Source organism: Streptomyces sp. DH37 (assembly GCF_029813835.1).
GTDB lineage: Bacteria > Actinomycetota > Actinomycetes > Streptomycetales > Streptomycetaceae > Streptomyces.
This window is the reverse complement of the sequence record NZ_JARVKV010000048.1, coordinates 1-52,511: the sequence shown is the minus strand read 5'-3', so window position 1 is coordinate 52,511 and position 52,511 is coordinate 1. Positions and strand designations below refer to the sequence as shown.

The window sequence follows — 52,511 nt, the reverse complement described above, 5'->3', positions numbered from 1 at the left end:
CCTCTCCGCCCGCACGGGCGGGAGGCGGGCGGCGGGGCTTTCGCGGCGCCTGTTACAACCGGGGGGTGGATCTGTTCACCCCCTCCGTCCAGCACTGGCTCGACCTGGCCGGGATCTTCGTCTTCGCCGTCTCCGGCGCGCTGCTCGCCGTCCGCAAGAACTTCGACGTCGTCGGCATGGCGCTGCTCGCCGAGGTCACCGGGCTGGGCGGCGGGCTCTTCCGGGACCTGGTGATCGGGGCGGTGCCCCCGGCCGCCTTCACCGACCTCGGCTATCTGCTGACCCCGCTGGCCGCCACGGCGCTGGTCTTCTTCCTCCACCCGCAGGTGGAGCGGATCAACCGGGCGGTGATGGTCTTCGACGCGGCGGGGCTGGGCCTGTTCTGCGTCACCGGCACGGTCAAGGCGCACGCGTACGGGCTGGGCCTGACCGCCTCGGTCGTCATGGGGCTGGCCACGGCGGCGGGCGGCGGCGTGCTGCGCGACGTCCTGGCCAACGAGGTGCCCTCGCTGCTGCGCTGGGACCGCGAGGTCTACGCCGTGCCGGCCGTGGTCGGGGCGACGGCGGTGGCCCTGCTGATCAAGGCCGGCGAGCTGAACGGGGTGACCAGCGGCGCGGCGGCGGCCCTGGCCTTCGTCCTGCGGCTGCTGGCCCTGCGCTACAACTGGCGCGCGCCGAGGGCCTGGCACCGCCGCAGCCAGCGGGCCCAGGAGAGCGGCGAGGAGGCGTGAGGGGGTCCGCCGCCACCTGGCTACTAGCCGGTAATAAAAACCTGTACCGTGTATTGCCATGACCGAGGCAACCACCGGTACCAGCGCGTTCGATCGCGACACGGCCGTCACCGCACAGGGGGAGGGCGTCTACGGCGCCGACCTCTCCGCCCAGTGGACCATCGGGCACGCCGTCAACGGCGGCTACCTCCTCGCCCTGCTCGGCCGCGCCCTCGGCGACGCACTGCCGCACCCCGACCCCTTCACCATCACCGCGCACTACCTCACCGCCTCCCGGCCCGGCCCGGCGACCGTACGCACCACCGTCGTGCGCACCGGCCGCACCCTGTCCACCGGGGCCGCCTCGCTCGTCCAGACGGACGAGGAAGGGCGCGAGGTCGAGCGCATCCGCGTGCTGGCGTGCTACGGGGACCTGGACGCGCTCTCCGACGACGTCCGCACCAGTGCCAAGCCGCCGCAGCTCCCGCCGTACGAGCACTGCCTCGGAGCGAAGGACGGCATGGACCCGGCCGCCGTCCCGCCCATCACCCACCAGCTCGACCTGCGCCTGGACCCGGCCACCGTCGGCTGGGCCGTCGGCGCGCCCAGCGGGCGCGGTGAGATGCGCGGCTGGTTCGGCCTCGCCGACGGCCGCGATCCCGACCCGCTCTCCCTGCTGCTGGCGGTGGACGCCCTGCCGCCCACCGCCTTCGAGCTGGGTCTGTCGGGCTGGGTGCCGACCGTGGAACTCACCGCCCACATCCGCCGGCGCCCGGCCCCGGGCCCGGTGCGGGTGGCGGTCGGCACCCGCAACCTGGCCGGCGGCTTCCTGGAGGAGGACGCGGAGGTCTGGGACAGCCAGGACCGCCTGGTCGCCCAGTCCCGCCAGCTCGCCCGCGCCCCGCTGGACTGAGACCCCCGTCGGGCGCCCGTCGCGCACCCGTCACGCGCTCGCGGCGCACCCCGCGGCCCCGGACCGTCCGGTCCGGGGCCGCGTCCGCATGCGCCGGGCGCGGGCGGGAACGCGTACACCGTCGCCGACGCGCCGCGGCACCCGCCGTGACCGGCGCAAACGCGCCGTGACGCGGGCCGGGCGGTCCGGGCGGCGCATGAGTGGCGAAGCCCTGCGCGGGTAGCCTGGAAAGGGATAAATCCAGTAAATCAACTCAGATGTGAAGAACCCGGCAAGAGAAGCGAAGGTGGTCAACGGATGTACGCCGTGAAGAGCACACTGCCCGACCAGGACCTCAAGGTCGTCGGCGAGGCGCTGCAGGGCGCGCTGGTCGACCTGGTGGACCTGTCGCTGGTCGCCAAGCAGATCCACTGGACCGTGATCGGGCCGCGTTTCCGCTCCATCCACCTCCAGCTCGACGAGGTCGTGGAGACCGCGCGCACCTACTCCGACACCGTCGCCGAGCGCGCCGCGGCCCTGGGGCTGGCCCCCGACGGCCGCGCCTCCTCCGTCGCCTCCGGCACCGGCATCTCCGGTGTGGACAGCGGCTGGCACAAGGACGACAAGGCCGTCCAGGTCATGGTCGGCGCCCTGGGCGCCGTGGTGAACCGGATGCGCGAGCGCATGGCGGCCACCGAGGAGCCGGACCCGGTGACCCAGGACATCTTCATCGACATCATCGCCGAGCTGGAGAAGCACCACTGGATGTTCCAGGCCGAGCACAAGGTCGACTGAGGCCGGCGGAGCGCCCGGCCCGCGCCCCGCGGCTCCGTTCCGGTTCCGCGGGCGGCGCCCCTCCGTGAGGACCGGCCGGCTGGCCGGTCCTCGCTCCCGTTCCGGTACGGGCGGCTCGTAGAATCGGGGAACCATGGCCTACCTCGACCACGCCGCCACCACCCCCATGCTCCCGGAGGCGGTGCAGGCGATGACCGCCCAGCTCGGCCTCGCCGGCAACGCCTCCTCGCTCCACGCGGCCGGACGGCGGGCCCGGCGCACCGTGGAGGAGGGGCGCGAGGCCCTCGCGGCCGCCCTGGGCGCCCGGCCGAGCGAGGTGGTCCTCACCTCCGGCGGCACCGAGGCGGACAACCTCGCCGTCAAGGGCCTGTACTGGGCGAGGCGCGCGGCCGACCCCGCCCGCACCCGCGTACTGGCCAGCCCGGTCGAGCACCACGCCGTCCTCGACGCCGTCCACTGGCTCGCCGACCACGAGGGCGCCCGCGTCGAGTGGCTGCCGGTCGACTCCCACGGACGGGTGCACCCCGACGCGCTGCGCGAGGCGGTCGAGCGGGAGCCCGGCGACGTGGCCCTGATCACCGTGATGTGGGCCAACAACGAGATCGGCACCCTCCAGCCCACGGCCGAACTGGCCGCCGTGGCCGGTGAGTTCGGCATACCGATGCACGCGGACGCCGTCCAGGCCGTCGGCCAGGTCCCGGTGGACTTCGCCGCCTCGGGGCTGGCCGCGCTGACGGTCAGCGGCCACAAGATCGGCGGCCCCTACGGCGTCGGCGCGCTGCTGCTGGGCCGCGAGTGGGCCCCCACGCCGCTGCTGCACGGCGGCGGCCAGGAGCGCGACGTGCGCTCCGGGACCCTCGACGTGCCCGCCGTCGCCGCCTTCGCGGTCGCCGCGCGGCTGGCGGCCGAGCGGCGCGAGGAGTTCGCCCGCGAGATCGGCGCGCTGCGGGACGCACTGGTGGCGGCCGTGACCGAGGCCGTGCCGGACGCGGTCCTGGGCGGCGACCCCGACCCGGCCGGGCGGCTGCCCGCCAACGCCCACTTCTCCTTCCCCGGCTGCGAGGGCGACTCGCTGCTGCTCCTGCTGGACGCCCAGGGCATCGAGTGCTCCACCGGATCGGCCTGCACCGCCGGCGTCGCCCAGCCCAGTCACGTCCTGCTGGCCACGGGCGCCGACCCGGACCTGGCCCGGGGCACCCTGCGCTTCTCCCTCGGCCACACCTCCACCAAGGCGGACGTGGACGCGGTGGCGGCGGCCATCGGCCCGGCCGTGGAGCGGGCCCGCGGCGCCGGGCTGTCGTAGCGCCGGCCGGTACCGCCGCGGCCGGGCTCGAGTCCGGCACCAGCCCGGCTCCGGCCCCCTCTGCGAGCCTGGCCGGAATCCACCTCGCGCCGGCGACCGCACGAGTACGCTGTACGCAGTTTCCTGCCTGCCCGCTCGCAGACCGCCCGGCCGGCCGCGGGAACGACAACCGCCGCGACTCGCAGCAAGGGAAGACCGGATGCCCACCGACCACTCCAGCCCCCGACCGCCGCACGCCGCCGACAGCCATGCCGTGATCCAGGTCCGCGGGGCCAGGGAGAACAACCTCCGGAACGTCTCGCTGGACATCCCCAAGCGCCGTCTGACGGTCTTCACCGGCGTCTCCGGCTCCGGCAAGTCCTCGCTCGTCTTCGGCACCATCGCCGCGGAGTCGCAGCGCCTGATCAACGAGACGTACACCGCCTTCGTCCAGTCGTTCATGCCGAGCCTGGGCCGCCCCGACGTCGACGGACTGCACAACCTGAGCGCCGCCATCGTCGTCGACCAGGAGCGGATGGGCGCCAACTCCCGTTCCACGGTGGGCACCGCCACCGACGCCCACACCATGCTGCGGATCGTCTACAGCAGGCTCGGCACCCCGCACGTCGGGACGTCGAGCGCCTTCAGCTTCAACAGCCCCGAGGGCATGTGCCCGCAGTGCGAGGGCGTCGGCAGGGTCTCGGACATCGACGTCGACCAGGTCGTGGACCGGGAGCGCTCCCTGAACGACGGGGCGATCACCGCCCCCGGGTTCACCGTGGGCTCGTGGTTCTGGAAGGTCGTCACGGGCTCCGGCCTCTTCGACCCCGACACCCCGCTGAAGGACTTCACCCCCGCCCAGTGGGAGGACCTCCTCCACAAGCCCGCCACCAAGATCAAGACCGATGGCGGGGCGATCACCTACGAGGGCCTGGTGACCAAGATCCGGCGCACCTACCTCTCCAAGGACCGCGAGTCGATGCAGCCCCACATCCGGGCCTTCACCGACCAGGCGGTGGTCTTCACCGACTGCCGCGCCTGCGGCGGCGCGCGCCTCAACGCCGCGGCCCTCTCCTCGCGGATCGACGGCGTCAACATCGCCGAGTGCTCCGCGATGCAGATCAGCGACCTGGCCCGGTTCGTCGGGGGCATCGACGACGCGTCGGTGGCGCCCCTGCTGGCCGGCCTGCGGCAGCTGCTGGACTCGCTGGTCGAGATCGGCCTGGGGTACCTGAGCCTGGACCGCACCTCCGGCAGCCTCTCCGGCGGCGAGGCCCAGCGGGTGAAGATGGTCCGGCACCTCGGCTCCAGCCTCACCGACGTCACCTACGTCTTCGACGAGCCCACCACCGGACTCCACCCGCACGACATCCAGCGGATGAACGGCCTGCTGCTGCGCCTGCGGGACAAGGGCAACACGGTCCTGGTCGTCGAGCACAAGCCCGAGGTCATCGCCATCGCCGACCACGTCGTCGACCTGGGCCCGGGGGCCGGGTCGGCCGGCGGCGAGATCGGCTACAGCGGCGACGTGGCCGGGCTGCGCGCCTCGTCCACCCTGACCGGGCGGTACCTGGAGCACCGGGTCCGGCTGCGCGAGGACGTGCGCACTCCGACCGGGCACCTGCCCATCAGGGGCGCGCGGCAGCACAACCTCAAGGACGTGGACGTCGACATCCCGCTGGGCGTGCTGACGGTGGTCACCGGCGTCGCCGGCTCGGGCAAGAGCTCGCTGATCCACGGCGCGCTGCCCGGCCGGGAGGGCGTCGTCGTCGCCGACCAGTCGCCGATCCGCGGCTCGCGCCGCAGCAACCCGGCCACGTACACCGGCCTGCTGAACCACATCCGCACCGCCTTCGCCAAGGCCAACGGGGTCAGGGCGGCGTTGTTCAGCGCGAACTCCGAGGGAGCCTGCCCGAACTGCAACGGCATCGGCCTGGTCTACACCGACCTCGCCATGATGGCCGGGGTGGCCTCGGTCTGCGAGCAGTGCGAGGGGAAGCGCTTCACCCCCGAGGTGCTCGCCCACACGCTGCGCGGCAAGGACATCAGCGAGGTCCTGGCCATGTCGGTGGCCGAGGCCCACGCCTTCTTCCCCTCCGGCCAGGCGCACGCCGTCCTGGGCCGGCTCGTCGACGTGGGGCTGGAGTACCTGAGCCTGGGCCAGCCCCTGAGCACCCTCTCCGGAGGCGAGCGGCAGCGCCTGAAGCTGGCCATCCACATGGCGGAGAAGGGCGCGGTCTACGTGCTGGACGAGCCGACCACCGGACTCCACCTGGCGGACGTGGACCAGTTGCTGGCCCTGCTGGACCGGCTGGTGGACGAGGGCAACACCGTCATCGCCATCGAGCACCACCAGGCCGTGATGGCCCGCGCCGACTGGCTGATCGACCTCGGCCCGGGCGGCGGCCACGACGGCGGCCGGATCGTCTTCACCGGCACCCCGGCCGAGCTCGTCGCCAAGGCCGACACCCTGACCGCCCGGCACCTGCGCGAGTACGTGGGCGGCGCGTAGCCGGCCGCGCGGACGGCGGATCCGGCCGGCCCCGCCCGGGGGGACCGGCGGGATCCCCGCTCACGCCTCGCGGACCGGCACGTCCCGGACCATCCGCAGGTACCGGTCCCAGTCCCAGTGCGGCCCGGGGTCGGTGTGGTCGGCGCCGGGCACCTCGACGTGGCCGACGATGTGCTCGCGGTCCCGGGGCAGGCCGTACCGGTCGCATATCCCGGCGGTCAGCGCCGCCGACGCCCGGTAGGTGGCGTCGGTGATGGTCTCCGCGCGGTCCACGAAGCCCTCGTGCTCGATGCCGACGCTGCGCTCGTTGTACGCGCGGTTCCCCGCGTGGTACGCCACGTCCAGCTCCCGCACCATCTGCGTCACCTTCCCGTCGGAGGTGCGCACCACGTAGTGGGTCGCGGCCCGGTGGGACGGGTCCTGGAAGACCTTCAGGGCCACCGCGTAGGAGCCCTGGATGACGTGGACCACCACCCGGTCGATGGTGAAGTCGTAGGGCCGGTCGGCCCGCCGCCAGTTCGCCTCGGAGGCCGGCAGCCACTCCGCGCCCGGATGGTCCACCTCGCCCTCCGTGCGCGGCCGGTCCACGCCCGGCGTCCGCCACCACATCCGGGACAGGTCGTCGCGGGCCGCCCAGCCCAGCGCGCCCAGTCCCGCCGCCGCGCCGCCGACCAGCAGGGCGCGGCGGCCGACCGCGGGCCGGCCCGCACGGTCCGCACGGCCCGCCCGGCCCGCACGGCGGTCCTCCAGGGCATCTCTCTCGCTCACAGCCCGCACAACGCCCGGGAACACCCGTACGGTTCCGTGCGGGTTCCACGCGGGTTCCGTGCGGCCGCGCGCGGACCCGTACCCTGGGGAGCGCTATGACTGACACGACCGGTGCGCCCAGCCCCGCTCCCCGCCTCCGCGTCCTCGCCGCCATGTCCGGCGGCGTGGACTCCGCCGTCGCCGCCGCCCGCGCGGTGGAGGCCGGACACGACGTCACCGGCGTCCACCTCGCCCTCTCGGCGAACCCGCAGTCCTTCCGCACCGGCGCCCGCGGCTGCTGCACGATCGAGGACTCCCGCGACGCACGCCGCGCCGCCGACGTCATCGGCATCCCCTTCTACGTGTGGGACCTGGCCGAGCGCTTCCGCCAGGACGTGGTGGAGGACTTCATCGCCGAGTACGAGGCGGGCCGCACCCCCAACCCGTGCCTGCGCTGCAACGAGAAGATCAAGTTCGCGGCGCTGCTGGACAAGGCCCTGGCGCTGGGCTTCGACGCGGTGTGCACCGGCCACTACGCCACCGTCGTCGTCCGCGAGGACGGCGGCCGCGAGCTGCACCGCGCCGCCGACATGGCCAAGGACCAGAGCTACGTGCTCGGCGTGCTGGACGAGCGGCAGCTCGCCCACGCCATGTTCCCCCTCGGCGACACCGCCACCACCAAGGAGGAGATCCGCGCCGAGGCCGAGCGCCGGGGGCTGGCGGTGGCGAAGAAGCCCGACAGCCACGACATCTGCTTCATCGCCGACGGCGACACCCAGGGCTTCCTCGCCCGGCACCTGGGCACCGCCGAGGGCGACATCGTCGACGAGGACGGCAGGAAGCTCGGCACCCACTCCGGCGCGTACGGCTTCACCGTCGGCCAGCGCAAGGGCCTGCGCATCGGCCACCCGGCCCCCGACGGCAAGCCGCGCTACGTCCTGGACATCTCCCCGGTGGACAACACCGTCACCGTCGGCCCGGCCGCCGCCCTGGACGTGGTCGCCCTGACCGCCGTCCGCCCCCGCTGGTGCGGCGCCCCGCCCGCCGGGCCGGGCACGTACACCGCCCAGCTGCGCGCCCACGGCGGCGAGACGCCGGTCACCGCCGAGCCGGTGGACGGCGAGCTGCGCGTGACCTTCACCGAGCCGGTGCGCGGCGTCGCCCCGGGCCAGGCGATCGTCCTCTACGACGGCACCCGCGTGGTCGGCTCGGCCACCATCGCCGCCACCGAGCGCCGCGGGGCGGCGGCCGTCCGGGGCTGACGCGTTCCGGAGCGCGACCGCCGGCCGCGGCCGGTGCCCGTGGCGGCGGGAGGGCTTCGCCGCGCTGTTCCAGGGCGCCCGGCTCTCCCGCCGGCCGCGGGCGCCGGGCCGCCTCCTCCGGGGCCGGGGGCCGGGCCCCGTTCGGGCGGACCGGCCTCACGCACGTGCGCGACGCCGCCGAGGACGGCGGCACCACCACCCGCGTCCTGACCCGACGCCGGACGGGACGAGCGGCCCGGCCGGACGATCCGGCCGGGCGGGGGTCAGACGCGGTCCAGCGGGCGGTGCGGGCCGTCCGGCAGCTCGACCCCGACCGCGTCGCCGGGACGCACCACACCACCCGTCCTGACGACGCCCATGACCCCGGCCCTGCGCACGACGTTGCCGTCCTCGTCGCGGCCCACGACCCGCTTCAGCAGCCCCTGCCGGAAGGCGTCGATCTGGCGGCACGGGTTGCGCAGACCGGTCAGCTCCACGACCGCCTCGCCGCCGAGGCGCAGCAGCGTGCCGACGGGCAGGCCGAGCAGATCGACGCCGCGGGTGGTGATGTTCTCGCCGAGCTCGCCCGGCCCCACGTCGAAGCCCGCCTCGCCGACCTCGGCGAACAGCTCCTCGTGGATCAGGTGGACCTGGCGCAGGTTCGGCCGGGTGGGGTCCTGGGCGACGCGGGAGCGGTGCCTGACCGTCTCCCCGGCGTGCACGTCCCCCTCGACCCCGAGCCCGGCGAGCAGGGTGACGCTCTCCCGGTTCGGCTTGCTGAACGAGTACTGCCCGTTGCTGCTGACCGCGGTCACCGTTCCGCCCATCGAGCGGCCCCCTCCTCACGCGTCCCGTCCGTCCGACGACCCGCCCGACGACCCGTCCGACGAACCGCCCGACGAAGAGGTCCCCGCCGGGAGCCTACTCCGGTCCACCGGCGGCGCGCAGGGCCCGCGCCGCCGCCTCCGCGATGCCGTCGACCGGGCGCCCGGCCACGCTGCCCGACCCCGCTGCCCGGCCACGGTGCTCAGCCACGCTGCCCGGCCCCGCCGCGACGGCGGCACCGTGCGCTCCCGCCCGGCTCACCCGGACGGATGCCCGGGCGGTATCGAAGGAGGGAATCGGCGGTCCTCCTCCCTCCGCCTCCCGCGGCGGAGGAACAGGAAGCGGAGGAGCAGGAAGGGTGTCGAGGGAGGTGGCGCATGGGCTCGGACGGGCTGCAGATCCAGGAGGCGGAAGGTTTCCAGCGCAAGGAGTGGGCGTTCGAACGGGTCGGCTGGGCGGTGATGGCCCTGATCCTCCTCGCCGCCCTGCTCGGCCTCTTCGGGGGCCTGGGGGTCTTCCGCTCGGTCAGCGCGTCGGACGCCTCGGGCGCGGTGACGGTCGACTACCCGCGCCTGACCCGCCACACCGCCCGCACCGAACTGGAGGTCGCCACCGGCGCCGCGGCCGTCCGGGAGGGGCAGGTGGTGCTGACCCTCTCCTCCGACTGGGTCGACGGAGCCGACATCGGCCGGGTGATCCCCGAGCCGGACACCTGGAGCAGCGGCCCGGACGGACTGCGGCTGACCTTCCTCGCCGACCCGGCCCCGCCGACCGTACGGATCTCCTACCGCCCCGACGCCATCGGCCCGCACCCGGGCACGGTCACCGTCGGCGACGGCGGCCCCCGCGTCGGCTTCGACCAGTTCGTCTACCCCTAGAAGGAGCCCGCCGTGGACACGGTGCTGCGCGCCCTCGTCATCTACCTGGTGCTGATGCTGCTGATGCGGGCCGCGGGGAAGCGGACCCTGGCGAACGTCACCACCTTCGACCTGGTCCTGCTGCTGGTGATCAGCGAGGCCACCCAGCAGGCGCTGCTGGGGGACGACTTCTCCCTGACCACCGCCGCCCTGGTGATCACCACCCTGATCGGCGCCGACCGGCTCGCCGACTACCTCGGCTTCCGCTTCCCCGCCTTCGACCGGATCACCGACAGCGTTCCGGTGGTCGTCCTGGAGAACGGGCGGGTGCTCCGGCACCGGACGGACCGGCTGCACATCACCGAGTCCGACATCCTCCAGGCCGCGCGGCAGAGCCAGGGACTGGAGCGCCTGGACCAGATCGCGTACGCGGTGCTGGAGAAGTCCGGCGGCATCACCGTCGTCCCCCGGCGGGGATAGCACCGCCGGGGGGACGACGGGTGAGGTCTGGAGCCGCGGCCGACGGCTTCCCGCGGTTCACGGCCGGGCTCGGCGGGCAGGACACCCACTTCCCGCACGCGCGCCCCGCCGGGCCCGGCGCCCTGCCGCTCGCGCACGGCCGGCCGAACCCCTTCGCGGAGACCGGCCGGACGCCGCCCGCACCGCGCCGGCGGGGGCGTGGCTACCAGCCGCCGTCGAGCGGCAGGACCGCGCCGTTGAGGTAGTCCGCGCCCGAGCCCGCCAGGAACGCCACCAGGTCGGCGCACTCGCGGGGGCGACCGAGCCGGCCGGTGTCGTTGGGGCCGAAGGCGGCGACGGCCTTCGGCTCGACCTCCTCCAGGGTCTCCCCCCAGCCGAACCGTCTGCCCGCGTCCAGCAGCATCTCCTCCACGGGAGGGGTGACGAAACCGCCCGCGGCGATCGCGTTCGACGTCACGCCGGTGTGCCTCAGCTCGTGCGCGAGGGACCTGGCGAGGTTGTTCCGGGCGGCGCTGGCCGCGGCGTAGTGGGGGTAGCCCGCGGGGGGCAGCGCGCCGACGACGCTGCTGATCTGGATCACCCGTCCCCAGCCGCGCTCCCGCATGCCGGGGACGAAGCGCCGGATCATGCGCACCCCGGAGAGGACGTTGGTGTTGTAGGTCTCGGCCCACACGTCGGGCGGGGTCGTGTCCCAGCCCAGCGTGACGTCGTAGACGCCGGCGTTGTTGACGAGGACGTCGACGGGGGGACCGCTCGCGGCGACCGCGGCTCCGACCGCGTCGGCGCCGGCGTCCGTACCCAGGTCGCCGATCGCGGTGACGGCGTCGCCGCCGCTGTCGCGGATGGACTCCGCCACCGCCGAGGCCCTGCCGCGGTCCCGTCCGTGGACGACGACCGAGGCCCCCTCGGCGGCCAGCACCCTGGCGATCTCCGCACCGAGTCCGCTGCTCGCACCGGTCACCAGTGCCCGTCTGCCGCTGAGCCGCAGGTCCACCTGCCCCTCCCCTCCGGGCCGGGGCCCGTGGCGGTGCCGTGCCGACCGGGGCCGGCGGGGGCCCGGGCGGGCCGCCGGATCCGATGGTGGGGGCGGCGGGGCACGGCGGCCAAGACCGGAACCGGACACGGCCGACACAGCCGGATACGGCCGAACACGGGACCGGGGCCGCACGGAGGACGCGGCGGGACGGAGGACGGGGCGGGACGGGAGCGGCCGGGGCCGCACGGGGGACGGGGGCGGGGCCGCACCGTGCGGGTCACGCCGTGCGGTCCAGCAGGAGGGCCGACAGGGCCCGCAGCTCGTCCAGCGGGCGCGGCGCCAGCGGAACCGACTCCAGGCAGGCGTGCGCCTCGGCGGCGAGACGGCGGGCCTCGGCCAGCGCGGCCGTGCGGCCGCCCGCCTCCTCGGCCAGCTCCGCCGCCCGGCGGGCGCCGCCGGGCCCCAGGGCGCCCGGGGTCTCCAGGAGACCGGCGAGACGGCGGGCGGCCGGTCCGCCCGGAGCGTCCCCGGCGGTGCTCAGGGCGGCCAGCACCGGCAGGGTCTTCTTGCGCCGCAGCAGGTCGGCGTGGACGGGCTTGCCCGTGACCAGGGGGTCGCCCCAGACGCCCAGGACGTCGTCCGTGATCTGGAAGGCGGTGCCCAGGCGCCGTCCCGCCCGGTCCAGGGCGGCCACGGTCCCCTCGGGCGCCCCGGCGAGCAGCGCCCCCAGCGCGAGGGCGGCGCCCAGCAGGGATCCCGTCTTGCGCTCGGCCATCGCCCGGTACTCGCCGGGCGGCACCGCGCCGGGGCCCCGCCACGGGCGCGACTCGAACAGCAGGTCGTCGGACTGGCCGCGCACCAGGTCGGTCAGGGCGGCGGCCAGCCGCCCGACCGCGGCCGGCCCGCGTGCGCCGGGCGCGCCCGCCAGCGTCTCCACCGCGAGGGCGAACAGCGCGTCGCCCGCCAGCACCGCGGGGCCGGTGCCGTACGCCTTCCACACCGCGGGACGGCCCCGCCGGACCGCGTCGCCGTCCATGACGTCGTCGTGCAGCAGGGAGAAGGTGTGCACCAGCTCCACCGCCACCGCGCCCGCCGAGCCCGCCTCGCCCGGCGCGCCCGCGGCCTCGGCCCCGAGCACGGCCAGCGCCGGGCGCAGCCCCTTGCCCGGGGCGCCGGCGGCGGGCGCGCCGCCCATCCCGCACCAGCCCAGGGAGTAGGCGGCCATCTCCGCGGGCCAGGGGTGCAGCCGGTCCACGGCGGCCGCCAGCGCGGGCGCGACCAGCCGCCGGCAGCGCTCCAGGACGGCCCGGGCGTCCGGGGCCGCGGGAGCCACCGGGGGGACCGCCGGGACCGCCGCCGTCACTGCCCGGCCTCCGGCGCCGCGGCCCGGGGAGCCTCGATGCCAGGGGGAGCCTCGATGCCCAGCTCCTCGTGGGCGGCCAGCACCATGCGCCGGGAGTGCCGCAGCCCGATCCGCTCCAGGTCGCGGGCGAGCCCGGCCAGGTCGGCGGCCGTCCGCGCGCGGTCGCGGCCCAGCCGGGCCAGGGACTTGACCAGTCCCAGCCGCGCGAGCGCGGTGCCGCGCGGCTCGTCCATCTCGCGGAACTCCGCCAGGGCCAGCCGGTACAGGTCGCGGGCCTCGGCGTAGCGGGCGGCGCGGTACAGGACGTTGCCGCGCATCTTGTGGTTGTAGGCCAGCGCGCCGGACAGGCTCATCTCCCGGCAGGCCGCCTCCGCCTCGTCCAGCAGCTCCAGGGCGCGGCCGGTGTCCCCGTCGCGCGCGGAGACGACGTCGGCCATGCCGCGCAGGGCCCAGGCGCGCCCCCGCCGGTCGTCGGCCCCGGAGGCTATCTCCGCCGCCTCGGCGAACATCGCGTACGCCGAGTCGTAGGAGCCGTTGTTGCGGTGCATCTGCGCGATGCCCTCCAGCGCCCACACCGTGTGCCGCGCCTCGCCCCGTCTGCGGGCCTCGGCCAGGAGCTGCTCGTGCAACGCGCCCACGGCCTCGTAGTCGCCCTGGATGCGGCCGGTCTCCGCCAGGCCCGCCAGCGAGTAGCCGCGCACCACGACGTCCCCGCTCCGCCCGCCGAGTTCGGCCGCCAGGGCGAGGAGGCGCCGGGCGAGGGCCAGGGCGCCGCGCTGCCGGGCCAGGGTGCCGCCGCTCCACAGCGCCCAGGCCATGGCGGAGGCGTCCCCGGCCCCGCGGGCGGTGCGGTAGCTCGCCTTCCAGGCGCGATCGGCCTCGGCCGTGTTGCCCAGCCTGCGGTGCGCCTCGGCGACCGCCAGTCCCGAGCGCGCCGCCTCGGCGGCCGAGCCCTCCCGCTGCGCGGCCCTCAGCCGCTCGGTGCCCGCCGCCAGCACGTCCTCCAGGGACGAGTTCACCGACAGCGCGGCCAGGGCGCCCTGGTACTCGGGGGCGAACGCCTTGCCGTACATGGTGCCTTCCCTCCCGCCGCCGGACGGGTTCGAGCGCCCTGCCCCGACGGCTGTATGCCATGTGTGTATACGCGGTGCGTATAAGTCGAGTGTATACACGGTGTGTATAGCGCGGTGGATCCGTCGCCGGAATCCCCGGCTTCGGGGACGCCGCGCAGGTCACCCCGTACGGACCGGGACGCGCACGGGGCCCGGCGGGTTGAGCGCCGGCCGCGCGCGGTGCGCGTGCGGGGCGTCCGGTGGATACTGGCGCCACCGGTTCGCCACCCGAGCGACACGGAGGTGTCCATGGGAACCACCGAGACCCCCACCGACTCCAGGCTCTCCCGGAACCGCGCGGCCCTCGCCCACAAGGTGCGCTACGCGATCGGCCACCCCGAGCGCGTACCCGCCCACCTGCGCCGGGCCGCCCGGGACGCCTGGCTGCGGGCCAGGCACCGCGACCACATCGCCTACTACCGGGCCGTGATGGCCTCCGACGCCGCGCGCAGCCCGGAGGCGGCGGTCGGCGGCAGGCCGTCCCCCGAGCGCTGGCTGGCCATCGGGCAGATGCAGTTCGACTACCTGCTCGAACACGGTCTGCGGCCGGACGACCGGATGCTGGAGATCGGCTGCGGCAACCTGCGGGCGGGCCGGCTGTTCATCGACCACCTGGAGCCGGGCCACTACTACGGCATCGACATATCGCCCGACATCCTCATCGAGGCCAAGCGGACCCTCGTGCGCTACGGACTCCAGGCCAAGCTGCCGTACCTGGCGATCGCCGACGACCTGACCTTCGACTTCCTGCCCGAGGGGCACTTCACGGTCGTCCACGCCCACAGCGTGTTCTCCCACTCGCCGCTGCACGTCATCGACCAGTGCCTGGCCAGCGTGGGGCGGATCCTCGCACCGGGCGGCTTCTTCGACTTCACCTTCGACCGCACCGAGGGCCGCGAACACCACGTGCTGCGCGAGGACTTCTACTACCGGACCGAGACGCTGACCGGCCTCGCCGCCCGGCACGGCCTCCGGGCGCGCCTCATGGACGACTGGGAGCGCCGCCCGCACGGCCAGTCCAAGATCCGCGTCACCCACCCGGCGGGGGACCGGGCGGCGGCGGACGGGAGGGCCGGCGCGCCCGCGCCGTGACGGAGCGGTGGCAGTGCCATGACGGGGCCGTGACGCATCCGTGAGGGGGGAGGCCGCGGCGGGCGCGCCGAACCGGGCCCGGGGCCGGGTTCAGGCCGGGTCCTGTTCCGGCGCCTCCGCCGCCGCGAGCGGGGACGCGGCCGGGAGCCGGCCGTCGCCGCCGTACAGGCGCAGGGCCGCTCCGTACCCGGCGCGCAGCTCCTCCACCTCGTCCGCGCCGCAGCGGTGGCCCGTCGCCTCCTCCAGGAGGCGGTCGTACCGGCCGAGGTCCTCCAGCCGGGTGCTCAGCCGGAGCGCGGCGCGCACGGGACGGCGCAGCCACCACGAACGGATCCGGTCGGCGGGGCGGGCCAGCAGGGCGTCGGCGTAGCCGCCCACGTCCAGGGGGTTGGCGGCCGCCTTGAGCACACCGGGCACGATGTCGACGAGCCGGTCGACCGAGTCCGGGGCCCCGGCCCGGTCGTCCGGCCCGATCTCGGCGCGCAGCGCCTCCAGGGCCGCGGCGAGGCGGCGGCGGGCGGCCCGGACCTCTCCCAGCGTCGAACCGGCGTCGAGGCCCTGCTGGAGCCCGGCCAGGGACCGGCGCAGTCCCCGGTACCGCCGGCGCAGGTCGTCCACGGCGGCGGCGATGTCGCCGTGCGAGCGCAGGTGGTCGAGGAAGAGGGCGAGCGCGGGCGGCAGGTACAGCGGGAGGGGTTCCTCCTCCTCGTAGACCTCCTCGACGGTCGCGCGGAAGGCGTCGGCGACGGCCTCGTAGACGCGGTCCTGGACGGTGCGGCGCACGTGCTCGGTCATGAGGTGGTAGACGGGCAGGCGGTGCAGGGAGGGCAGGAACGGCACGCGCAGACGGGCGGAGGCCCGCCAGTAGACGAAGGTGCGCAGGTGCGAGACGCCGCCGCCGATCGCGCCGCTGCTCCAGTAGCCGATGTAGCGGAGCGTCTGCGCGCCGAGCGTGCGCAGGGGGTCGGCGCGCAGTTCGGCGGCCCGCTCGCCGATCCACCAGTGGGCCATGTCGCCCTCGACGTCGCCGTGCAGGGCCTGGACCAGGTCCTCGTGCTCCCCTTCCGGGGGCCGGTGTTCCAGCAGCCGGCGAACGCCGTCGCCCACCTCCTCGGCGGACGCGTGGCGGTGGCGGCGGCCCGGGCCCGCCGGTTCCCGGGAGGCGCCGGCATCGCGCAGGAAGCCGGTGAGCTCCTGCGAGACGCCCTCCGCGAGGGGACGCGTGTCCACGTGCCGCAGGACACGGCGGTCGAGCAGCACGCGCCGCAGGGCCAGCCCCTCCGCGTCGGCCGGGAGGTGCGCGTCGAGCACGTGGATCTCGTCGTACAGCAGCAGGGCGTCGAGCAGCGTCGACAGGTGGACCAGGCGCTCGGCCGTGCCCGGCGGCCTGCCGCCGAGCCGGCCGAGGGGCGGGGGCGGGGGCAGGGGGGTGGCGGTGCCGTCGAGCAGTCTCGCCGCCTCGCACAGTGTCGTCTGGTCGATGAGCACCCGGCTGGGGTGCGGAGCCGCCATGGCCGTCTCCTCGTGTTCAGCGTGTTCCGTCCGTCCCGTGCGTTCCGTCCGTCCCGCGTGGCCGGAGCGACGGGAGCGGTGGGATGAGCGGGCCGGCGTCCCCCGGCCCGCTCATCCCACCGGTGCGCCGGCGGCCGCGTCCGCCCCGCGCGGGTCCTCCCCCGACAGCAGGGCGCCCAGGCCCTCGCGGGTGGCGGCGACCACCACGCGGTCGCCCTCCGTCATCACGTAGCCGTCGTGCAGCCGCCAGGCGAGGTCGCCGGTGAGGGTGTACGTGCGGGCGCCGGACGACAGGGAGCCCAGGTCGGCGCGGCGGAGGTCGGGCGGGGCGGTGTCCAGGGCGAGGATCCGCCAGGAGCCGGGGCGGAACGCCTCGCCGACGGTGCGGCCCTCCAGCAGCCGGTTGCCCGCCACCGACACCGCGGCGAAGACCAGCACCCGGCGGCCGACCGGTATGGCGCCCAGCACCTGGCGGCCCATCATGGCCCCGGCGAAGGCCGGGGCCGCCAGCGCGGAGACGCTGCGGCTGCGGGTCTGGGCGCCGGGGTAGGTGTCGCGCAGCGTGCGGTAGACGGTGGCGGCGAACTCGTCGTCGAACAGCCGCATCACCACCCGCAGGTCGGGGTTGACCTGGCGGGCGTAGAGCGTGGCCTCCAGATTGGTGCCGCTGTCGCTGGTGAGGGCCAGCAGGGCGCGGCTGCGCGCTATCCCCGCCTCCTCCGGCACCCCGCCCTCGGTGACGTCGGCGATCAGGGTCGGCACCCGGCGCGCACGGGCCGTGGCGATGCCGCGGGCCTCCGCGTCGCGCTCGACGCAGACCACCGGGATGCCCAGTTCCAGCAGCTGGTCCAGCACCCTGGTGCCGACCTTGCCCAGGCCGAGCAGGACGACGTGCCGGTCGATGCCGCGCGGCGGGGGCGGCAGGGTGGCCGCCCGGCGGAAGGTGCCGTAGCTCTCCAGCACGACGGCGAACATCAGCGGCAGCAGGGCGGTGCCCGCCAGCCCGCCCAGCAGTTGCAGGACCTGCTCCCCAAAGCTGCCCTCCAGCTCCGGCTCGTTGATGGACATGACGTTGAGCAGGGTGATGTACGCGGCGTGCAGCGGGGTCTCGCGGGTGACGTACCAGTTGGCGGCGGCGAGCAGCACGACCACGGCGGTGAGCCCCAGCAGGGAGGCGCGCAGCCTCCGGGAGAAGAAGGTGGCCACCGGCAGCCGCGGCACACGGGGGGCGGGGGCGGCGGCCCGGCCGGGGCGGCGGGTGATCGCCTCCAGGACGACGGTGCCGCGCTCGTCCGGCAGGCCCTCCAGCTCGCGGGGGTCGGGCAGCAGCACGGGGCCGTCGCGGTCCTCGGGGTCGGTGTAGACGTCGCCCTCGTCGGAGTCAGGGGTGTCGGGGAGCAGGGCCAGGGTGCACAGCGGGTCGCGGTGGCCGGCGGTGCCGACGGTGCGCTCCTTGGCCCGCAGCAGCAGCCCGCCGGCGTGGATGACCTTGCTGGTGCCGACCACCGCCGCCGCCACCAGGGAGGGGGCGGCGGTGTCGGCGTCGGACAGGACGGTGGTGGAGGCGTCCACGGCCGTCTGGTCCAGGCCGGGGACGCGGGCGGTGATGGTGCGGTCGAGCAGGTCCTCCAGGTACCGCCCGAGGGTGCGGTTGAACATCCGGATGACCAGGCGCAGTTCGGGGTTGATGCGGCGGGCGCGCAGCGCGGTGTGGATGTTGAGCTGGTCGTCGCCGGAGGTCAGCGCCAGCGCGGCGGCGTGCTCGATGCCCGCCTCCCGCAGCGCCGCGTCGTCGGGCACCTGCGCCTCCACCGCCCGCACCTCCAGGCGCCGGTCGCCGACCAGCGCGGCGATCTGCGGGCCCTGGTCGCCGCCGCGCAGCGAGGGCAGGACGACGGTGACCCGCTGGCCGTAGACGGAGGCGAGTTCGCGGACCAGCCGCTGGGACAGGGAGTTGTCGCCGCAGACGACCATGTGCCCGGACCGGCCGCCGGGAGCCCGCCGCCGGCCGCCCTGCGGCGGTACGGCGGGGACGGGGGTGGGGGACGCGGGCCGGTCCGGCCGGGGTTCCGGCTGAGGGGGGTGCGGGGCTGAGTCGGCCATGGACCGCATTCGATCACGGGGGCCGCGGCGGACGGCACCGTTCCCGCCACCGGGGACGGCGGATGGGACGATGGGCCCATGGGAACGCATGTGATCACCGGGGCGGGCTCCGGCATCGGGGCCGCGCTCGCCGGGCGCCTGGCCGAACGGGGCGACGAGCTGTGGCTGCTGGCGCGGAACGCGGGCCGCGCCAGGGAGCTGGCCGAGCGCTTCCCCGGAGCCCGCACCCTCGTCGGCGACCTGGCCGAACCCGAGCGGCTGTCGTGGGCGCTGTCCCACCAGCAGCTGCCGCAGCACGTGGACTCGCTGCTGCACGTCGCCGGGGTCGTGGACCTGGGCGAGGTCGGGGAGCTGACGCCGAAGGTCTGGAACGCCACCCTGGCCGTCAACCTCGTCGGCCCCGCGGAGCTGACCCGGCTGCTGCTGCCCCAGCTCCGCCTGGCGCGCGGCCACGTGGTCTTCGTCAACTCCGGGGCCGGCCTGAACGCGAACGCCAACTGGGGCGCGTACGCCGCCAGCAAGCACGGGCTGAAGGCGCTGGCCGACTCGCTGCGCGCGGAGGAGGGCGGCGGCGGGGTGCGGGTGACCTCGGTCTACCCGGGCCGCACCGCCACGCCCATGCAGGCCAAGGTGCACCGGCAGGAGGGGAAGGAGTACGACCCCGGGCGCTGGATCACCCCGGACGCGGTGGCGACCGCGGTCCTCACCGCCCTCGACCTGCCCGCGGGCTCGGAGATCACCGATCTGAGGGTGAGGCCGTCGGCGTGAGGGAGCACGTGTGGGGAACGGCCGCGGCGACCGGCGTCGGGTCGATGCCCGGCACCGACGCCCGGGAGGCGGCGAAGGCCGTCACCGGCACGTTCGAACGGTTCCCGTACCTGCCGGAGCTGCCCGCGCGCGGGCCCGGCGCGGACATGATCGGGCGGACGGCCGGGCTGCTGGTGGAGCTGTACGCGCGGCTGGAGCCCAGCGGCTGGCGGGTCGGCGACGCGCCCGGGCGCGACACCCGGCGGGCCCGTTCCTGGCTGGGGGAGGACCTCGACGCGTTGGAGGAGTTCACCCAGGGGTACTCCGGGGCGCTGAAGGTCTCCGCCGTGGGGCCGTGGACGCTGGCGGCGTCGCTGGAGCGCCGCGGGGGCGAGGCGATGCTGGGCGACGCCGGCGCCTGCCGCTACCTGGCCGGGTCCCTGGCCGAGGGGCTGCGCGCCCACCTCGCCGAGGTGCGGCGGCGGGTGCCGGGCGCGCGGGTCGTCCTCCAGCTCGACGAGCCGTCGCTGACGGCGGTGCTGCTGGGCCGGGTGCCCACCGCCAGCGGGTACCGCACCCACCCGGCCGTGGACCGCGGCGTCGTCGAGGGCGCGCTGCGGCAGGTGGTGGAGGCGGTGCGGGAACCGGCGGGGGATCCGGACGGCCGGGTTCCCGTGGTGGTGCACTCCTGCGCGCCCGGGGTGCCCTTCGCGCTGCTGCGGCGGGCGGGCGCCGCGGGGGTCTCCTTCGACTTCTCCCTGCTCACCGAGCGTGACGACGAGGCGGTCGGAGAGGCGGTGGAAGCGGGTACGGCGCTGTTCGCGGGAGTGGTGCCCGCGGTGGAGCCGGACTCGAGCGCGTTGTCAGACCCTGCCGGTAGCGTCATGGGTGTCAGGACGCTGTGGCGCAGGTTGGGGCTGTCTCCGGAGCTGCTGACGCGGTCGGTGGTCGTCACGCCCGCCTGCGGGCTGGCGGGCGCCTCGCCCGCGTACGCGCGGGCCGCGCTCGCACACTGCGTCCGGGCCGCACGCTCGCTCGCAAACGACCCTGAGTAACGGGAGGCAGTGTTCATGGAGATGGTGAGCCCGGACAGCGAGACGCGCGAGCGGCACGCGCGGCTGGCTCGGGAGGTCGACGAGCACCGCTTCCGGTACTACGTGACGACGCCGGTCATCAGCGACGCCGAGTTCGACGCCCTGATGCGCGAGCTGCAGGCGCTGGAGGCCGAGTACCCGGAGCTGGCCACGCCCGACTCGCCGACCCAGAAGGTCGCCGGCTCGTACGAGACGGAGTTCACCGCCGTACGGCACCGCGAGCGGATGCTGTCGCTGGACAACGCCTTCGACGACGAGGAGCTGGACTCCTGGGCCGACCGGATCGCACGCGAGCTGAGCGGCGTCCCGTACCACTTCCTGTGCGAGCTGAAGGTGGACGGGCTCGCGGTCAACCTGACGTACGAGCACGGCAGGCTGACGCGCGCCGCGACCCGCGGCGACGGGCGCACCGGCGAGGACATCACGCCCAACGTCCGCACCATCGCGCAGGTCCCCGAGCGGCTGACGGGGGACCGCGTCCCGGCGCTGGTGGAGATCCGCGGCGAGGTGTTCATCCCCATGGAGCGCTTCGAGGAGCTGAACGCGCGGCTGGTGGAGGCGGGCAAGCCGGCGTTCGCCAACCCGCGCAACGCGGCGGCCGGTTCGCTGCGGCAGAAGGACCCCAAGATCACCGCGGAGCGCCCGCTGCACATGGTGGTGCACGGCATCGGCGCCCGCGAGGGCTTCGACATCGACCGGCTGTCGCACGCGTACGAGCTGCTGCGCGAGTGGGGCCTGCCGACGGCCGCGCACAACAGGGTGGTCGGCTCCGTCGAGGGCGTCCGCGAGTTCATCGCGCACTACGGCGCCAACCGCCACTCGGTGGAGCACGAGATCGACGGGGTCGTCGTCAAGCTGGACGAGATCCCCCTCCAGGGGCGGCTGGGCTCCACCTCGCGGGCGCCGCGCTGGGCGATCGCCTGGAAGTACCCGCCGGAGGAGGTCAACACCAGGCTGCTGGACATCAAGGTGAGCATCGGCCGCACCGGTCGGGCCACGCCGTTCGCCGTGGTGGAGCCGGTGACGGTGGCCGGCTCGGAGGTGGAGTTCGCCACCCTCCACAACCAGGACGTGGTCAAGGCCAAGGGCGTGCTGATCGGGGACACCGTCGCGCTGCGCAAGGCGGGCGACGTCATCCCCGAGATCCTGGGCCCCGTGGTCGACCTGCGGGACGGCAGCGAGCGGGAGTTCGTGATGCCCGCCGACTGCCCGGAGTGCGGCACCCCGCTGAAACCGGCCAAGGAGGGGGACGTCGACCTGCGCTGCCCCAACGCCCGCTCCTGCCCGGGGCAGCTGCGCGAGCGGCTCTACTACCTGGCGGGCCGCAGGTGCCTGGACATCGAGCACTTCGGCTACGTGGCCGCCACCGCGCTGACCCAGCCGCTGGAGCCGGCCACACCGCCCCTGAGGGACGAGGGCGACCTGTTCGACCTCACCGTCGAGCAGTTGCTGCCCATCAAGTCCCTGGTGCTGGACCAGGACAGCGGCCTGCCCAAGCGGGATCCGAAGACGGGCGAGGAGAAGGTCGTCACCTTCTTCGCCAACCTCAAGGGCGAGCCGAAGAAGAACGCCCTGGCCATGCTGGAGAACATCCAGGCGGCCAAGGAGCGCCCGCTGGCCCGGATCATCGCGGGGCTGTCGATCCGCCATGTCGGACCGGTGGCGGCCGAGGCGCTGGCCAGGGAGTTCCGCTCGCTGGACCGGATCGCCGAGGCGTCCGAGGAGGAGCTGGCGGCCACCGAGGGGGTCGGTCCGACCATCGCCGCCTCGCTCAGGGCCTGGTTCGCCGAGGACTGGCACCGCGAGATCGTCGAGAAGTGGCGGGCCGCCGGCGTCCGGATGGAGGAGGAGGGCGGCGACGAGGAGGGACCGCGTCCGCTGGAGGGCGTCACCGTCGTCGTCACCGGAACGCTCCAGTCGTACACCCGGGATGGCGCGAAAGAGGCGCTGCAGAACCTGGGAGCAAAAGTGACCGGTTCTGTTTCCAAGAAGACTGATTTTGTTGTGGCAGGCGACAGTCCTGGATCGAAATATGACAAGGCCGTGCAGCTGAAGGTGCCGATCCTGGACGACGACGGCCTCGCCGTCCTGCTGGAGCAGGGGCCCGACGCCGCGCGGGAGGCCGCCGTCACCCCCGTCGAGCCCGCCGCGGAGCCGCCCGCGGAGTGACGGCGTCGGTGCCACGGCCGTCAACGGCCCTGCCGCACAGTGCCGTTGGTGAGTGATGGCGCGGGTCCGCGCGGCGCTTATCAGAGGGACGCGATCGACCGGTCGGCATTCGGGCAAGCCCGATCGATCACTGCCCCCACGGCTGTCCGCGCCCTACTGTTGACGGGGTGCGCCTGCCGTGACGTGGGCACCGACGGCTGTGAGAGGGACGCGCATGCAGCAGAAACCCCGGGACCGGGGACGGCAGTGGCACCGCCGCGTACACCCACAGGCCCCGCCGGGCGACGGCTGCGACGGCGTGCCGGGGCCGCAGCACGCCGCCTGCCCGAAGGTGCCCGGACTCTCCCGCGCGGTCGTCGCGGTCGCCGCCGTCGCACTGGCCGCCGGGGTCCACCGGGTGGTCTCCGAGGGGCACGCCCTCTTCCCCAGCGGTGTGACGGGCTGGTCCTTCGCCGTCCTCACCGGCCTCATCGTCGGACACCTGGTCGCGCTCGGCCGCGACCGCTGGTGGGGCGGCACCGGCTCCGGCGCCGCCCTCACCCTGGCCATCCTGCTGCTGTACGGCTGGATCCCCGCCACCCTGGTCAGCCTCGCCGTGGTGGTCCTGGTCGGCGCGGCCCGGCGGCACCGCTGGCGCCAGGCGCTGCGGCACGGCGCGGTGGACATCCTCGGCATCGGCGCCGCGGCGCTCTGCCTGGCGGCCTTCGGCGTGCGCCCCTCGGTGGAGAACCCCTGGCGCCCGGCCGCCTGGAGCGTGTACGCGCTCCCCGAGGTCCTGCTCGCCGCCGGCGCCTACCTGCTCGTCACCCGGACGCTGCTGTGGTACATCCTGGCCCCGCGCCAGGGCGGGCTGCCCACCGTCGCCCGCACCGCCCTGGCACGGCAGGGGCTGGTCGCCCTCGCGCTGCTGGCCATCTCCCCGCTGATCGTGGTGGTCGCCGTCCACATGCCGCTGCTGCTGCCGCTGTTCGCCGTGCCGCTGGTCTCGCTGGACTCCGCCCTGTGGATCGCCCGCGCCCGCGCCGAGGAGCAGCTCCGCGACCCCCTCACCGGGCTCGCCAACCGCCAGTGGCTGCTGGAGCGCACCTGGTCCGCCCTGGACGAGGCCGACCGGATGGGCGCCCGCTCCGCCCTCGTCCTCATCGACCTCGACCGCTTCCGCTCGGTCAACGACACCCTCGGCCACCTGGCGGGCGACCGGCTGCTGCTGCAGATCGCGGACCGCCTGCGAACGGCGCTGCCCCGCGGTGCCGAGGTGGCCCGGCTCGGCGGCGACGAGTTCGCCGTACTGCTCCCGCTCGCCGACTCGCCCACCAGCGCCCAGCGCATCGCCCGCGCGCTCGTCTCCGCCCTCGGCTCGCCGCTGGACCTGGACGGGCTGACCCTCGAACTGGAGGCCAGCGCGGGGGTCGCCGTCTTCCCGGACCACGCCGGCGAGGCCGAGGGCCTGCTGCGCCGCGCCGACGTCGCGATGTACCAGGCCAAGCGCGACCGCAGCGGCGTCGAGGTCTACGAGGCCACCCGCGACGGCAACACGCCCGACCGGCTGGGCCTGCTGGGCGATCTGCGCCGCGCCCTGGACGCGGGCGAGATCGAGCTGCACTACCAGCCCAAGGTCGCCTTCGACGGCTCCGTCTCCGGCCTGGAGGCCCTGGTCCGCTGGGTCCACCCGGAGCGGGGCAGGGTGCCCCCGGACGAGTTCATCGCCATCGCCGAGTCCTCCGGCCTGATGCCGCGCCTGACCGAGTACGTGCTGGAGACCGCGCTCGCCCAGGTCGCCCGCTGGCGCTCCCGCGGTCTGACCGTGCCGGTCGCCGTCAACGTCTCGCCCCGCGACGTCCACAGCCCCGGCTTCGCCGGATCCGTCGCCGCCCGGCTCGCCCGGCACGGCGTCCCGGCCGGGGCGCTGCAACTGGAGATCACCGAGCACGTCCTGCTGGAGGACCCGCAGCAGGCCGCCGACACCCTCGCCGCGCTCACCGGCCACGGCGTGCGGATGTCCCTGGACGACTTCGGCACCGGCTACTCCTCCCTGGTGCACCTGCGGCGGCTGCCGGTGAGCGAGCTGAAGATCGACCGCTCCTTCGTGGCCCGCCTCGCGGTGGACGCCGAGGACGCCGCGATCGTGCGCTGCACGGTCGACCTCGCGCACTCCCTCGGCCTGCTCGTCGTCGCCGAGGGCGTGGAGGACGACGAGACCTGGGAGCGCCTGCGCGACCTGGGCTGCGACGCCGTGCAGGGCTGGCTGGTCTCGGCCGCCATGCCCCCGGCCGAGGCCACCGCCTGGCTGCGGGCGCGCAACGGGGAGCCGCCGCCGGCCGAGGGGCGCGCGCCCGCGCTGCCGCGCCTCGCCGGCGAGGTCGCCCGCCGCTCCCACGGGCAGCCCGCGCGCTGAGCCCCGCCCTGCCCCGCCGGGCCGGCCGCCGCCCGCCGGGCCGCGTCCCCCACCGCCGTCCACTGCCCTCCACCGCCGTCCACCGCCCGCCCTCCCGCCGGTCCGCGCAGACCGCGCGGCGGCGCTCCGGGAGCGCCCTGCCGCCCGCGGCGCCCGGACGCGGTCCGGTCGCGCCCGCGGGCCCCGCGTGGTAGCGCTGTGCGTCCACGGCGCCGGGAGCCATAGGATTGGGGCGGACCGAAGGAAGAGTCCGAGAAGCCCCGAAAGATCCACCACTCACCCCGAGGAATCGCTGCATGCCTGGCATCACGCGCGAGGAGGTCGCCCACCTCGCCCGGCTGGCGCGTCTGGAGCTGAAGGACGAAGAGCTCGACCACTTCGCCGGACAGCTCGACGACATCATCGGCGCGGTCGCCCGCGTCTCCGATGTCGCCGACGAGGACGTACCGCCGACCTCCCACCCGCTGCCGCTGACCAACGTCATGCGCCCGGACGAGGTCCGTCCGTCGCTGACCCCCGAGCAGGCGCTCTCCGGCGCCCCGGCCCAGGAGCAGCAGCGTTTCAAGGTGCCGCAGATCCTGGGTGAGGAGTGAACGCCGTGACGCATTCGAGTGATCTGACCAGGCTCACCGCGGCCGAGACCGCCGCGAGGATCGCCTCCGGCGAGGCGAGCGCCGTCGAGGTGACCGAGGCCCACCTCGCCCGCATCGAGGCCGTGGACGAGAAGGTGCACGCCTTCCTCCACGTGGACCGCGAGGGCGCGCTGGCCCGCGCCCGCACCGTGGACGCCAAGCGCTCCCGCGGCGAGAGGCTCGGCCCGCTGGCCGGCGTCCCGCTCGCGCTCAAGGACATCTTCACCACCGAGGGCGTGCCGACCACGGTCGGCTCCAGGATCCTCGAGGGCTGGATCCCGCCGTACGACGCCACGCTCACCAGGCGCCTCAAGGACGCCGACGTGGTGATCCTGGGCAAGACCAACATGGACGAGTTCGCGATGGGCTCCTCCACGGAGAACAGCGCCTACGGCCCGACCGGCAACCCGTGGGACCTCACCCGCATCCCGGGCGGCTCCGGCGGCGGCTCCTCGGCGGCGCTCGCCTCGTACCAGGCCCCGCTGGCCATCGGCACCGACACCGGCGGCTCCATCCGCCAGCCGGCGGCCGTCACCGGCACCGTCGGCGTCAAGCCGACCTACGGCGGCGTCTCCCGGTACGGCATGGTCGCCTTCTCCTCCTCCCTCGACCAGGGCGGGCCCTGCGCCCGCACGGTCCTGGACGCGGCCCTGCTGCACGAGGTGATCGCCGGGCACGACCCGCTGGACTCCACCTCCATCGACGCCCCCGTCCCGCCGGTGGTCGAGGCCGCCCGCAACGGGAACGTCGAGGGCCTGCGGGTCGGCGTGGTCAGGGAACTCGCGGGCGAGGGCTACCAGGCCGGCGTCATGCAGCGCTTCGACGAGTCGGTGGAGCTGCTGCGCGAGCTGGGCGCCGAGGTCGTCGAGATCTCCTGCCCGTCCTTCGACAAGGCGCTGGCGGCGTACTACCTGATCGCGCCGTCGGAGTGCTCCTCCAACCTGGCCCGCTTCGACGCCATGCGCTACGGCCTGCGCGTCGGCGACGACGGCACCCGCTCGGCGGAGGAGGTCACCTCCCTCACCCGCGAGGCGGGCTTCGGCCCCGAGGTCAAGCGCCGCATCATGCTGGGCACCTACGCGCTGTCCTCCGGCTACTACGACGCCTACTACGGTTCCGCGCAGAAGGTGCGCACGCTCATCAAGCGCGACTTCGACGCCGCGTTCGGGCAGGTGGACGTGCTGGTCTCCCCGACCACCCCGACCACCGCGTTCCCCATCGGGGAGCGGGCGGACGACCCGATGGCCATGTACCTGGCGGACCTGTGCACCATCCCGTCCAACCTGGCGGGCAACGCGGCCATGTCGCTGCCGTGCGGCCTGGCCCCCGAGGACGGGCTCCCGGTGGGTCTGCAGATCATCGCCCCCGCCATGGCCGACGACCGGCTCTACCGTGTCGGAGCGGCGGTCGAGGCCGCGTTCCACGCACGCTGGGGACACCCGCTGCTCGAGGAGGCACCCGCGCTGTGAGCACCCTGAAGAAGGCCAAGGGATTCAAGAAGTCCAGGCCCGGCCTGTACCTGTCCATCGGCACCTCGCTCTTCGGCATCGTCGGCATCGTCAAGCAGGTCCAGCTCGCCCGCCGCGAGACCGACAGGCTCAAGCTGCTGGACGCCGTCGTCTCCGGCGCCGCGGTCCTCACCAACGCCGCCGTCCTCATCCGCGAGCTGCGCCGCCTGGACATCGACGACGTCCTCGCCGACGACTGACCGCAGCGCCTGAAAGGTTTGGCTTTCCGTGACTGTCACTGAACTGGTGTCGTACGAGGACGCGCTGGCCTCCTACGACCCCGTCATGGGCCTGGAGGTCCATGTCGAACTGGGCACCAGGACCAAGATGTTCTGCGGCTGCTCCACCGCGCTGGGCGCCGAGCCCAACACGCAGACCTGCCCCGTCTGCCTCGGCATGCCCGGCTCGCTGCCGGTGGTCAACGCGACCGCCGTGGAGTCCGCCGTGCGCATCGGCCTCGCGCTGAACTGCGAGATCGCCGAGTGGTGCCGGTTCGCCCGGAAGAACTACTTCTATCCGGACATGCCGAAGAACTTCCAGATCTCCCAGTACGACGAGCCGATCGCCTTCGACGGCTACCTGGACGTCCAGCTGGAGGACGGCGAGGTCTTCCGCGTGGGCATCGAGCGCGCCCACATGGAGGAGGACACCGGCAAGTCCACCCACATCGGCGGCGCCACCGGCCGCATCCACGGCGCCGTGCACTCCCTGCTGGACTACAACCGCGCCGGCATCCCCCTGATCGAGATCGTCACCAAGCCGATCACCGGCGCCGGGGAGCGCGCGCCGGAGGTGGCCAGGGCGTACGTCGCCGAGCTGCGCGAGCTCATCCGCGCCCTCGGGGTGTCCGAGGCCCGGATGGAGATGGGCCAGATGCGCTGCGACGTCAACCTGTCGCTGCGGCCGCACGGCACCGAGACGTTCGGCACCCGCTCGGAGACCAAGAACGTCAACTCGCTGCGCAGCGTGGAGCGGGCCACCCGCTTCGAGATCCAGCGCCACGCCGCGGTGCTGGGCTCGGGCGGGACGATCGTCCAGGAGACCCGCCACTTCCACGAGGACGACGGCTCCACCACCTCCGGCCGGGTCAAGGAGGAGGCGGAGGACTACCGCTACTTCCCCGAGCCGGACCTGGTGCCCGTCGCCCCCGCGCGCGACTGGGTGGAGAAGCTGCGGGCCGGGCTGCCCGAGCTGCCGCGGGTGCGCCGCAACCGGCTGCGCGAGGAGTGGGGCATCTCCGAGCACGAGATGCAGTCCGTCCTCAACGCCGGCGCCATCGACCTGATCACCGCCACCATGGACGCCGGGGCGCCGGCCGACCAGGCCCGCAAGTGGTGGATGGGCGAGCTGGCCCGCCGGGCGAACGAGCAGGGCACCGAGCTGTCCGCCCTGCCGATCACCCCGGCCCAGGTCGCCCGGGTGTGCGCGCTGGTCGCGGAGGGCTCCCTCAACGACAAGCTGGCCCGCCAGGTCATCGAGGGCGTCCTCGCGGGCGAGGGCGAGCCGGACGAGGTCGTGGACGGGCGCGGCCTCAAGGTCGTCTCGGACACCGGCGCGCTGAGCGCCGCCGTGGACGAGGCGATCGCGGCCAACGAGGCGATCGCCGAGAAGATCCGCGGCGGCAAGGTGGCCGCGGCGGGCGCGCTCGTCGGCGCCGTCATGAAGGCCACCCGCGGCCAGGCGGACGCCGCCCGGGTGCGCGAGCTCATCCTGGAGAAGCTGGGCGTCCAGGGCTGACGCCCGCCCGCCCGGCCGGCACGGCCCGGCCCCCGCGCTCCCGCCCGGAGCGCGGGGGCCGGGCCGTCTCCTTGCCCGGGTGCCTCGGCTGGGCCTCCTCGGACGGACTCCCCGGCGGGGGAGGCGCCCGCCGGGAAGCCCGTCTGAGGAGGCCTCACGCCCCACCCCCTCGCGTCCTAAGGAACCCGGGGCCCGGAACATCGGTCAGGCTCCCGATGCGGCCGCCCCGCCTTGGGGACGAAGGTCGGTCCTGTCCGCGGACGGCGGACGGGACGACCACCGAGGACCGGAGGAGACCGGGATGTTCGACTACCAGACGCACCGGCTGCGCGCCGAGGAACTGCGCCGCGAGGCCGAACGGGAACGGCTGGCGAGCCGGGTCGCCGCCGCCCGCCGCCGTCGCCGCCGGGAGGAGCGGGCCGCCGGGCGGAACGGGGAGCCGGTGAACGGCGGACGGGGGAACGGCGGGCGGGGGAACGGCGGCGGTACGGACGGGGGTCCGGACCGGTGGGTCCGGGCCGCCTGAGGCCCGCTCCCGCACCGGCCGCCCCCGCACCGGCGGGTGCGCTTCCGGCGGAAGCCCTGCGGGCGAAACCCGGTGCCGCGGCGCCCGGCATCTGTGCGATGCTCGGCGCCGTGGACAGTTCCAGGGTCAGCCCGGTGTTCGTGGGCCGCGGAGCCGAACTGGCCGCCCTGACCGACGCGCTCGCCCGCGCCGGCACGGGCGAGCCGCAGGCCGTGGTGGTGGCGGGGGAGGCCGGCGTCGGCAAGACGCGCCTGCTGGAGGAGTTCCTGGCCGCCACCCGGGCCCGCGGCGCGGTCGCGGCCGTCGGCGGATGCGTCGAGATCGGCGCCGAGGGACTGCCGTTCGCGCCCGTCTCCACCGTGCTGCGCTCCCTGCACCGCCGGCTCGGCCGGGAGCTGACGGCCGCCGCCGCGGGCCAGGAGGGCGAACTGGCCCGCCTGCTGCCGGAGCTGGGCGAGACCACCCGCGAGTGGCACGAGGAGGACGGCCGGGCCCGGCTGTTCGAGCTGACGGCCCGGCTGCTGGAGTCCCTCTCCCGCGAGCGCACCCTCGTCCTGGTCGTGGAGGACCTGCACTGGGCCGACCGCTCCACGCGCGAGCTGCTGGCGTACCTCTTCCGCTCGCTCGACCGCGCCCGGCTGGTCATCGTGGCCACCTACCGCTCCGACGACATCCACCGGCGCCATCCGCTGCGCCCCTTCCTCGCCGAGCTGGACCGGCTGCGGACCGTCCGCCGGATCGAGCTGCCCCGGCTCAGCCGGGAGGAGGTGCGGGCGCAGATGGCCGGCATCCAGGGGGTGGAGGTCCCCGAGCACGAACTGGTGGAGCAGGTCTTCCAGCGCTCCGAGGGCAACCCCTTCTTCGTGGAGGAGCTGACGGTCTCCGGAACCGCCTGCGGCATCAGCGACTCGCTGCGCGACCTGCTGCTGGTACGCGTCGAAGCGCTGCCGGAGGACGCCCAGCAGGTGGTCCGGACCGCGGCCGAGGGCGGCTCCGCGGTGGAGCACGCCCTGCTCGCCGCGGTGGCGCGGCTGCCCGAGGACGAGCTGATCGAGGCGCTGCGGGCCGCGGTGGGCGCCAACGTCCTCGCCCCCACCCAGGACGGCGACGGCTACCGCTTCCGGCACGCCCTGGTGCGCGAGGCCGTCTCGGAGGACCTGCTGCCCGGCGAGCGCGTCGGCCTCAACCGCCGCTACGCCCAGGCACTGGAGAACGACCCCTCCCTGGTCCGCACCGACGAGCGGGCCGCCCGGCTGGCCAGCCACTGGTACGCCGCGCACGACGTGGCCAAGGCGCTGCCCGCCGTCCTGGACGCCGCGGTCGCCGCCCGCCGCCGCTACGCCTACGCCGAGCAACTGCGCCTGCTGGACCGGGCCCTGGAGCTGTGGGAGGACGCGACGCCCCGGACCCGGAGCGCCCTGCGCTCCTTCGACCAGGCCGAGGTGTACCCGGCCTGCGGGAGCGAGGACCGCGGGAACGGGGAGGAGCGCGAGAGCGGGGCGCTGCGCTACCTCGACCTGCTGGCCGAGACGGTGACCGCCGCCCAGCTGTCGGGGGAGCGCAAGAGGGCGCAGGCCGTCATCAAGCGCGCCCTGCGGCTGCTGGACGAGGAACGGGACCCGCTGCGCGCGGCCTGGTTCTGGACCCAGCGCTCCAAGCTCGCGGAGACCACCGCCCAGGGCGACGGCTGGGCGGAGCTGGGGCGGGCCCAGGAACTGGTGCGCGGACTGCCGCCCTCCCCGGTGCACGCCGAGGTGCTGGCGGGCGCCGCCGCCTGGGGCGCCGTCCACGACCCCGGCCCGGACGCCTTCTCCACCGCACGGCGCGCGGTGGAGCTGGCCGCCCTGGTGGGGGCCGCGAGCACCGAGCTGCACGCCCGGCTGACCCTGGGCAGCCTGCGGGTCTTCTCCGGCGACGTCGACACCGGGCTCGCCGAGATGGAGGAGGTCGCCCGGCGCGCGGTGGAGCAGGGCGAGGTCGCCGTCGTGGGGCGCTGTCACGTCAACCTCTCCTCCGCGCTGGAAGGAGTGGGCCGCTCCGCGGAGGCCGTGCAGGTGGCGGAGGAGGGGCTGCGGGCCGCCCACCGCTTCGGCCTCCAGGACACCAGGGCGTGGCTCCACGGCAACCTGGCCGAGTCGCTGGTCTCGCTGGGGCGCTGGGAGGAGGCCGACGCGGCGCTGGCCGCCACGCGCAAGCTGGCGCGCAGCGCCAAGCCGCGCGGCTCGGCCGCGCTCAAGACCGCCCACCTCGCCGTCCGCCGGGGCGACCCCGAACGGGCCGCGGACCTGCTGGCCGAGGCCTGGACGCACTACGGCACGCACGACCCGCAGCCGCAGTACACCATCCCGCTCGCCCGGCTGGCGCTGGAGATCGAGGCGATGCGCGGCCGGCCGCTCCAGGCCCGGCGCGTCCTGGAGGAGGCCCTGGACCGGGGCTTCCCGCTCTCCACCGAGCGCTACGCCTGGCCGTTGCTGCACGCCGCGCTGACGGTGGAGGCCGACGCGCGCGGGCTGCCCGCCGCGGAGCCGGGCCGGGCCCGCGTGCTGGAGCGGATCCGCGAGGCGGCCAGGAGGCTGCCGAGGCTGGTGCCGGTGTGGGCCGCGCACGGGCTGATGCTGGACGCCGAACTGCGGCGGGCCGAGGGACGCGACGACCCGGACCGCTGGGCCGAGACGGCGGCCGCCTTCGAGGGGCTGGAGCGGCCCTACCGGCTGGCCCAGGCCCGCCACCGCTGGGCACAGGCCCTGCTCGACGCCGGGCGGGAGCGGGAGCGGGCCGCCGGACTGCTGGCCCGCGCGCACGCCACGGCCCTGCGGCTGGGCGCGGCGCCGCTGCGCGAGAGCGTCGAGCGGCTGGCCGGGCGGGCCCGCGTCCCCCTCCCGGCCCCCGGGGGCGGGAACGCGGAAGGGAGCGGGAGCGGACCGGGGACCGCGGCCGGGACGCCTCCGGCCGACCCGGTGGAGTCCTTCGGCCTCACCCCGCGCGAGCGCGACGTCCTGCGGCTGGTCGCGGCGGGCCGCAGCAACCGGCAGATCGCCGAGGAGCTGTTCATCTCGCCCAAGACGGCCAGCGTCCACGTCTCCAACATCCTGGCCAAGCTGGAGGTTTCGGGACGCGGCGAGGCGGCGGCGATGGCGCACCGGCTGCGGCTGGTGGACCCGGTGCGGGAGCGCGGCCGCGCGGCGGTGGGGTGAGCGGGCGCAGCCGGCGCCGGTGCGGCGCCCGCTCCGTCAGGCCGCCGGCCCGGAGGCCCGGGCCGGACGGCGGGCCCTGATCAGGACGTGCCCCGAGGCGAGGTCGATCGGGCCGCGGCCCGGATCGTGGCCGCCCTCCTCCACCCGGGTGTTCTCCAGCCGCCTGCGCTCGTCCTCGGCGTGCCGGCGCCCGGGGCTGAACAGCTCCTCGATCAGGTTGAACATCAACTGACCTCCAGCTTCAGGATGCGGTCGTCGTCCTCGGCGGGCGTACCGCGCGAGTCGGTCTCACTGGTCACCAGCCACAGTCCGTCGCCGCCGTCGGAGACGACCGTCCGCAACCGCCCGTACTCACCCTCCAGGAACGCCTGCGGCTCCGCCACCCTTTCCGCGCCATCCAGTGGAACGCGCCACAGCCGCTCCCCGCGCAGCGCCGCCATCCACACCGAGCCCTCCGCGACGGCGATGCCGCTGGGGGAGGCGTCGGCGGGCCTCCACTGGGCGACCGGATCGGTGAAGCCCTCCTCGCCGGCCTCGCCCTCCACTTCCGGCCAGCCGTAGTTCCCGCCGGGCCGGATCAGATTGAGCTCGTCCCAGGTGTTCTGGCCGAACTCCGCCGCCCACAGCCGCTCCTCCGCGTCCCAGGCCAGCCCCTGGACGTTGCGGTGGCCCCAGGAGTAGACGACCGAGTCCGCATCGGGGTTGCCGCTGCCGGGCGGCTCGCCGTCCGGCGTCATGCGCAGGATCTTGCCGCCGAGCGACTCCCTGTCCTGGGCCAGGCTCCGGTCGCCGGAGTCGCCCGTGCCCGCGTAGAGCATCCGGTCCGGGCCGAAGGCGATCCGGCCGCCGTTGTGGATCATCCCCTTGGGGATGCCGCGGAGGACCGTGCTGGGCGCGCCGAGCCGGTTGCCCTCCTCCTCGTCGGCCTCGTAGAGCATGCGCACGATCCGGTTGTCGGAGGCGCTGGTGAAGTACGCGTAGACCTGGCGGTCCTCGGCGAAGTCGGGCGACACGGCGATGCCCAGCAGGCCGCCCTCGCCGCCCGGGTCGACCCCGGGCACCGAGCCCAGTTCGGAGACCTTCCCGCTCTCCGCGTCGACCAGCGAGATCGTGCCCTCGTCCCGGGAGGAGACCAGCAGGTCGCCGTCGGGCAGCGGCGCGAGCCCCCAGGGGGAGTCCAGCCCCTTCGCCACGGTGTCCACCACCTTCGCCGATCCCTCGGCGGGCGCGGGGGAGGAGCCGGGGGAGCGGGACCCGTCCGGGGAGGGGCCGGCGGTGGCGCCCGTACGGTCCGGGGACCCGGGCCCACCGTCGGACCCACCGCCGGACCCGCCGTCGGAGCAGCCCGCCGCGAGCAGGGCGAGCCCGGCGAGAGCCGCGGCGGCCACCCGCAGGGGCGGACGGGTGGGCGGTCGCACGGGCAGTGAGCGGCTTCGCACCATCAGCGCGCCTTTCGACTCGGGGCGGCTCTCGGCCGTCGGTGTGCGGACGGCCGGCCGGTGCGCGCGGCGCACGGCCGGCCCGTACACCCGACCGTACGACGGGGAGGCGCCGAGTGTTCCCGCCTCAGTCCCAGGAACCCTGCGCGGGGGGCAGCGCGGCGATCTCCGCCAGGTCCCGCGCGGTCAGTTCCAGCTCCGCCGCCGCGGCGTTCTCCACCGCCCAGCGCTCCTTCTTGGCGCCCGGCACCGGCACCACGTGCCGCCCCTGCGCCAGCAGCCAGGCCAGCGCCACCTGCGCCGGGGTGGCGCCGCCGTGCCGGGCGGCCACGCGCCGCAGACCGGCGACGATCGGCTGGTTGGCGGCCATCATCTCGGCCGTGAACCGCGGGTGCCGGGCGCGCACGTCGTCGCGCTCGAAGCCGCCGCCCGGGGTGAGGGTGCCGGTCAGGAAACCGTTGCCCAGCGGCATCGCCGCCAGAAAGCCGATCCCGCGCGCCTCGCACCACGGCAGCAGCGTCGCCAGCGCCTCCGGGGACCAGACCGACAGCTCGGCCTGCACGCAGCTCACCGGGAAGACCTGCTGCACCCGCTCCAGCTGCCGGACCGTCCCCGCGTACAGCGGCGCGCCCGCGCCGCGCCGCTGCGCCCGCGCGCCCACCGCGCACAGCCCCAGCGCACGCACCTTGCCGGCCGCGACCAGCTCGGCCATCGCGCCCCAGGTCTCCTCTATCGGCACCTCGGGGTCGGCGCGGTGGAGCTGGTAGAGGTCGATCACGTCGGTCTGCAGCCGGCGCAGCGAGGCGTCGCAGGCCCGCTTCACGTAGCCGGGGCGCCCGTTGGCGACGATGTGCTGCTCGCCGACGAGGAGGCCGCACTTGGTGGAGACGAACACGTCCGCGCGGCGCCGCCTCAGCACCCGGCCGAGCAGCAGCTCGTTGGTGAACGGCCCGTACATGTCGGCGGTGTCCAGCAGCGTCACCCCGTGGTCCAGCGCGGCGTGCACCGTGCGCAGCGAGGACTCGCCGTCCTGCTCGGACGTGGTGTAGGCCCAGTTCATCGGCATGCAGCCGAGCCCGATCGCGCCCACCTCCAGTGCCGCCGCACCGATTGTCCTGCGCTCCACCTGGACGTGCTCCCTCCTCGCCCCCGCGGGGTCGCCCCCCGTAGGGCGCTCCCAACCTAACGGGTGCCTCCCGGCGCCTCCGCACAGCCTCCGGATAGCCTCTGGCCATGGCTTCCGCAGATGTCTGGCTGCCCATCCCGCCCGCCGAGATAGGCGGTCTGCCCGAATCGCTCCGCTACGTCCACTGGGACGGCGAGGAGGAGTTCCCGGCCGACCCCGCGGACTGCGTCTTCTACGCCGTTCCCTACCTGAGGGGTCCGGCCGTCGCCGTACGCCCGCTGGCGCACATGCCGAACGTGCGGGTGGTGCAGACGCTCACCGCCGGCATCGACCACGTGCAGCCCGCCGTACCGCAACTGCCCCGGGGCGCGCTGCTGTGCAACGCCCGCGGCGTCCACGACGCGAGCACCGCCGAACTGGCACTCACCCTCGCCCTCGCCTCGCTGCGCGGCATCCCCTCCTTCGTCCGCGCCCAGGACGCCGGGCAGTGGCGGCAGGGCTTCCGGCCGTCCCTCGCCGACCGGACGGCGCTGATCGTCGGCTACGGCTCCATCGGCGCCGCCCTCGAGGACCGGCTGGAGCCCTTCGAGCCGGCGGCGGTCCACCGGGTGGCCCGCACCGCCCGCACCACGCCGCGCGGCCCGGTGCACACCCCGGCCGACCTGCCCCGGCTGCTGCCCGAGGCCGACGTGGTCTTCCTGACCACCCCGCTCACCGACGCCACCCGCGGTCTGGTGGACGGGGACTTCCTGGCCCGGATGAAGGACGGCGCGCTGCTGGTGAACGTCGCCCGCGGGGCCGTGGTGGACACCGGCGCGCTGCTGGCGGAGCTGGAGTCCGGGCGGCTGCGGGCCGCGCTCGACGTCACCGACCCCGAGCCGCTGCCCGCCGACCACCCGCTGTGGAGGGCGCCCGGCACCCTGATCACGCCCCACGTCGGGGGCTCGACGTCCGCGTTCCTGCCGCGCGTCAGGCGGCTGCTGCGCTCCCAGTTGCGGAGCTTCGCGGCGGGGGAGGGCCTGGAGCACGTCGTCGCCACGGCCGGGTGACGGCCGCAGGGAGGGAGGGCGCGGGAGAGGGCGCGGGAGCGGGCGAGGGAGAGGGGACGCACGGGCGCGGGGCGGGTGGTGTAGGCGCGGTGGGCCGCCCTCACCGCTCCTTGCACGCTCCGGATACGAGTGGCTGCGGATTGTATCGGCAATTCCTCCATCAGTCACGCTGCGTAGAGAGGCTATGTCCCTGAGTGACTGACCTGGTGTATCGTCCGGTCGGGGGTGTACCAGACCAGCGAGGGGGGACGGGCGACATGCACGGCCACCGGACGAACCGCCGGACGCACGAGCGGCGTCGAGCACGGCCCCGATCCACGGGATGCGGGGCGCCGACCGGCCGACCGCGCCCGGGGGCGACACGATGAACACCCGGGGAACGGGACTTCCGTACTTTCCGCGCTTCCCGCGGCTGCCCCGCCCGGCCCGGCGGCGCGGCGGAACGGACGCCGCCGGCCGGCCGGTGCTCTCCCGGCTCGTACTGGCCGCCGTGTGCGGGGCGTACGCGGTGGGCGCGGCGCTGGGCTGGGGATCGGCGACGGTGGCGCTGTTCATGGGCGACTTCGGGCTGAGCGCGGCGGCCTTCGTCGCCGCCGGCTCCTGCCTGCACTACGCCCGCACCCACCCCGGCTCCCCGTTCCGGCCCGCCTGGGTGCTGTTCGGCGTCTCCTCGGCGATGGCCGGGCTCGGCAACGGGATCTGGGGCTGGTACGAGGTCGTGCTGGGCCTGCCCGTGCCCAGCCCCTCGGCCGCCGACTTCTGCTTCCTGCTCTTCGCGCCCCCGTCCATCATCGGGCTGCTGGTCCTCGCCAAACGGCCGGTCACCCGGGCGGGCTGGATCTGCCTCGTCCTGGACGCCTGGCTGATCGGCGGCTCGCTGCTCACCCTCTCCTGGAGCCTGGCGCTGGACCACCCCTCGTACTGGCAGGGCGAGTCCGTCTCCCTGGTGGCCCTCTCCCTGGCCTACCCCCTGATGGACATCGTGCTGATCAGCATGGTCCTCGCCCTGCACTTCCGCCGCTCGGCCGCCCACCGGTCCGCCGTCAACACGGTCATCGGGGCCCTCGCCCTCACCGTGCTCTGCGACGCCCTGTTCACCTCGCCCCTGCTGCGGGAGAACTACTCCTCCGGCCAGCTCCTCGACGCCGGCTGGTTCGCCGGCTCCCTGCTGCTCGCGCACGCCCCCTGGGTCGGCGGCCGGGAGGGCGCCGTCCGCCGGGACGGGCGGCCCGGCCCCCTCCGCCCGGCGGTCCGGCCGCCCGCCCCGGCGAACGGCGCCATGACCGGCTCGCTGGCCGCCCTCACGCCGTACCTGGCGGCCGCCGTGTGCACCCTGGGGATCCTCTACAACGTCCGCGACGGCGGGGCCATCGACCGGGTGGTGCTGCTGACCGGCTGCACCGTCGTGCTGGCCCTGGTGGTGCGGCAGGGCATCATGCTGCTGGACAACATCCACCTCGCCCAGGAACTGGCCCAGAAGGAGAACCACTTCCGGTCCCTGGTGCAGGGGTCCAGCGACGTCATCATGATCGCCTCCCCGGCCGGGATGCTGCGCTACGTCTCCCCGGCCGCCGCCGGCGTCTACGGCCGCGAGCCGGACAGGCTGGTCGGCTCCGAACTCGCCTCCCTCATCCATCCCGAGGACCTCGGCCGCGTCCTGCACGAGGTGCGCCGCTTCCTGGCCACCCCGCCCGACGAGGAGCCCTCCACCCGCATCGAGTGCCGCATCCGGCACGCCTCGGGCCGCTGGCTCAACGTCGAGTCCACGGTCAACCGCTACCAGGGCGGCCTGATCTTCAACAGCCGCGACGTGACCGAACGGGTGCGGCTCCAGGCGCAGCTCCAGCACAACGCCTCCCACGACCCGCTGACCGACCTGCCCAACCGCGCGCTGTTCACCGAGCGCGTCCGCCAGGCGCTCGGCGGACGCCGCCGGGGGGACGCCGAGGCCGGCCACACGGCGGTCCTCTACATCGACCTCGACGGCTTCAAGGCGGTCAACGACACCATCGGCCACCAGGCGGGGGACGAACTGCTGGTCCAGGCGGCCCGCCGCCTGAGGGAGGCCGTACGGGCCGGGGACACCGCGGCCCGGCTCGGCGGCGACGAGTTCGCCGCGCTCATCGTCGGCGACGGGAGGTGCGACCGGGCCGAGCGCGAGTACCGCGTCCTGGAGATCGCCGAACGGCTGCGCACCACCCTCTCCCGGCCCTACCGCGTCGAGGGCGGCGAGGCGCGCGTCGCCGCCTCCATCGGCGTGGCCTTCGCCGAGCCCGGCGTGACCCCGGCCGTCCTGATGCGCCACGCCGACCTGGCGATGTACCGGGCCAAGCAGGCGGGCAAGAACCGCGTCGAGCTGTACGCCTCGCAGCCGCAGGCCGAGGCCGTCCGCCGCGCGGAGCTGACCACCGACCGGCTGCGCGGCGCGCTGGCCGAGAGCGAGTTCGCGCTGCTCCACCAGCCCGTGGTCGAGCTCTCCAGCGGAAAGATCACCTCGGTCGTCGCCCAGGCCCGCAGGCGCTCCGCCCGGGGCGTGCCGTTCCCGCCCGGCGAGCCCCCGCACGCCCCGCAGACCCAGTACGCCCCGCAGTACGGCCCGCGCGCGCAGCACGTCCCGGCCGCCGCGGGCGCCCGCGGGGACACCGGCGCCGAGACGGCCCGGTGGCTGCTGCGCAGGGCGGTCGAGCAGGCCGCCGAGCGCTATCGCGCGGGCTACTGCGTACCGGTGTCCGTACGGCTGGACGCGTGCCGCCTCACCGACCGGTCCACCACGCCGGCCGCCGTCGAGGCGCTGCTGTCCCGGCACGGGCTGCCGCCCGACGCCCTCGTCCTGGAGCTGGCCGACACCGATCCGCGTGTCTCCCTGGACGAGTTGGAGCTGTGGGTCACGGCGCTGCGGCGGATCGGCGTCGGCATCGCCCTGGACGGCTTCGGCGGCGCGCGCCCCGGCCTCGCCGCGCTCCGCAGGCTCCCCGCCGACATGCTGAGACTGGACCGCGCCCTGGTCGACGGCGTGGTGGAGTCCTCCCGGGTGCGCAAAATCACCTCCGGGCTGCTGCGGATCGCCGACGACCTCGGCATGCTCTCCGTCGCCGACGGGGTGGACCTGCCCGAACAGGCCGCGGCGCTGCGCGCGATGGGCTGCACCCACGCCCAGGGGGCGGCCTTCTCCAAGCCGCTGGACGAGCACCGGCTCAGGCACGCCCTGGCCCGCGGGAGCTACCCCGTCTCCGGCGGGGAGCAGCACGTCCCGGGCGGCGGCCGCTCGGTGGTGGTCGCCGGTTCGCTGCCCGTACGCAGGAGCGGAGCGGCCGGACCCGATCCGGTGACGCATCCTCCCCTGCGCCCGAATAGTGAGACGTCCGTCCCACCCACTTGACACCTCAGGCGCCACGGGAGGAAGGTCAGTGCCATGCGCACCCGAATTCTCGTACTTGGACAGCGCGTCGACTGACACGGGGCACGACCGCCCCGTGGACGACATCGACGCGCTCCCCTCGCTTGCCTGACGGCACGAGGGGTTTTTTGTTGCACCAGTACCAGCAGCGCTCGAGCGCGACCGACTCACAGCCACCCACAACGAGCGTCAAACCCTCACTCTCCGAGAAGAGATTGCGATGACCGAGCAGGCCACCGGGGCCCCCCGCCCGCAGCCGCGGGCCCGTACCGGCGGAGCGCAGCCGCAGCCCGCCACCGTCGAGCACGTCACGGGCGCCCAGTCCCTCATCCGTTCTCTCGAGGAAGTCGGCGCCGACACGGTATTCGGCATTCCCGGCGGCGCCATCCTGCCCGCCTACGACCCGATGATGGACTCCTCCCGGGTGCGCCACGTCCTCGTGCGCCACGAGCAGGGCGCGGGCCACGCCGCCACCGGCTACGCCCAGGCCACCGGCAGGGTCGGCGTCTGCATGGCCACGTCCGGCCCCGGCGCCACCAATCTGGTCACCCCCATCGCCGACGCGCACATGGACTCCGTCCCGCTGGTCGCGATCACCGGCCAGGTGGCCTCCAAGGCGATCGGCACCGACGCCTTCCAGGAAGCCGACATCTGCGGCATCACCATGCCGATCACCAAGCACAACTACCTGGTCACCGACCCGGCCGAGATCCCGCGGGTGATCGCCGAGGCGTTCCACATCGCCTCCACCGGCCGCCCCGGCCCGGTTCTGGTGGACATCGCCAAGGACGCCCTCCAGGCCCGGACGACCTTCTCCTGGCCCCCCACCGCCGAACTGCCCGGCTACCGCCCGGTCACCAAGCCGCACGCCAAGCAGATCCGCGAGGCCGCCCGGCTGATCACCGAGGCGAGCCGCCCGGTGCTGTACGTCGGCGGCGGCGTCCTGAAGGCCGGGGCCACCACCGAGCTGAAGGTGCTCGCCGAGCTGACCGGCGCCCCCGTCACCACCACCCTGATGGCGCTGGGGGCCTTCCCCGACAGCCACCCGCAGCACCTGGGCATGCCCGGCATGCACGGCACCGTCGCCGCCGTCACCGCCCTGCAGAAGGCCGACCTCATCGTCGCGCTCGGCGCCCGCTTCGACGACCGCGTCACCGGCAGGCTGGACTCCTTCGCGCCGTACGCCAAGATCGTGCACGCCGACATCGACCCGGCCGAGATCGGCAAGAACCGCGCGGCCGACGTCCCGATCGTCGGCGACGCCCGCGAGGTCATCGCCGACCTGATCGTGGCCGTCCGCGCCGAGCACGAGGCGGGCCACACCGGCGACCACACCGAGTGGTGGCAGCAGCTCGACCGCTGGCGCGAGACGTACCCGCTGGGCTACGACCACCCCGAGGACGGCTCCCTGGCCCCGCAGCAGGTCATCGAGCGCATCGGCGCCCTGGCCCCCGAGGGCACGGTCTTCGCCGCCGGCGTGGGCCAGCACCAGATGTGGGCCGCCCACTTCATCCGGTACGAGAAGCCCGCCACCTGGCTGAACTCCGGCGGTCTGGGCACCATGGGCTACGCCGTCCCGGCCGCGCTCGGCGCCAAGGCCGGCGTCCCGGACCGCACCGTCTGGGCCATCGACGGCGACGGCTGCTTCCAGATGACCAACCAGGAGCTGGTCACAGCCGCCCTCAACGGCATCCCGATCAAGGTCGCGATCATCAACAACGGCGCGCTGGGGATGGTCCGCCAGTGGCAGACCCTCTTCTACAACCAGCGCTACTCCAACACCGTGCTGCACAGCGGCCCGGACGCCGTCGCCCCCGAGAACAGGGGCACCCGCGTCCCGGACTTCGTGAAACTGGCGGAGGCCATGGGCTGCGTCGGCATCCGCTGCGAGGACCCCGCCCAGCTCGACGCGGTGATCGAGAAGGCCAACTCCATCAACGACCGCCCCGTCGTCGTGGACTTCATCGTCCACGAGGACGCGATGGTCTGGCCGATGGTCGCGGCAGGCACCTCCAACGACGAGGTCATGGCGGCGCGCGGCGTCCGCCCCGACTTCGGCGACAGCGACGACTGAGAACCCAGAGGAACCCGAGGAACGGACCACGCCCGATGTCCAAGCACACGCTCTCCGTCCTGGTGGAGAACACCCCCGGCATCCTCGCCCGGATCGCCGCGCTGTTCTCCCGCCGCGGTTTCAACATCGACTCGCTCGCCGTCGGAGTCACCGAGCACCCCGACATCTCCCGCATCACCATCGTGGTGAACGTCGAGGACCTCCCGCTGGAGCAGGTGACCAAGCAGCTCAACAAGCTCGTCAACGTGCTGAAGATCGTCGAGCTGGAGCCGGGGTCCGCCGTCCAGCGCGAACTCGTCCTGGTGAAGGTCCGCGCCGACAACGAGACCCGCTCGCAGATCGTCGAGATCGTCCAGCTCTTCCGCGCCAAGACCGTCGACGTCTCCCCGGAGGCCGTCACCATCGAGGCGACCGGCAGCAGCGACAAGCTGGAGGCCATGCTGAAGATGCTGGAGCAGTTCGGCATCAAGGAACTGGTCCAGTCCGGCACGATCGCGATCGGCCGCGGCGCGAGGTCGATCACCGACCGTTCGCTGCGCGCGCTCGACCGGACCGCATAGCGAGACCCCAGCCCGTCCCCGCCCGCACCGGCATACGGTGGCCCCGGCGGCGGTCCCGGGGACGGGCCCCGCACCCCCGGCCCGTACGGCAAGACCCCCGTACGGCAAGAACAACAAGGAGATACCCCAAGTGGCCGAGCTGTTCTACGACGACGACGCCGACCTGTCCATCATCCAGGGCCGCAAGGTCGCGGTCCTCGGTTACGGCAGCCAGGGCCACGCCCACGCCCTGTCCCTGCGCGACTCGGGAGTCGACGTCCGCGTCGGCCTCCCCGAGGGCTCCAAGTCCCGGGCGAAGGCCGAGGAGCAGGGGCTGCGCGTGGTGACCCCGGCCGAGGCCGCCGCCGAGGCCGACGTGATCATGGTCCTGGTGCCGGACCCGATCCAGGCCAAGGTCTACGAGGAGTCCATCGCCCCGAACCTCAAGGACGGCGACGCCCTCTTCTTCGGCCACGGCTTCAACATCCGCTTCGGCTTCATCAAGCCCCCGGCCGGCGTGGACGTCTGCATGGTCGCCCCCAAGGGCCCGGGCCACCTGGTCCGCCGCCAGTTCGAGGAGGGCCGCGGCGTGCCGTGCATCGCGGCGGTCGAGCAGGACGCCACGGGCAACGCCTTCCCGCTGGCCCTGTCGTACGCCAAGGGCATCGGCGGCACCCGGGCCGGCGTCATCAAGACCACCTTCACCGAGGAGACCGAGACCGACCTGTTCGGCGAGCAGGCCGTCCTGTGCGGCGGTGCCTCGGCGCTGGTCAAGGCGGGCTTCGAGACCCTGACCGAGGCCGGCTACCAGCCGGAGATCGCGTACTTCGAGTGCCTCCACGAGCTGAAGCTGATCGTGGACCTGATGTACGAGGGCGGCCTGGAGAAGATGCGCTGGTCGATCTCCGAGACCGCCGAGTGGGGCGACTACGTCACCGGCCCGCGGATCATCAACGAGAACACCAAGGCCGAGATGAAGAAGGTCCTCGCCGAGATCCAGGACGGCACCTTCGCCAGGAACTGGATGGCCGAGTACAACGCGGGCCTGCCGAAGTACAACGAGTACAAGAAGGCCGACTCCGACCACCTGCTGGAGACCACCGGCCGCGAGCTGCGCAAGCTCATGAGCTGGGTCAACGACGAGGACTGAGCACGGCGCCGGACCGGCCCCGTCCGGTCCGGGTCCGCAGCCGGCCGCGGCGGCCCGCGGGCGGGGCGGGCGGCTCCGGTGATCCCCCACCGGGGCCGCCCCTCCGCCGATACACTGCACACACAAGCGCGTCACAGGCTCACAGCGTCGTGCGTCTCCACGCGGCTGCCCACCTCCACCGCCCTCGGCCGTCGGGACGCGGCCGTCCTCCCCCGTGGCCCTCCGGCGCACGGGAGGGGCCCCCAGGACCAGTGAGGACTGAAGACCGAAGTGAGCAAACCCGTAGTACTCATCGCCGAAGAACTCTCCCCGGCCACGGTCGACGCCCTTGGCCCGGACTTCGAGATCCGGCACTGCAACGGAGCCGACCGAGCCGAGCTCCTCCCCGCCATCGCCGACGTCGACGCGATCCTGGTGCGCAGCGCCACCAAGGTCGACGCCGAGGCCATCGCCGCCGCCCGGCGGCTGAAGGTCATCGCCCGCGCGGGAGTCGGCCTCGACAACGTCGACGTCTCCGCCGCCACCAAGGCCGGCGTGATGGTCGTCAACGCGCCGACCTCCAACATCGTCACCGCCGCCGAGCTGGCCTGCGGTCTGCTGGTCGCCACCGCCCGCAACATCCCGCAGGCCAACAGCGCGCTGAAGAACGGCGAGTGGAAGCGCAGCAAGTACACCGGCGTCGAGCTGTCGGAGAAGACCCTCGGCGTCGTCGGCCTCGGCCGCATCGGCGTCCTGGTCGCCCAGCGGATGTCCGCCTTCGGCATGAAGATCGTGGCCTACGACCCCTACGTGCAGCCCGCGCGGGCCGCGCAGATGGGCGTCAAGCTGCTCTCCCTGGACGAGCTGCTGGAGGTCTCGGACTTCATCACCGTCCACCTGCCCAAGACCCCCGAGACGCTGGGCCTGATCGGCGACGAGGCGCTCCACAAGGTCAAGCCGACCGTGCGGATCGTCAACGCCGCGCGCGGCGGCATCGTCGACGAGGCGGCGCTGCTGTCGGCCCTGAAGGAGGGCCGGGTCGCGGGCGCGGGCCTGGACGTGTACGCCACCGAGCCGTGCACGGACTCCCCGCTGTTCGCCTTCGACAACGTCGTGTGCACCCCGCACCTGGGCGCCTCCACCGGCGAGGCCCAGGAGAAGGCGGGCATCGCGGTCGCCCGCTCGGTGCGGCTGGCGCTCGCCGGCGAGCTGGTCCCCGACGCGGTCAACGTCCAGGGCGGTGTGATCGCCGAGGAGGTGCGGCCCGGACTGCCGCTGGCCGAGCGGCTGGGGCGGATCTTCACCGCGCTGGCGGGCGAGGTCGCCGTCCGGCTCGACGTCGAGGTCTACGGCGAGATCACCCAGCACGACGTCAAGGTGCTCGAACTCTCCGCGCTCAAGGGCGTCTTCGAGGACGTCGTCGACGAGACGGTCAGCTACGTCAACGCCCCGCTGTTCGCGCAGGAGCGCGGCGTGGAGGTCCGGCTGACCACCAGCTCGGAGTCCCCGGAGCACCGCAACGTGGTGACCGTGCGCGGCACCCTCGGCAACGGCGAGGAGGTCTCGGTCTCGGGCACCCTGTCCGGCCCCAAGCACCTCCAGAAGATCGTCGCCGTCGGCGAGTACGACGTCGACCTGGCGCTGGCCGAGCACATGGCCTTCCTGCGGTACGCCGACCGCCCCGGCGTGGTCGGCACCGTCGGCCGCATCCTGGGCGAGGCCGGCATCAACATCGCCGGCATGCAGGTCTCCCGCGCGGAGGAGGGCGGCGAGGCGCTGGTCGCCCTCACCGTGGACGGCACCATCCCGCCCCCGGTGCTCGCCGAGATCGCGGACGAGATCGGTGCCACCTCGGCCCGCATCGTCAACCTGGAGGACTGATTTCCGGTCCCTCCTCCGGGTGAACTCCTCGGAGGGAATCCGGTGAACGGCACGGCGGCCCCGGCGCGGACATCCGCGCCGGGGCCGCCGCGTTCCGCGGCGCCGGGGCCGGGGAGCGCGGCCCGGCCCCCTCCAGCCTCCCGGCCTCTCGGCTCCCCTCGGCCCCTCGGCCCGTCACCCCCGGACCAGCCGTGCCGCCTTCAGCGCCATGTGCAGCAGCAGCCGGTCCTCGCCGTCGTCCAGGTCGAGGCCGGTGAGCTGTTCCACCCGCGACAGCCGGTAGTACAGCGTCTGCCGGTGGATGCCCAGCCGCGCCGCCGTACGGCCCGCCTGCCCCGCGCAGTCCAGGAACGCCTCGGCGGTACGGGCCATCTCCCGGCGGCCGGGCTCCAGCAGCGCCCGCACCGACGGGTCCGGTGCGCCGGCCGCGGAGGAGCCCGGGGAGCCGGGGGAGTCCGGGAAACCCGGGGAACCCGGAGGAGGGGCCAGCGCGGCCAGCATCCGGTACGGCCCGATCCGGTCCCACCGCGCCACCGGCCCCAGCCTGCTCTCCGCCCGCGCCGCCCGCGCCGCGGCCAGCGCCTGCCGCCAGGCGCCGGGCACCCCGCCCAGCCCCGTGCAGGGCTCGCCGATCCCCGCCGCCGCGCCGGCGCGCGGCGAGCGCAGCAGCCGCTCGGCGGCGGTACGGGCCGGGTCGACACCGCCGGGCGAGCGCAGCCGCACCAGGACGGCGAGCCCCGCGCCCCGTACCGCGCACACCGCGACCGCGCCGGGGATCCCGGGCGCCGCCGCGGACCCGCCGTCCGCCTCCTCCCACGGCACCACGGCCACCATCGCCAGCGGCCCCGCCGCCACGGACCCCAGCTCTCCGGCCAGTTCGGCCTCCGCGACCTCCACGGCCGCCCGGTGCCCCGGCGCCGCGGTGAGCAGGGCGCGCAGCAGATCGCCCAGACGCGCGCCCGCCCGGGACTCGGCGGCCAGCAGCGAGCCGATGCGGTCGGCGACGGCCCGTACGTCCGCGAGCCGGGGATCGGACAGCTCCAGCGCCCCGTCGTCCAGCAGCCAGATGTAGCCCAGCACCACGCCGCCGTGCCGCACCGGCACGCAGATCCGCCCCCGGAGCACCCCCGCCGACGGGTCCGGGGGAATCCGTACGGGCTCCACCGCCCGGGTGATGCCGAAGCTCTCGAACCAGGCCCGCACCCGCGCGGTCGAGCGGCGCTGGAGGATCGAGCGGGTGCGCACCGGGTCCATCAGCAGGGCCCCGTCCTCTCCGTCCTCCCCGTCCCCGTCGCCCTCGTGGGCCCCGAAGGCGATCAGCCCGAAGTCGCGGTTCTCCAGCGTCGCGGGCGTGCCGAGGAGGGCGGTCACCTCGTCGATCAGCACCTGGTAGTCCTCGCGCACCGTTCCGCGCCGCCTTTCTCCCCTCGTCCGCAGTACCCCGCGGACACCGCCATTGTCATACAGATGTCTGAGATCCGGCCCACGGAAGCGTGACAGCTGTCGATGGCGGGAAAGCGGAGCGATCCTTAGTTTCGACGGTGGCTTTCCAGCCGTTCGACCACCGTCAGAGAACCACCCGTGGAGGTGCCCCGTGCTGGGACCCGTGCTCCTCGCGGCCGCGCGCAGCGACAGCATCCGCCGCGTCGTCTCGGCCGCACCGGTCACCCGCCCCGTGGTGGACCGCTTCATCGCCGGAGAGCGACTCGACCAGGCCATGGCGACCGTCCGCTCCCTGGCCGGCCGGGGTCTGGAGGTCACCCTCGACCACCTGGGCGAGGACGTCACCGACCGTACCGAGGCCCTGCGCGCCCGCGACGCCTACCTCGCCCTGGCCGAGGCCCTGCGGGAGGCCGGCCTGGGGGTGCGGGCCGAGATGTCGGTGAAGCTCTCCGCCTTCGGACAGGCCCTGCCGGGCGGCGACGACATCGCGTACGCCAACGTCCTGCCGGTGGTGGAGGCCGCCGCCGAGGCGGGCACGACCGTCACCCTGGACATGGAGGACCACACCACGGTCGACTCCACCCTGGCCATCCTGGCCGCGCTGCGCGAGCGCTTCCCCGCCACCGGCGCCGTACTCCAGTCCTACCTGTACCGCACCGAGGACGACTGCCGCGCCCTGGCCGGCGAGGGCTCCCGGGTGCGCCTGGTCAAGGGCGCCTACAAGGAGCCCGCCTCCGTGGCCCTCCAGGACAAGCACGAGGTGGACCGGGCGTACGTCCGCTGCCTGCGGATCCTGATGGCGGGCGAGGGCTACCCGATGATCGGCTCCCACGACCCGCGGATGGTGGCCATCGCCCAGGAGCTGGCCCGCGGCGCCGGCCGCAAGCCGGACGAGTACGAGTTCCAGATGCTGTACGGCATCCGCACCGCCGAGCAGGAGCGGCTGGCCGGCGCCGGCCACCGGATGCGCGTGTACGTCCCGTACGGCACCGACTGGTACGGGTACTTCATGCGGCGCCTGGCCGAGCGCCCCGCCAACCTGGCGTTCTTCCTGCGCTCGCTGGCCACCAGAGGCTGAGCGGGGCGCGACCGCGCGCCGCGGCACCCCGCACCGCGCGCCGCCCGTCCGGCACACGACGTACGACGACACGACCGACCCCTCGAAGGAGACACGGCTCATGGACGCTGTGACCCAGGTCCCCACGCCGGTGAACGAGCCGGTGCACACCTACGCACCCGGCACGCCGGAGCGCGCCCGTCTCGAAACCAGGCTCAAGGAGCTGGCCGAGAACCCGATCGACCTGACGATGACCATCGGCGGGGAGCGGCGCCTCGGCGGCGGCGAGCGCTTCGACGTCGTACAGCCCCACAACCACAAGGCGGTGCTGGGCACCGCCGCCCACGCCACCCGGCAGGACGCGCAGGACGCCATCGACGCGGCGCTGGCCGCCGCCCCGATGTGGCGCTCGCTCTCCTTCGACGACCGCGCCGCGGTCTTCCTGCGCGCGGCCGAGCTGCTGGCCGGCCCCTGGCGCGAGACGCTGGCCGCCTCCACCATGCTGGGCCAGTCCAAGACGGCGCAGCAGGCGGAGATCGACACCCCCTGCGAGCTGGTCGACTTCTGGCGCTTCAACGTCCACTACGCCCGTCAGATCCTGGCCGAGCAGCCGGTGGCCAACTCCCCGGGCGTGTGGAACCGCATGGACCACCGTCCGCTGGAGGGCTTCGTCTACGCGATCACGCCCTTCAACTTCACCGCCATCGCGGGCAACCTCCCCACCGCCCCGGCGCTGATGGGCAACGTGGTCATCTGGAAGCCGTCCCCGACGCAGACGCACGCCGCCGTGCTGCTGATGCGGCTGCTGGAGGAGGCGGGGCTGCCGGCGGGCGTCATCAACCTGCTGACCGGTGACGGCAAGGAGGTCTCGGAGGTGGCGCTGGCCCACCCCGAGCTGGCCGGCATCCACTTCACCGGTTCGACGAAGACCTTCCAGTACCTGTGGAAGACGGTCGGGAACAACATCGAGAACTACAGGACCTACCCGCGACTGGTCGGCGAGACCGGCGGCAAGGACTTCATCGTCGCCCACCCCTCGGCCGACCCGGCGGTGCTGAGGACCGCGATGACCCGCGGCGCCTTCGAGTACCAGGGCCAGAAGTGCTCGGCCGCCTCGCGCGCCTACGTGCCGCGCTCCATCTGGGAGAACGGCTTCAAGGAGGAGTTCACGGCCGAGGTCGACGGCCTGACCATGGGCGACGTCACCGATCTGTCGAACTTCATGGGCGCCGTCATCGACGAGCGCGCCTTCGCCAAGAACAAGGCCGCCATCGACCGCGCGAAGTCCGACCCGGCCTGCGAGATCGTCGCCGGCGGCAGCTACGACGACAGCGTCGGCTACTTCGTCCGCCCGACCGTCATCACCTGCACCGACCCGGCGAGCGAGGTCTTCTGGCAGGAGTACTTCGGCCCGATCCTGGCCGTGCACGTCTACGACGACGCGGACTACGACAAGGTGCTGGAGCAGATGGAGGCGGTCGCCCCGTACGGCCTGACCGGCTGCGTCATCGCCCAGGACCGCGCCGCCGCGGCGCACGCCTGCGAGGTGCTGCGCTTCGCCGCGGGCAACTTCTACATCAACGACAAGCCCACCGGCGCCGTCGTCGGCCAGCAGCCCTTCGGCGGGGGCCGCGCCTCGGGCACCAACGACAAGGCGGGCTCCAAGCAGAACCTGGTGCGCTGGACGTCCACCCGCTCCATCAAGGAGAACCTGATCCCGCCGACCGACTACCGCTACCCCCACATGGGCTGAACCCTCCTCGACGGCCCATGAGCGGCGCCCCCGCCCGGATCCCCCGGGCGGGGGCGCCGTCGTGCGCGGGGCCGGGCGCCGCAGGCCGGCGACCGCCCCCGGCCGCGGGGCCCGCCGCGCGGCCGGGGGCGGTCGAGCTCTCGCTCGAACGGGTGGAGTGCGCGGTGTCACAGTGACGAAACCGCAGCTCAGGGAGGGTGCCGTCTCAGATAGTAGGAAGGCCAACTAATCGGCGGGACATTACAGCTTTCAGCCCTTACTTTGGTAGGAGCCGAACGTCTCGCTCCATCAGCGAATGGCGGATGAGGCGCCGTGCCCGTCGCAGGTGACCCCTGCCGCACCGGTCGCCCCCGCCGCTTACGGCGCGTTGGGAATCCCTCCTCTTTCCATCCTCCGGTTCCGTTCCCCCCAAGGGAGTTCGATCATGGACGAGACCGCACGCCGCCGTGCCCGTCACACCGCCCGCAACCACCACGACGACGCCGACCGCCGCAACGCGGCCGCCGCCCTCCAGAGGGCCCTGGACCGCCGCGACAACGGCGGTGCCACCGGCCACTGAGCCGGACCGCCGCGCGAGCCGCGGCCGGAACCGAGAGTCCCGGCCGCGGCTCGGGCGGCGCTCGCGCGGCGGTGGGGCGCCCGGTCCGCATCGCGGACAGTGCGTGTCATCTCCTGGGACGAGCGGTAGGGTCCCTCCCATGTCTCGCAGCATCGACCTCGCAGTGATCCCCGGTGACGGCATCGGCCGGGAAGTCGTGGCCCAGGGCCTGAAGGTCCTGTCCGCCGTCCTCCCGCAGGACGTGAAGCTGCAGACACGGGAGTACGACCTCGGCGCGGAGCGCTGGCACGCCACGGGAGAGACCCTGCCGGACGCGGAGCTGGAGCAGCTCAAGGGGCACGACGCCATCCTGCTCGGCGCGATCGGCGCCCCCTCGGTCCCCTCCGGCGTACTGGAGCGCGGACTGCTGCTCAAGCTGCGCTTCGCCTTCGACCACTACGTCAACCTGCGTCCCTCGAAGCTCTTCCCGAACACCGGGACGCCGCTCGCGGGCCGCCCGGACATCGACTTCGTCGTCGTCCGCGAGGGCACCGAGGGCCCGTACACCGGCAACGGCGGCTCCCTGCGCACCGGCACCCCGGCCGAGGTGGCCACCGAGGTCAGCGTGAACACCGCCTACGGCGTGGAGCGCGTGGTGCGGGACGCCTACGAGCGGGCGAAGGCCCGGCCGCGCAGGAAGCTCACGCTGGTCCACAAGAACAACGTCCTCGTGCACGCCGGCCACCTGTGGAAGAACATCTTCGACCGGGTCGGCGAGGAGTATCCCGAGGTCACCACTGACTACCTGCACGTGGACGCCGCGACGATCTTCTTCGTCACCCAGCCCGAGCGCTTCGACGTGATCGTCACCGACAACCTCTTCGGCGACATCCTCACCGACCTCGCCGCCGCCGTCACCGGCGGCATCGGACTGGCCGCCTCGGGGAACATCAACCCCACCGGCGCCTTCCCGTCGATGTTCGAGCCGGTCCACGGCTCCGCGCCCGACATCGCCGGCACCGGCAAGGCCGACCCCACGGCGACGATCCTGTCCGTCGCGCTGATGCTGCGGCACCTGGGCCACGAGCCCGAGGCGGCCCGCATCGAGGACGCGGTCTCGGCCGACCTCGCGGAGCGCTCCGCCGCCCGCACCACCGACGAGATCGGCGACGCCCTCGCGGCGCGAGTAGCCGGCTGACGTCCGGCCGTACGCTCCGTCCGGCCGGGCCGCAGGCGCCCGGCCGCTGGGCTACTCGGCGGTTGGGTGCGACCATCTACCACCAGGACCGCCCACCCGTGACCCCCCACGCGGTCTCCCGTACCCGATAATCGGACGTGGGGCCGCCGTATGCAGGGAAGCTCGGACGTCCTAGTACCACGGGGACGACGGGAGCGCGGTCCGCCACGACACCCAGTGAAGGACGCGCTCACCATGACGACGCCCCGTATCGAATTCGACCTCAAGCCCTCCGCGCAGCTGCTGCCCGCCGCGGAGCGCGAGGCGGTGCTCGCCAGCCCCGGCTTCGGCCGCCACTTCACCGACCACATGGTCACGATCCGGTGGACCGAGGGCCGCGGCTGGCACGACGCGCAGCTCCAGCCGTACGCCCCGCTCCAGATGGACCCGGCGAACATGACGCTGCACTACGCCCAGACGATCTTCGAGGGTCTGAAGGCGTACCGCCAGGCCGACGGCTCGGTCGCCGTCTTCCGCCCGGACGCCAACGCCCGGCGCTTCCAGCGGTCCGCGCGCCGGCTGGCGATGCCCGAGCTGCCGGTGGAGACCTTCGTCGAGGCCTGCGACCTGCTCGTGCAGCAGGACGAGGCGTGGGTGCCCAGCCAGGCCGAGCAGTCGCTGTACCTGCGGCCCTTCATGTTCGCCGCCGAGGTCGGGCTCGGCGTCAAGCCCGCGAACGAGTACCTGTTCATGGTGATCGCCTCGCCCGCCGGCGCCTACTTCCCGCGCGGCGTCAGGCCCGTCTCGGTCTGGCTGTCGCAGGAGTACGTGCGCGCCGCCCCCGGCGGCACGGGCGAGGCGAAGACGGGCGGCAACTACGCGGCCTCCCTCGTCGCCCAGGCGGAGGCCGCCGAGCACGGCTGCGACCAGGTGGTCTGGCTGGACGCCGGCGAGCGCCGCTGGATCGAGGAGATGGGCGGCATGAACATGTACTTCGTGTTCGGCTCGGGCAGGGACGCCACCATCGTCACCCCCAAGCTGACCGGCACCCTGCTGCCCGGCATCACCCGCGACTCGCTGCTGACCATCGCCTCCGACCTGGGCTACCGCACCGAGGAGCGGCTCATCTCCGTCGACGACTGGCGGGAGGGCAACGCCGACGGCTCGATCACCGAGGTGTTCGCGTGCGGCACCGCGGCCGTCATCACCCCGGTCGGCGCGGTGAAGTCCGCCGCCGGCGAATGGACCGTCGGCGACGGCGAGCCGGGCGGGATCACGATGGAGCTGCGCGAGGCGCTGCTCGCCGTCCAGACCGGCCGCGCGGAGGACCGGCACGGCTGGATGCACCGGCTGACCTGAGTCCGGACCGGCGGGTGCGGGAGGGCCGGGACGCCCCCGGCCCTCCCGC

41 protein-coding genes are annotated in these 52,511 nt (G+C 74.4%); 30 read left to right on the top strand and 11 right to left on the bottom strand.

The genetic code is table 11. The features are described from left to right. Positions 1–65: 65 nt before the first annotated feature. The 5 genes from QC029_RS21645 (at position 66) to QC029_RS21625 (ending at position 6,191) form a co-directional block, all read left to right on the top strand. A complete protein-coding gene (locus QC029_RS21645) occupies positions 66–731 on the top strand; it encodes a trimeric intracellular cation channel family protein (protein ID WP_279557397.1) in 666 nt (221 codons plus the stop codon). 58 nt (positions 732–789) lie between these two features. Next, positions 790–1,623: a thioesterase family protein gene (locus QC029_RS21640; RefSeq protein ID WP_279557396.1), complete on the top strand. Its 834-nt coding sequence runs from the start codon at positions 790–792 to the stop codon at positions 1,621–1,623. Between the two features lie 297 nt (positions 1,624–1,920). Beyond that, complete coding sequence (locus tag QC029_RS21635) at positions 1,921–2,397, top strand: Dps family protein (RefSeq protein ID WP_279557395.1); 477 nt, start codon at positions 1,921–1,923, stop codon at positions 2,395–2,397. A 133-nt stretch (positions 2,398–2,530) separates the two neighbouring features. Beyond that, complete coding sequence (locus tag QC029_RS21630; RefSeq protein ID WP_279557394.1) at positions 2,531–3,700, top strand: cysteine desulfurase family protein; 1,170 nt, start codon at positions 2,531–2,533, stop codon at positions 3,698–3,700. 199 nt (positions 3,701–3,899) lie between these two features. After that, positions 3,900–6,191, top strand: coding sequence for an excinuclease ABC subunit UvrA (locus tag QC029_RS21625; protein ID WP_279557393.1), 2,292 nt, complete (start codon positions 3,900–3,902; stop codon positions 6,189–6,191). 60 nt (positions 6,192–6,251) lie between these two features. Here the strand turns inward: QC029_RS21625 and QC029_RS21620 are convergent, their stop codons facing one another. After that, positions 6,252–6,941, bottom strand: a complete 690-nt coding sequence (locus QC029_RS21620) for an N-acetylmuramoyl-L-alanine amidase (RefSeq protein ID WP_279557399.1) — start codon at positions 6,939–6,941, stop codon at positions 6,252–6,254. Between the two features lie 113 nt (positions 6,942–7,054). Between QC029_RS21620 and mnmA the strand changes: the two genes are divergently transcribed. Then, the gene (gene mnmA / locus QC029_RS21615) at positions 7,055–8,200 is read left to right on the top strand and encodes a tRNA 2-thiouridine(34) synthase MnmA (protein ID WP_279557392.1); all 1,146 of its coding nucleotides are present in this window, start codon (positions 7,055–7,057) and stop codon (positions 8,198–8,200) included. Between the two features lie 263 nt (positions 8,201–8,463). Here the strand turns inward: mnmA and QC029_RS21610 are convergent, their stop codons facing one another. After that, positions 8,464–9,006 (bottom strand): MOSC domain-containing protein, encoded by a 543-nt coding sequence (locus QC029_RS21610; protein WP_279557391.1) that lies wholly within the window; start codon positions 9,004–9,006, stop codon positions 8,464–8,466. Positions 9,007–9,381: 375 nt separating this feature from the next. Between QC029_RS21610 and QC029_RS21605 the strand changes: the two genes are divergently transcribed. Next, positions 9,382–9,882, top strand: a complete 501-nt coding sequence (locus tag QC029_RS21605) for a GspH/FimT family protein (RefSeq protein WP_279557390.1) — start codon at positions 9,382–9,384, stop codon at positions 9,880–9,882. A gap of 12 nt (positions 9,883–9,894) precedes the next feature. Beyond that, a complete protein-coding gene (locus tag QC029_RS21600) occupies positions 9,895–10,341 on the top strand; it encodes a DUF421 domain-containing protein (protein ID WP_279557389.1) in 447 nt (148 codons plus the stop codon). A 202-nt stretch (positions 10,342–10,543) separates the two neighbouring features. Here the strand turns inward: QC029_RS21600 and QC029_RS21595 are convergent, their stop codons facing one another. From QC029_RS21595 to QC029_RS21585, 3 genes are all read right to left on the bottom strand, one after another. After that, a complete protein-coding gene (locus QC029_RS21595) occupies positions 10,544–11,335 on the bottom strand; it encodes an SDR family NAD(P)-dependent oxidoreductase (RefSeq protein WP_279557388.1) in 792 nt (263 codons plus the stop codon). A 259-nt stretch (positions 11,336–11,594) separates the two neighbouring features. Then, complete coding sequence (locus tag QC029_RS21590) at positions 11,595–12,650, bottom strand: polyprenyl synthetase family protein (protein ID WP_279557387.1); 1,056 nt, start codon at positions 12,648–12,650, stop codon at positions 11,595–11,597. Between the two features lie 26 nt (positions 12,651–12,676). Then, positions 12,677–13,753 (bottom strand): tetratricopeptide repeat protein, encoded by a 1,077-nt coding sequence (locus tag QC029_RS21585; RefSeq protein ID WP_279557386.1) that lies wholly within the window; start codon positions 13,751–13,753, stop codon positions 12,677–12,679. Between the two features lie 288 nt (positions 13,754–14,041). Between QC029_RS21585 and QC029_RS21580 the strand changes: the two genes are divergently transcribed. Beyond that, positions 14,042–14,884 carry a class I SAM-dependent methyltransferase gene (locus tag QC029_RS21580; RefSeq protein ID WP_279557385.1) on the top strand — a complete coding sequence of 281 codons (843 nt, stop codon included), beginning with the start codon at positions 14,042–14,044 and terminating at the stop codon, positions 14,882–14,884. A gap of 90 nt (positions 14,885–14,974) precedes the next feature. Here the strand turns inward: QC029_RS21580 and QC029_RS21575 are convergent, their stop codons facing one another. Then, complete coding sequence (locus QC029_RS21575) at positions 14,975–16,396, bottom strand: hypothetical protein (protein ID WP_279557384.1); 1,422 nt, start codon at positions 16,394–16,396, stop codon at positions 14,975–14,977. A 111-nt stretch (positions 16,397–16,507) separates the two neighbouring features. After that, complete coding sequence (locus tag QC029_RS21570; RefSeq protein ID WP_279557398.1) at positions 16,508–18,370, bottom strand: NAD-binding protein; 1,863 nt, start codon at positions 18,368–18,370, stop codon at positions 16,508–16,510. A gap of 207 nt (positions 18,371–18,577) precedes the next feature. Here QC029_RS21570 and QC029_RS21565 point away from each other — a divergent pair, with 207 nt between their 5' ends. The 10 genes from QC029_RS21565 to QC029_RS21520 all read left to right on the top strand — a co-directional run bounded on the left by QC029_RS21565 (position 18,578) and on the right by QC029_RS21520 (position 32,501). Next, complete coding sequence (locus QC029_RS21565) at positions 18,578–19,267, top strand: SDR family oxidoreductase (protein WP_279557383.1); 690 nt, start codon at positions 18,578–18,580, stop codon at positions 19,265–19,267. Between the two features lie 44 nt (positions 19,268–19,311). Next, positions 19,312–20,301: a methionine synthase gene (locus QC029_RS21560; protein ID WP_336621608.1), complete on the top strand. Its 990-nt coding sequence runs from the start codon at positions 19,312–19,314 to the stop codon at positions 20,299–20,301. A gap of 15 nt (positions 20,302–20,316) precedes the next feature. Then, complete coding sequence (gene ligA / locus QC029_RS21555) at positions 20,317–22,509, top strand: NAD-dependent DNA ligase LigA (protein ID WP_279557381.1); 2,193 nt, start codon at positions 20,317–20,319, stop codon at positions 22,507–22,509. Between the two features lie 214 nt (positions 22,510–22,723). Continuing rightward, positions 22,724–24,904, top strand: a complete 2,181-nt coding sequence (locus QC029_RS21550; protein ID WP_279557380.1) for a bifunctional diguanylate cyclase/phosphodiesterase — start codon at positions 22,724–22,726, stop codon at positions 24,902–24,904. Between the two features lie 296 nt (positions 24,905–25,200). Beyond that, positions 25,201–25,497 (top strand): Asp-tRNA(Asn)/Glu-tRNA(Gln) amidotransferase subunit GatC, encoded by a 297-nt coding sequence (gene gatC, locus QC029_RS21545; protein ID WP_031505700.1) that lies wholly within the window; start codon positions 25,201–25,203, stop codon positions 25,495–25,497. A 5-nt stretch (positions 25,498–25,502) separates the two neighbouring features. Then, on the top strand, positions 25,503–27,005 hold the full coding sequence (gatA, locus tag QC029_RS21540; RefSeq protein ID WP_279557379.1) for an Asp-tRNA(Asn)/Glu-tRNA(Gln) amidotransferase subunit GatA: 1,503 nt from the start codon (positions 25,503–25,505) through the stop codon (positions 27,003–27,005). Then, positions 27,002–27,244: a hypothetical protein gene (locus QC029_RS21535; RefSeq protein WP_279557378.1), complete on the top strand. Its 243-nt coding sequence runs from the start codon at positions 27,002–27,004 to the stop codon at positions 27,242–27,244. Before gatA ends, QC029_RS21535 begins: the two co-directional genes overlap by 4 nt. Before the next feature lie 28 nt (positions 27,245–27,272). Continuing rightward, positions 27,273–28,781: an Asp-tRNA(Asn)/Glu-tRNA(Gln) amidotransferase subunit GatB gene (gene gatB, locus QC029_RS21530; RefSeq protein WP_279557377.1), complete on the top strand. Its 1,509-nt coding sequence runs from the start codon at positions 27,273–27,275 to the stop codon at positions 28,779–28,781. Between the two features lie 301 nt (positions 28,782–29,082). Then, positions 29,083–29,307 carry a hypothetical protein gene (locus tag QC029_RS21525; RefSeq protein ID WP_279557376.1) on the top strand — a complete coding sequence of 75 codons (225 nt, stop codon included), beginning with the start codon at positions 29,083–29,085 and terminating at the stop codon, positions 29,305–29,307. Positions 29,308–29,405: 98 nt separating this feature from the next. Further along, positions 29,406–32,501 (top strand): helix-turn-helix transcriptional regulator, encoded by a 3,096-nt coding sequence (locus tag QC029_RS21520; RefSeq protein WP_279557375.1) that lies wholly within the window; start codon positions 29,406–29,408, stop codon positions 32,499–32,501. A 36-nt stretch (positions 32,502–32,537) separates the two neighbouring features. Here the strand turns inward: QC029_RS21520 and QC029_RS21515 are convergent, their stop codons facing one another. The 3 genes from QC029_RS21515 to QC029_RS21505 form a co-directional block, all read right to left on the bottom strand. Further along, entirely contained in the window at positions 32,538–32,726 is a 189-nt protein-coding gene (locus QC029_RS21515; protein ID WP_279557374.1) for a DUF6191 domain-containing protein, read from the bottom strand. Beyond that, positions 32,726–33,943 (bottom strand): sorbosone dehydrogenase family protein, encoded by a 1,218-nt coding sequence (locus QC029_RS21510; protein WP_279557373.1) that lies wholly within the window; start codon positions 33,941–33,943, stop codon positions 32,726–32,728. The genes QC029_RS21515 and QC029_RS21510 overlap by 1 nt, the downstream gene beginning before the upstream one ends. A 124-nt stretch (positions 33,944–34,067) precedes the next feature. After that, positions 34,068–35,066 (bottom strand): aldo/keto reductase, encoded by a 999-nt coding sequence (locus tag QC029_RS21505; protein ID WP_279557372.1) that lies wholly within the window; start codon positions 35,064–35,066, stop codon positions 34,068–34,070. Between the two features lie 107 nt (positions 35,067–35,173). Between QC029_RS21505 and QC029_RS21500 the strand changes: the two genes are divergently transcribed. The 6 genes from QC029_RS21500 (at position 35,174) to serA (ending at position 45,135) form a co-directional block, all read left to right on the top strand. Continuing rightward, entirely contained in the window at positions 35,174–36,115 is a 942-nt protein-coding gene (locus QC029_RS21500) for a 2-hydroxyacid dehydrogenase (protein WP_279557371.1), read from the top strand. 364 nt (positions 36,116–36,479) lie between these two features. Further along, the gene (locus QC029_RS21495) at positions 36,480–39,494 is read left to right on the top strand and encodes a diguanylate cyclase (RefSeq protein ID WP_279557370.1); all 3,015 of its coding nucleotides are present in this window, start codon (positions 36,480–36,482) and stop codon (positions 39,492–39,494) included. 238 nt (positions 39,495–39,732) lie between these two features. Further along, entirely contained in the window at positions 39,733–41,586 is a 1,854-nt protein-coding gene (locus QC029_RS21490; RefSeq protein ID WP_279557369.1) for an acetolactate synthase large subunit, read from the top strand. A gap of 35 nt (positions 41,587–41,621) precedes the next feature. Then, a complete protein-coding gene (ilvN, locus tag QC029_RS21485; RefSeq protein ID WP_279557368.1) occupies positions 41,622–42,146 on the top strand; it encodes an acetolactate synthase small subunit in 525 nt (174 codons plus the stop codon). A 130-nt stretch (positions 42,147–42,276) separates the two neighbouring features. Then, positions 42,277–43,275: a ketol-acid reductoisomerase gene (ilvC, locus tag QC029_RS21480; RefSeq protein WP_279557367.1), complete on the top strand. Its 999-nt coding sequence runs from the start codon at positions 42,277–42,279 to the stop codon at positions 43,273–43,275. A gap of 270 nt (positions 43,276–43,545) precedes the next feature. After that, a complete protein-coding gene (gene serA / locus QC029_RS21475) occupies positions 43,546–45,135 on the top strand; it encodes a phosphoglycerate dehydrogenase (RefSeq protein ID WP_279557366.1) in 1,590 nt (529 codons plus the stop codon). Between the two features lie 174 nt (positions 45,136–45,309). On the opposite strand, the gene QC029_RS21470 is transcribed toward serA, so the two are convergent. Beyond that, entirely contained in the window at positions 45,310–46,539 is a 1,230-nt protein-coding gene (locus QC029_RS21470) for a CdaR family transcriptional regulator (protein ID WP_279557365.1), read from the bottom strand. A gap of 190 nt (positions 46,540–46,729) precedes the next feature. On the opposite strand from QC029_RS21470, the gene QC029_RS21465 reads away from it, so the two are divergent. From QC029_RS21465 to QC029_RS21445, 5 genes are all read left to right on the top strand, one after another. After that, complete coding sequence (locus QC029_RS21465; protein WP_279557364.1) at positions 46,730–47,656, top strand: proline dehydrogenase family protein; 927 nt, start codon at positions 46,730–46,732, stop codon at positions 47,654–47,656. A gap of 100 nt (positions 47,657–47,756) precedes the next feature. Then, positions 47,757–49,388, top strand: coding sequence for an L-glutamate gamma-semialdehyde dehydrogenase (pruA, locus tag QC029_RS21460; RefSeq protein WP_279557363.1), 1,632 nt, complete (start codon positions 47,757–47,759; stop codon positions 49,386–49,388). Between the two features lie 424 nt (positions 49,389–49,812). Continuing rightward, positions 49,813–49,947, top strand: coding sequence for a hypothetical protein (locus QC029_RS21455; protein ID WP_279557362.1), 135 nt, complete (start codon positions 49,813–49,815; stop codon positions 49,945–49,947). 139 nt (positions 49,948–50,086) lie between these two features. Further along, entirely contained in the window at positions 50,087–51,124 is a 1,038-nt protein-coding gene (locus QC029_RS21450; protein WP_279557361.1) for a 3-isopropylmalate dehydrogenase, read from the top strand. Between the two features lie 234 nt (positions 51,125–51,358). Then, entirely contained in the window at positions 51,359–52,462 is a 1,104-nt protein-coding gene (locus QC029_RS21445; RefSeq protein WP_279557360.1) for a branched-chain amino acid aminotransferase, read from the top strand. Positions 52,463–52,511: the final 49 nt, after the last annotated feature.

Bases quoted from the DNA above. Each gene is read 5' to 3' on its own strand.
- QC029_RS21640 (WP_279557396.1), top strand. From the start codon at position 790: ATGACCGAGGCAACCACCGGTACCAGCGCGTTCGATCGCGACACGGCC.
- QC029_RS21635 (WP_279557395.1), top strand. From the start codon at position 1,921: ATGTACGCCGTGAAGAGCACACTGCCCGACCAGGACCTCAAGGTCGTC.
- QC029_RS21630 (WP_279557394.1), top strand. From the start codon at position 2,531: ATGGCCTACCTCGACCACGCCGCCACCACCCCCATGCTCCCGGAGGCG.
- QC029_RS21625 (WP_279557393.1), top strand. From the start codon at position 3,900: ATGCCCACCGACCACTCCAGCCCCCGACCGCCGCACGCCGCCGACAGC.
- mnmA (WP_279557392.1), top strand. From the start codon at position 7,055: ATGACTGACACGACCGGTGCGCCCAGCCCCGCTCCCCGCCTCCGCGTC.
- QC029_RS21610 (WP_279557391.1), bottom strand. From the start codon at position 9,006: ATGGGCGGAACGGTGACCGCGGTCAGCAGCAACGGGCAGTACTCGTTC.
- QC029_RS21605 (WP_279557390.1), top strand. From the start codon at position 9,382: ATGGGCTCGGACGGGCTGCAGATCCAGGAGGCGGAAGGTTTCCAGCGC.
- QC029_RS21585 (WP_279557386.1), bottom strand. From the start codon at position 13,753: ATGTACGGCAAGGCGTTCGCCCCCGAGTACCAGGGCGCCCTGGCCGCG.
- QC029_RS21580 (WP_279557385.1), top strand. From the start codon at position 14,042: ATGGGAACCACCGAGACCCCCACCGACTCCAGGCTCTCCCGGAACCGC.
- QC029_RS21575 (WP_279557384.1), bottom strand. From the start codon at position 16,396: ATGGCGGCTCCGCACCCCAGCCGGGTGCTCATCGACCAGACGACACTG.
- QC029_RS21570 (WP_279557398.1), bottom strand. From the start codon at position 18,370: ATGGTCGTCTGCGGCGACAACTCCCTGTCCCAGCGGCTGGTCCGCGAA.
- QC029_RS21565 (WP_279557383.1), top strand. From the start codon at position 18,578: ATGGGAACGCATGTGATCACCGGGGCGGGCTCCGGCATCGGGGCCGCG.
- QC029_RS21560 (WP_336621608.1), top strand. From the start codon at position 19,312: ATGCCCGGCACCGACGCCCGGGAGGCGGCGAAGGCCGTCACCGGCACG.
- ligA (WP_279557381.1), top strand. From the start codon at position 20,317: ATGGAGATGGTGAGCCCGGACAGCGAGACGCGCGAGCGGCACGCGCGG.
- QC029_RS21550 (WP_279557380.1), top strand. From the start codon at position 22,724: ATGCAGCAGAAACCCCGGGACCGGGGACGGCAGTGGCACCGCCGCGTA.
- gatC (WP_031505700.1), top strand. From the start codon at position 25,201: ATGCCTGGCATCACGCGCGAGGAGGTCGCCCACCTCGCCCGGCTGGCG.
- QC029_RS21525 (WP_279557376.1), top strand. From the start codon at position 29,083: ATGTTCGACTACCAGACGCACCGGCTGCGCGCCGAGGAACTGCGCCGC.
- QC029_RS21520 (WP_279557375.1), top strand. From the start codon at position 29,406: ATGCTCGGCGCCGTGGACAGTTCCAGGGTCAGCCCGGTGTTCGTGGGC.
- QC029_RS21515 (WP_279557374.1), bottom strand. From the start codon at position 32,726: ATGTTCAACCTGATCGAGGAGCTGTTCAGCCCCGGGCGCCGGCACGCC.
- QC029_RS21510 (WP_279557373.1), bottom strand. From the start codon at position 33,943: ATGGTGCGAAGCCGCTCACTGCCCGTGCGACCGCCCACCCGTCCGCCC.
- QC029_RS21500 (WP_279557371.1), top strand. From the start codon at position 35,174: ATGGCTTCCGCAGATGTCTGGCTGCCCATCCCGCCCGCCGAGATAGGC.
- QC029_RS21495 (WP_279557370.1), top strand. From the start codon at position 36,480: ATGAACACCCGGGGAACGGGACTTCCGTACTTTCCGCGCTTCCCGCGG.
- QC029_RS21490 (WP_279557369.1), top strand. From the start codon at position 39,733: ATGACCGAGCAGGCCACCGGGGCCCCCCGCCCGCAGCCGCGGGCCCGT.
- ilvN (WP_279557368.1), top strand. From the start codon at position 41,622: ATGTCCAAGCACACGCTCTCCGTCCTGGTGGAGAACACCCCCGGCATC.
- pruA (WP_279557363.1), top strand. From the start codon at position 47,757: ATGGACGCTGTGACCCAGGTCCCCACGCCGGTGAACGAGCCGGTGCAC.
- QC029_RS21455 (WP_279557362.1), top strand. From the start codon at position 49,813: ATGGACGAGACCGCACGCCGCCGTGCCCGTCACACCGCCCGCAACCAC.
- QC029_RS21450 (WP_279557361.1), top strand. From the start codon at position 50,087: ATGTCTCGCAGCATCGACCTCGCAGTGATCCCCGGTGACGGCATCGGC.
- QC029_RS21445 (WP_279557360.1), top strand. From the start codon at position 51,359: ATGACGACGCCCCGTATCGAATTCGACCTCAAGCCCTCCGCGCAGCTG.